Origin of the sequence: Streptomyces sp. NPDC051364, assembly GCF_040682115.1 — a bacterium.
GTDB lineage: Bacteria > Actinomycetota > Actinomycetes > Streptomycetales > Streptomycetaceae > Streptomyces.
Genome location: NZ_JBFBAH010000008.1, coordinates 115344 through 173014, shown reverse-complemented (window position 1 = coordinate 173014; position 57671 = coordinate 115344). Strand labels below are relative to the sequence as shown.

29 protein-coding genes, 1 pseudogene and 1 riboswitch (2 of these 31 cut by a window edge) are annotated in these 57671 nt (G+C 72.1%); of the genes and pseudogenes, 9 read left to right on the top strand and 21 right to left on the bottom strand.

Features of this window, described 5'->3' with window-relative positions; translation table 11 throughout:
* The 9 genes and pseudogenes from AB0M76_RS19585 to AB0M76_RS19545 all read right to left on the bottom strand — a co-directional run.
* Positions 1 to 6985, bottom strand: the 5' portion of a protein-coding gene (locus tag AB0M76_RS19585; protein WP_365954025.1) for a type I polyketide synthase. 3770 nt of this gene lie to the left of the window's left edge; 6985 of the gene's 10755 nt are visible here — the first part of the coding sequence; the start codon lies at positions 6983 to 6985; its stop codon lies beyond the left edge, outside the window.
* 30 nt (positions 6986 to 7015) lie between these two features.
* Positions 7016 to 22744, bottom strand: a complete 15729-nt coding sequence (locus AB0M76_RS19580) for a type I polyketide synthase (protein WP_365954024.1) — start codon at positions 22742 to 22744, stop codon at positions 7016 to 7018.
* A gap of 43 nt (positions 22745 to 22787) precedes the next feature.
* A complete protein-coding gene (locus AB0M76_RS19575; protein ID WP_365954023.1) occupies positions 22788 to 23984 on the bottom strand; it encodes a cytochrome P450 in 1197 nt (398 codons plus the stop codon).
* Between the two features lie 43 nt (positions 23985 to 24027).
* Positions 24028 to 24654, bottom strand: a complete 627-nt coding sequence (locus AB0M76_RS19570) for an NAD(P)H-dependent oxidoreductase (RefSeq protein ID WP_365954021.1) — start codon at positions 24652 to 24654, stop codon at positions 24028 to 24030.
* A 263-nt stretch (positions 24655 to 24917) separates the two neighbouring features.
* Positions 24918 to 25910: a Gfo/Idh/MocA family oxidoreductase gene (locus AB0M76_RS19565; protein WP_365954020.1), complete on the bottom strand. Its 993-nt coding sequence runs from the start codon at positions 25908 to 25910 to the stop codon at positions 24918 to 24920.
* A complete protein-coding gene (locus tag AB0M76_RS19560; protein ID WP_365954019.1) occupies positions 25907 to 26890 on the bottom strand; it encodes a Gfo/Idh/MocA family oxidoreductase in 984 nt (327 codons plus the stop codon). Before AB0M76_RS19560 ends, AB0M76_RS19565 begins: the two co-directional genes overlap by 4 nt.
* A gap of 186 nt (positions 26891 to 27076) precedes the next feature.
* Positions 27077 to 27355: pseudogene (locus tag AB0M76_RS19555) on the bottom strand (thymidine kinase); the annotation flags it as partial.
* A 164-nt stretch (positions 27356 to 27519) separates the two neighbouring features.
* Positions 27520 to 29094 (bottom strand): M4 family metallopeptidase, encoded by a 1575-nt coding sequence (locus AB0M76_RS19550; RefSeq protein WP_365954156.1) that lies wholly within the window; start codon positions 29092 to 29094, stop codon positions 27520 to 27522.
* 200 nt (positions 29095 to 29294) lie between these two features.
* A complete protein-coding gene (locus AB0M76_RS19545) occupies positions 29295 to 30338 on the bottom strand; it encodes a M4 family metallopeptidase (RefSeq protein ID WP_365954018.1) in 1044 nt (347 codons plus the stop codon).
* Between the two features lie 225 nt (positions 30339 to 30563).
* Here AB0M76_RS19545 and AB0M76_RS19540 point away from each other — a divergent pair, with 225 nt between their 5' ends.
* The 3 genes from AB0M76_RS19540 to AB0M76_RS19530 all read left to right on the top strand — a co-directional run bounded on the left by AB0M76_RS19540 (position 30564) and on the right by AB0M76_RS19530 (position 34255).
* The gene (locus AB0M76_RS19540) at positions 30564 to 31238 is read left to right on the top strand and encodes an RNA polymerase sigma factor (RefSeq protein ID WP_365954155.1); all 675 of its coding nucleotides are present in this window, start codon (positions 30564 to 30566) and stop codon (positions 31236 to 31238) included.
* Complete coding sequence (locus AB0M76_RS19535) at positions 31235 to 33553, top strand: glycosyltransferase (RefSeq protein ID WP_365954017.1); 2319 nt, start codon at positions 31235 to 31237, stop codon at positions 33551 to 33553. Before AB0M76_RS19540 ends, AB0M76_RS19535 begins: the two co-directional genes overlap by 4 nt.
* 93 nt (positions 33554 to 33646) lie before the next feature.
* Positions 33647 to 34255, top strand: a complete 609-nt coding sequence (locus tag AB0M76_RS19530) for a hypothetical protein (RefSeq protein WP_365954016.1) — start codon at positions 33647 to 33649, stop codon at positions 34253 to 34255.
* Here the strand turns inward: AB0M76_RS19530 and AB0M76_RS19525 are convergent.
* The 4 genes from AB0M76_RS19525 to AB0M76_RS19510 form a co-directional block, all read right to left on the bottom strand.
* Entirely contained in the window at positions 34153 to 34803 is a 651-nt protein-coding gene (locus AB0M76_RS19525; RefSeq protein ID WP_365954015.1) for a thymidine kinase, read from the bottom strand. The genes AB0M76_RS19530 and AB0M76_RS19525 overlap by 103 nt on opposite strands.
* Positions 34804 to 34864: 61 nt before the next feature.
* Positions 34865 to 36067: a nucleotide pyrophosphatase/phosphodiesterase family protein gene (locus tag AB0M76_RS19520; RefSeq protein WP_365954014.1), complete on the bottom strand. Its 1203-nt coding sequence runs from the start codon at positions 36065 to 36067 to the stop codon at positions 34865 to 34867.
* Positions 36067 to 36663: a DUF5998 family protein gene (locus AB0M76_RS19515; protein ID WP_030301465.1), complete on the bottom strand. Its 597-nt coding sequence runs from the start codon at positions 36661 to 36663 to the stop codon at positions 36067 to 36069. The genes AB0M76_RS19520 and AB0M76_RS19515 overlap by 1 nt, the downstream gene beginning before the upstream one ends.
* Positions 36664 to 36737: 74 nt before the next feature.
* Positions 36738 to 39506 carry a GNAT family N-acetyltransferase gene (locus AB0M76_RS19510; protein ID WP_365954013.1) on the bottom strand — a complete coding sequence of 923 codons (2769 nt, stop codon included), beginning with the start codon at positions 39504 to 39506 and terminating at the stop codon, positions 36738 to 36740.
* Positions 39507 to 39691: 185 nt separating this feature from the next.
* Between AB0M76_RS19510 and AB0M76_RS19505 the strand changes: the two genes are divergently transcribed.
* Positions 39692 to 39973, top strand: coding sequence for an HPr family phosphocarrier protein (locus tag AB0M76_RS19505; RefSeq protein ID WP_365954012.1), 282 nt, complete (start codon positions 39692 to 39694; stop codon positions 39971 to 39973).
* A gap of 168 nt (positions 39974 to 40141) precedes the next feature.
* Here the strand turns inward: AB0M76_RS19505 and AB0M76_RS19500 are convergent, their stop codons facing one another.
* The 4 genes from AB0M76_RS19500 to AB0M76_RS19485 all read right to left on the bottom strand — a co-directional run bounded on the left by AB0M76_RS19500 (position 40142) and on the right by AB0M76_RS19485 (position 44952).
* Positions 40142 to 40807 carry a GntR family transcriptional regulator gene (locus AB0M76_RS19500; protein WP_365954011.1) on the bottom strand — a complete coding sequence of 222 codons (666 nt, stop codon included), beginning with the start codon at positions 40805 to 40807 and terminating at the stop codon, positions 40142 to 40144.
* Positions 40808 to 41063: 256 nt separating this feature from the next.
* Positions 41064 to 41858: a M23 family metallopeptidase gene (locus AB0M76_RS19495; RefSeq protein WP_365954010.1), complete on the bottom strand. Its 795-nt coding sequence runs from the start codon at positions 41856 to 41858 to the stop codon at positions 41064 to 41066.
* A gap of 13 nt (positions 41859 to 41871) precedes the next feature.
* Positions 41872 to 42030: riboswitch (cyclic di-AMP (ydaO/yuaA leader) on the bottom strand.
* Positions 42031 to 42214: 184 nt separating this feature from the next.
* Positions 42215 to 43582, bottom strand: a complete 1368-nt coding sequence (locus AB0M76_RS19490; RefSeq protein WP_365954154.1) for a pitrilysin family protein — start codon at positions 43580 to 43582, stop codon at positions 42215 to 42217.
* 20 nt (positions 43583 to 43602) lie between these two features.
* Positions 43603 to 44952 carry a pitrilysin family protein gene (locus AB0M76_RS19485; protein WP_365954009.1) on the bottom strand — a complete coding sequence of 450 codons (1350 nt, stop codon included), beginning with the start codon at positions 44950 to 44952 and terminating at the stop codon, positions 43603 to 43605.
* 235 nt (positions 44953 to 45187) lie between these two features.
* Between AB0M76_RS19485 and AB0M76_RS19480 the strand changes: the two genes are divergently transcribed.
* Positions 45188 to 47644, top strand: a complete 2457-nt coding sequence (locus AB0M76_RS19480; RefSeq protein ID WP_365954007.1) for a DNA topoisomerase IV subunit A — start codon at positions 45188 to 45190, stop codon at positions 47642 to 47644.
* 100 nt (positions 47645 to 47744) lie between these two features.
* Positions 47745 to 49835 carry a restriction endonuclease gene (locus AB0M76_RS19475; protein WP_365954006.1) on the top strand — a complete coding sequence of 697 codons (2091 nt, stop codon included), beginning with the start codon at positions 47745 to 47747 and terminating at the stop codon, positions 49833 to 49835.
* 17 nt (positions 49836 to 49852) lie between these two features.
* Here the strand turns inward: AB0M76_RS19475 and AB0M76_RS19470 are convergent, their stop codons facing one another.
* Both AB0M76_RS19470 and AB0M76_RS19465 read right to left on the bottom strand, forming a co-directional pair.
* The gene (locus AB0M76_RS19470) at positions 49853 to 51025 is read right to left on the bottom strand and encodes a GTP-binding protein (protein ID WP_365954153.1); all 1173 of its coding nucleotides are present in this window, start codon (positions 51023 to 51025) and stop codon (positions 49853 to 49855) included.
* 80 nt (positions 51026 to 51105) lie between these two features.
* On the bottom strand, positions 51106 to 52272 hold the full coding sequence (locus AB0M76_RS19465) for a citrate synthase/methylcitrate synthase (protein ID WP_365954005.1): 1167 nt from the start codon (positions 52270 to 52272) through the stop codon (positions 51106 to 51108).
* A 55-nt stretch (positions 52273 to 52327) separates the two neighbouring features.
* On the opposite strand from AB0M76_RS19465, the gene AB0M76_RS19460 reads away from it, so the two are divergent.
* From AB0M76_RS19460 to AB0M76_RS19450, 3 genes are all read left to right on the top strand, one after another.
* The gene (locus AB0M76_RS19460) at positions 52328 to 53569 is read left to right on the top strand and encodes a citrate synthase (protein WP_365954004.1); all 1242 of its coding nucleotides are present in this window, start codon (positions 52328 to 52330) and stop codon (positions 53567 to 53569) included.
* A gap of 109 nt (positions 53570 to 53678) precedes the next feature.
* Entirely contained in the window at positions 53679 to 55280 is a 1602-nt protein-coding gene (locus tag AB0M76_RS19455; RefSeq protein WP_365954152.1) for a sensor histidine kinase, read from the top strand.
* Positions 55277 to 55984 carry a response regulator gene (locus tag AB0M76_RS19450; RefSeq protein ID WP_365954003.1) on the top strand — a complete coding sequence of 236 codons (708 nt, stop codon included), beginning with the start codon at positions 55277 to 55279 and terminating at the stop codon, positions 55982 to 55984. The genes AB0M76_RS19455 and AB0M76_RS19450 overlap by 4 nt, the downstream gene beginning before the upstream one ends.
* 19 nt (positions 55985 to 56003) lie before the next feature.
* On the opposite strand, the gene AB0M76_RS19445 is transcribed toward AB0M76_RS19450, so the two are convergent.
* Together AB0M76_RS19445 and AB0M76_RS19440 are read right to left on the bottom strand one after the other, a co-directional pair.
* Positions 56004 to 57596, bottom strand: a complete 1593-nt coding sequence (locus AB0M76_RS19445; protein WP_365954002.1) for a cation acetate symporter — start codon at positions 57594 to 57596, stop codon at positions 56004 to 56006.
* Positions 57593 to 57671, bottom strand: the 3' portion of a protein-coding gene (locus AB0M76_RS19440) for a DUF485 domain-containing protein (RefSeq protein WP_266662990.1). 413 nt of this gene lie beyond the right edge of the window; only the last 79 of its 492 coding nucleotides appear in the window; its start codon lies beyond the right edge, outside the window — the gene reads right to left on this strand; the stop codon is at positions 57593 to 57595. The genes AB0M76_RS19445 and AB0M76_RS19440 overlap by 4 nt, the downstream gene beginning before the upstream one ends.

Sequence of the window (57671 nt, the reverse complement as noted above, 5' to 3'; positions counted from 1 at the left end):
CACGGCCCATGCCCGCCCACTGCGAGCCCTGGCCGGGGAACACCCACACGACCTTGCCCGAAGCAGTCGCACTCCCGGACACCACACCGGCCGCACTCTCGCCGCGCGCCAGCGCCTGCAGCCCGACCAGTGCTTCCTTGCCCGAGTCGGCGACAACCACCGCACGCTCACCGAAGACCGTACGGCCCGACACCAGCGCTCCGGCCACGTCCGCCGGGGACACCTCATCGGCGCCCTCGACGAACGCCGCCAGCCGCCCGGCCTGACCGGCCAGCGCACCGGCACTCCGCGCCGACACCACGAACGGCACCGCACCGGCAGGCGCCGGCGCTTCCGCAACGGTCTCAGCCGTCTCCGGGGGCGCCTCCTCCAGGATCAGGTGCGCATTCGTCCCGCTGATGCCGAACGAGGAGACACCGACCCGACGCGGATGGCCGTTGCGCGGCCACTCCCGCGCCTCCGTCAGCAGCTCGATGGCACCCGCAGACCAGTCCACCTGACGTGAAGGCTCGTGCACGTGCAGCGTGGGCGGCATGACGCCGTGCCGCAGCGCCTGCACCATCTTGATCACGCCGGCCACACCGGCAGCCGCCTGCGTGTGACCGATGTTCGACTTCAGGGAACCCAGCCACAGCGGCTGCTCCGGGTCCCGGTCCCGCCCGTACGTCGCCAGGAGCGCCTGCGCCTCGATCGGGTCACCCAGGGCCGTGCCCGTGCCGTGGCCCTCGACCACGTCCACGTCGGACGTGGAAAGTCCGGCGCTGGCCAGGGCCTTGCGGATCACCCGCTGCTGCGAGGGACCGTTCGGCGCGGTCAGACCGTTGGAAGCACCGTCCTGGTTGACCGCACTACCGCGCAGCACCGCCAGCACCCGGTGACCACGCTCACGCGCCACCGACAAACGCTCCAGCACCACCAGACCGACGCCCTCGGACAGCACCGTGCCGTCCGCGCCGTCCGCGTACGCCTTGCACCGGCCGTCGGCGGCCACGCCCCGCTGGCGCGACATGCCGAGGATTCCGATCGGCGATCCCATCACGGCGACACCGCCGGCGAGCGCCATCGAGCACTCGCCCTGCCGCAGCGCCTGCGCCGCAAGGTGCATCGCCACCAGGGACGACGAACACGCCGTGTCCACGGTGACCGCCGGACCCTCGAAGCCGAAGGCGTACGACACCCGGCCCGAGGCCACACTGCCCGCCGTGGCAGTCGTGACGAAGCCCTCGAGCTCCGCGGGCATGTTCGTCAGCGACTCGACGTAGTCATGGATGGAGACGCCGGAGAAGACGCCGATGTTGCTGCCCTGTGCCGTGCTCGGGTCGATGCCCGCCCGCTCCAGCGCCTCCCAGGAGGCCTCCAGCAGCAGCCGCTGCTGCGGGTCCATCGCCAGCGCCTCGTTCGGCGAGATGCCGAAGAACGCGGCGTCGAACTGCGCGGCCTCGTGCAGGAATCCGCCCTGGCCGGCGGACGAGGTGTCCGTACGGTCGGGGTCAGGGTCGGACAGACCGTCCAGGTCCCAGCCGCGGTCGTCGGGGAAGGACGACATGCCCTCACGGCCCTCGGACACCAGCTGCCAGAGGCCATCGGGATCCGCCACACCGCCCGGCAGGCGGCACGCCATCCCGACGATCGCGATCGGCTCGTCCGGATCCGCGACGACGGCCGCAGCCGAGGCAGGGGTGCCGGCCGCCGCGTCACCGAGCTCCTCGCGCAGGTGACGGGCGAGGGCGACCGGGGTGGGGTAGTCGAAGATCAGCGTGGCCGGCAGCTTCACGCCGGTCGCCGCGCTCAGCCGGTTCCGCAGCTCGACCGCGGTCAGCGAGTCGAACCCGATGTCGCTGAACCCCCGGGTGCCCTGCGCCAGTTCGGGGCCGCTGAAACCGAGTACGTTGCCCGACTCGGCCTGGACGACGGTCAGCAGGATGCTCTCCTGCTCGGCCGGCGACAGTCCGGCGAGCCGGCGGACCAGTCCGCTGCTGTCCCCGGCAGCCGCCCGCGCCACGCGCCGACTCGCGCGGACCAGGCCGCGCAGCAGATGCGGGACTCCCCCGCCGGCTGCGGCCTGGCTTCGCATGGTCTTCAGGTCCAGCTTGATCGGCACCAGCAGCGGCTGGTCCGCGTGCAGGCCGACGTCGAAGATGTGCAGGCCTTCGGCCGGCGTCATCGCCAGTACGCCGCCACGGCTCATACGGGCCTGGTCGACGGCGCTGAGGTGAGCGGTCAGGCCGTTGCTCTGCTCCCACAGGCCCCAGGCCAGCGACAGTGCGGGCAGGCCCGCCGCCCGGCGGCCGGCCATCAGGCCGTCGAGGAAGGCGTTCGCTGCCGCGTAGTTGCCCTGGCCGGCGGACCCCATGAGCGAGGCGGCGGACGAGAACACGATGAAGGCATCGAGGTCCAGGCCTCGGGTCAGCTCGTCGAGGTGACGGACCGCGTCCACCTTCGGCGCGAACACCGTCGCGAGCCGCTCCGGGGTCAGCGTCGCGATCACGCCGTCGTCCAGCACACCGGCCATGTGCACCACACCGGTCAGCCGGTGCTCGGCCGGCACCGACGCCAGCAACGCCTCGACCTGGCCGCGATCGGACACGTCACAAGCCGCCACCGACACCGCGGCACCCAGCTCGGTGAGCTCGGCGACCAGCTCCTCCACACCCTCGGCGGCCGGACCCCGACGGCCGGCCAGCAGCAGATGCCGCACCCCGTGCCGGGAGACCAGGTGCCGGGCCACCAGACCGCCCAAGGCTCCGGTGCCACCGGTGACCAGGACGGTCCCTTCGGCCCCGAACACCGCGGGCTCGTCCGGAACCTCACCGCCGGCCCGGACGAGCCGGGGGACGGAGAGGACCGTTCCGCGCACCGCGACCTGCGGCTCCCCGCCGGCCAGCACCGCGCCCAGGACGGAACCCGCTCCGTCACCGGAGGCCGGGTCGGTGTCGATCAGGATGATCCGGTCGGGGTTCTCGGCCTGCGCGGCACGCACCAGACCCCACACGGCCGATCCGGCCGGGTCGCTCACCGTACCGTCGCCGGCGGGGACGGCGCCCCGGGTCACCACGACCAGGCGCGACTCCTCCAGCCCGGTCCCGGCCAGCCAGGCCTGGACGACCTCCAGCACCCGGGAGGCCGTCTCCAGTACCGCGTCCTCGCCGTCGGCGCCGGCCACCGCCTGCAGGACCGCCACGGCCGGGACGCCGGCGCTTCCGGCCAGAGCCACCACGTCGTCAGCGGTGGCCACGGGCACCCACGACGGCGCCGGCTCCCCACCCTGAGCCGCAGACAGCTCGGTCCACTCCACCCCGAACAGCGAGTCGCGGCTCTCATCGCCTGCCGCGGCGCCCAACTGGTCGGTGGACACGGGCAGGGACACCAGCGAGTCCATCGTCAGGACCATGTCGCCGGTCTCGTCGGCGGCCTGGAACGACAGCGCGTCCGGCCCGCACGGGGCGACCCTCACCCGCAGCGCCGAGGCACCCACGGCATGCAGCACCAGCCCGTTCCACGCGAACGGCAGCACTTGGCGGTCGTCGTCCGGATTGGCGAAGGCGTTCGTGTGCAGGGCGGCGTCCAGCAGCGCCGGGTGCATGCCGAACTTGCCGGCTTCCTCGCGCTGTTCATCGGGCAGGACGGCCTCGGCGAAGACCTCGTCACCGCGCCGCCACACCGCCCGCAGGCCCTGGAACGCCGGGCCGTACGCGTAGCCGCGCTCGAGCAGGTCGGTGTAGAAGTTCCCGACCTCGACCGGCTCGGCGCCCGGGGGCGGCCACGCGGCGAAGTCGTATTCCTTTTCCGTTCCCCGTTTCGCCGACGCCGCCGCCAGGAGTCCGGTGGCGTGTCGCGTCCATTCGTTCGCGCCGCCCTCGCCGACGGCGTCCTCGCGCTGGGAGTACACGTCCACCGTGCGCGAGCCGGTCTCGCCCGGTCCGCCGACCGCGACCTGCAGCCGCACGCCGCCCCGCTCGGGGAGCACCAGCGGTGACTCGATCACGAGTTCTTCCAGGACGCCGTAGCCGAACTCGTCGCCGGCCCGCACCGCGAGGTCGACGTACATCGTGCCGGGGATGATCACCACGCCGCCGATCGCGTGACCGGCCAGCCAGGGGTGCGTCCGCAGCGAGAGCCGCGAGGTGAAGACCAGCCCGTCGGACTGCGGCAGCTGCACCACCGCGCCCAGCAGCGGGTGATCGGCCCCGGTCAGCCCCAGGGACGCCGCGTCCGTGGCCGACCCGGCCATCTGGATCCAGTAGTGCTGGTGGTCGAAGGCGTACGTCGGGAGGTCGATGCGGGCGGACGTCGTTCCGGCGGGCAGAACCTCGGCCCAGTCGAGGGCCACACCGTGGACGAACAGCTCGGCCATCGAGGCGAACAGCCGTCGCAGGCCACCGTCCTCGCGCCGCAGCGAGCCGGTCACCACCACATCGGTGTCGGTGTCGCTCTTGTCGATGGTCTCGGTGATCGGCTGGACCAGCACCGGGTGGGCACTGACCTCCACGAACACCCCGTGGCCCTGCGCCAGCAGCTCGGCGACGGCCGGGCCGAAGCCCACCTGGCCGCGCAGGTTCCGGTACCAGTACCCGCCGTCGAGGACGCCGGCGTCCGCCACCCAACCACCGGTCACGGTGGAGTAGAACGGCACCGTCGGGGCCTGCGCGGTGACACCGGCCAGCGCTTCGGCGAGGGTGTCGCGGATGGCCTCCACGTGCCGGGTGTGGGACGCGTAGTCCACGGCCACCCGGCGTATCCGGACGCCCTGGTCGTCGAGCGCGTCCAGCGCTTCGTCCAGCGCCTCGGCGTCACCGGCGATCACCACGGAGGACGGCCCGTTGACCGCGGCCACCTCGACGCGGTCCGCCCACGGCTCCAGACGGGCAACGGCCTCTTCCACGCTCAGCGCGACCGAAGCCATACCGCCACGCCCTGCCAGGTCCTTGGCGATGGCCTGGCTGCGCAGCGCCACGACGCGCGCCGCGTCCTCCAGTGAGAGCGCACCCGCGACGCAAGCCGCGGCGATCTCACCCTGCGAGTGGCCGAGCACTGCGTCGGGCTCCACGCCCACCGACGCCCAGACCGCCGCCAGGCCCACCATCACGGCGAAGCTCGCCGGCTGCAGCACATCGACCCGCTGCAGGAGCTCGGGGTCTGCCTCGCCGCGCAGCACGTCCAGCAGCGACCAGTCCACCCACCGCTCCAGCGCGGCCGCGCACTCCGCGATCCGCTCCGCGAACACCGGCGAGGAGTCGAGCAGTTCCCGGCCCATGCCCACCCACTGGGAGCCCTGGCCCGGGAACACCCACACGACCTTGCCCGGCGCACCCGAACCGGTCACCAGACCGGGCGCGCTCTCACCGCGCGCCAGCGCCTGCAGACCGGCCAGCGCCTCCTCGTCCGAGCCCGCTACCACCACGGCGCGCTCGCCCAGCGCCGCGCGGCCCGACACCAGTGCTCGGGCCACGTCCGCCAGCGGCACCTCGTCGGCGCCCTCGAGGAATTCCGCGAGCTGCCCCGCCTGGGCCGCCAGCGAGCCGGCAGTGCCCGCCGACACCACCAGCGGCACCGCACCGGCAGGCCGGGCCTCTTCCGCGACGGGCTCCGCAGCCTCCTGCGGCGCCTCCTCCAGGATCATGTGCGCGTTCGTGCCACTGGCCCCGAAGGCGGAGACGCCGGCGCGGCGCGGGTGGCCGTTCTGCGGCCACTCCCGCGCCTCGGTCAGCAGCTCGACCGCACCCGCGGACCAGTCCACCTGGGGGGTGGGCGCGTCCACGTGCAGGGTGGCCGGGAGCGTGCGGTGCCGCAGCGCCTGGACCATGTTGATCACGGCGGCGACTCCGGACGCCGCCTGCGTGTGACCGATGACGGACTTGACCGAGCCGAGCCACAGCGGCTGTTCCGGGTCGCGGCCCTGGCCGTAGGTGGCCAGCAGTGCCTGCGCCTCGATCGGGTCGCCCAGCACCGTGCCCGTGCCGTGGCCCTCCACCGCGTCCACGTCGGACGGGGAGAGCCCTGCGCTGTCGAGCGCCTTGCGGATCACCCGCTGCTGCGACGGACCGTTCGGCGCGGTCAGGCCGTTGGACGCACCGTCCTGGTTCACGGCGCTGCCGCGGATCACGGCCAGTACCCGGTGCCCGCGCTCCTGCGCCACCGAGAGCCGCTCCAGCAGCACCACGCCCACGCCCTCGGCCCAGCCGGAGCCGTCGGCGCCGGCGGCGTAGGACTTGCAGCGCCCGTCGAAGGCGAGTGCGCGCTGACGCGCGAAGCCGACGAACCCGCCCGGCGTCGCCATGACCGTCGAGCCGCCCGCGAGCGCCATGGAGCACTCGCCCCGGCGCAGCGCCTGTGCGGCGAGGTGGATCGCGACCAGCGAGGAGGAGCACATGGTGTCGACCGTCACCGCGGGGCCCTCGAGCCCGAGGGTGTAGGCGACCCGCCCGGAGGCGACGCCGCCCGCCGTGCCCAGGGCGCGCTCCAGGCTGAGGTACCCCTCGAAGCCGCTGAGGTCAGGCGCGTAGTCCTGGTGCACGATTCCGGCGAACACCCCGATGTCGCTGCCGCGCACCGAGTGGGGGTCGATGCCGGCCCGCTCGAAGGTCTCCCAGGACACCTCGAGCAGCTGTCGCTGCTGGGGGTCCATCGCCAGGGCCTCACGCGGCGAGATGCCGAAGAACCCGGCGTCGAACTGCGCCGCGTCGTGCAGGAAGGCGCCTTCCCGCACGTACGTCGTACCGGGGTTGTCGGGGTCCGGGTGGTAGAGGCCCTCCACGTCCCAGCCGCGGTCCTCGGGGAACGTGCTGTACACGTCGGCGCCCTCGGACACGACCCGCCAGAAGTCCTCCGGCCCGCGGATCCCGCCGGCGTACCGGCAGGCCATGGACACGATCGCGATGGGCTCCGCGGCTGCCGCGACGAGTGTGCTGTTCTCCTGCTGAAGCCGGGCGTTCTCCTTCAGCGAGGCACGCAGTGCCTCGACGACCTGCTGGTCGGGCGCCGACATATCCATCCTCCACGATTCGTTCACAGGCGATCAGCTCGTCTTGCCCAGGGCCCGTTGCACCAGATCGGCAACGTCCATGGCGTCGATCAGTTCCACGTCGGCGGCGGCCGCCGACGGCTCCACTTCCGGCGCGTCCGCGTCCGCGTCCGTGTCGGCCTCGGCGAGGCCGAGGAGGGTGTCCAGCACCCCGGCTTCCTTGAACCGGGCGAACGGCACGGACGCCAGGACCTGCCTGAGCTCGTCCTCCCGCCTGTCCAGGCCGTCGTCGGCCTCCCGGAGAAGTTCGGAGCGCAGGTATCCGACCAGCGCCTCCGGGGTGGGGTAGTCGAAAATCAGGGTTGCGGGCAGGCGCAGTCCGGTGGCCGCGTTCAGGCTGTTGCGGAGGTTGACGGCGGCCAGTGAGTCGAAGCCGACTTCCTGGAACGCCTGGCGCGGGCCGATGCCCTCCGCGCCGCTGTGGCCGAGGACCGTCGAGGCGTGACCGCGAACCAGCCGGAGCAGGATGCGGTCCTGCTCGGTGTCCGAGACTGCCCGCAGAGAGTCCGCGAGGGACGTGGCGGCGTCGCTGTTCTCGCCGTCGCCCTGCAAGGCCTGGAGGGCCTTCTTCGCCTCGGGCAGGTCTGCGAACAGGGGGCTGGTGCGGACCGAGGTGAACGCGGGGATGAAGGCCCCCCAGTCCATGTCGGCCACCGCGACGAACTTCTCGTTGCCCTGTACCGCCTGCACCATCGCGGTGACCGCCAGCCGGGGCGCCACGGGAAGGACGCCACGGCGCCGGAGCTGGGCCAGGGCAGCCTCGTCCATGCCCACGCCGATCTGGTCGAGGGCTCCCCAGGCGATCGACGTCGCCCTCTGTCCACGGGCGCGACGCCACTCGATCAGGGCGTCGAGGACGGAGTTGGCCGCTCCGGACGGACCCTGGCCGCCGCCGCCCCACACGCCCGCGATCGAGGAGAAGACGACGAACGCGTCGAGCGGGGTGTCCTCGAACAGCTCGTCCAGCCACACCGCGGTGTCCACCTTGGCCGCGAACACCCCGGCGAGGTCCTGCACTCCGGTGTCGTCGATGGAACTGGTCTGCGTGACGTCGGCGGCGTGCACCACGGCCGTGACCGGCTGCTCCGCGGCCGCCTCGGAGACCAGCCGCGCGATCGCGTCCCGGTCGGAGTCTTCGCACGACTCCACCGTGGTGGCGACGCCCAGTCCGGCCAGTTCGGCCCGCAGGTCCGACACGCTCTCGCCGGATGCCTGCGCGGTCGTGGTGACGATGAGCCGGTCGGCGCCGGCCTGCGCGAGCCAGACCGCGACGTGCTTGCCCAGCCCCTCGGCGCCGCCGGTCACCAGGACCGTGCCCCGGGGCTGCCAGCCGGCGTCGCCGGTGGATTCCGGGACGGGCTTGCGCACCAGGCGCCGGGTGTACACACCCGATCGCCGGACCGCGAGCTGGTCCTCGTCGGCAGCGGAGTTCAGCACTCCGAGCAGGTACTGGGCCGTACGCGGGTCGCTCACGGCAGGCAGGTCGACCAGGCCGCCCCACCGGTCGAGCCGTTCCAGCGCAGCGGCGCGGCCGAGGCCCCACAGCGACGCCTGCACCGGTGAGGTGAGGGTGTCGTGGATGCCGATGTTCACCGCGCCCCTGGTCAGGCACCACAGCGGCTGGGTGGCGTTGTTGTCCCCAAGGGCCTGGATCAGCGCGAGCGTCGACGCCGTGACCGCGGTCGGGTCCTGCAGACCGCTGCCCGTCCGCTCGTCCAGGGCCAGCAGGGACAGCACTCCGGTGAGGTCGTGTTCGGCCAGGACGCCGGTCAGCCGCTTTGCGAGCCCCTCCCGCGTACGGTCGGGCTCACCGATCTCCAGCAGGACGGTGCCCAGTCCAAGACCGGTCAGCTCCTCCAGGAGGGCGTCGGTCGCACTGCCGTCCGGACGTGGCGACGGTACGACGACCAGCCAGCGGCCACCGGGTACGCCGGCGGCTTCGCGCTCGAGCGGCTGCCAGGTGACGTGGTAGCGCAGCTTCTCCGCCGTCGACCGCTCGCGGCGCTTGCCCCGCCATTCCGCCAGTACGGGGACGACGGTGTCCAGTGCGCTGCGCTGGTCGGCCGACGCCATCTCCAGCAACTCGCCGAGGGAGTCCAGATCGGCCCGCTCGATCGCGGCCCAGAAGTCGGAGTCCGCGCCTTCGGCCGCATCGCCGGCGGCGTCGGTGGCTGCCTCCGCCTCCTGGAGCCAGTAGTGCTGGTGCTCGAAGGCGTACGTCGGCAGGTCCACGCGTACGGACCCGGCCCCGGCGGGCAGGACACCGCTCCAGTCCACGGCCACACCGCGGACGAACAGCTCGGCCATCGAGGCCAGCAGCCGTCGCAGGCCGCCGTCCTCGCGCCGCAGCGAACCCGTCACCACCGCATCGGTTCCGGTGTCGTCAGCGGTCTCGGTGATCGGCTGGACCAGCACCGGGTGGGCACTGACCTCGACGAACACCCCGTGGCCCTGGTCGAGCAACTCGGCCACGGCCGGGCCGAAGCCCACCTGGCCGCGCAGGTTCCGGTACCAGTACCCGCCGTCCAGGACGCCGGCGTCCGTCACCCAACCACCGGTCGCGGTGGAGTAGAACGGCACCTTCGGCGCCTGCGCGTCGATCCCGGCCAGTGCCTCGGCGAGCGTGTCGCGCACGTCCTCCACGTGCCGGGTGTGCGACGCATAGTCCACCGCGACCCGACGCACCCGGACACCCTGACCCGACAGCGCCTCCAGCACCTCGTCCAAAGCCTCGGCGTCACCGGCGATCACCACCGACGACGGCCCGTTGACCGCGGCGACCTCGACCCGGTCCGCCCACGGCTCCAGCCACGCAACCGCGTCGTCGACGCTCAGCGCGACCGACGCCATACCGCCGCGGCCCGCCAGCTCCTTCGCGATGACCTGGCTGCGCAGCGCCACCACGCGTGCCGCATCGTCCAGGGACAGGGCCCCCGCGACGCAGGCAGCGGCGATCTCGCCCTGGGAGTGACCGAGCACGGCGCCCGGTTCCACTCCCGTGGAGCTCCACACGGCCGCCAGGCCCACCATCACGGCGAAACTGGCCGGCTGCAGGACATCGACCCGCTCCATGAGCTCGGGCTCGGTCTCGCCGCGCAGTACGTCGATCAGCGACCAGTCGATCCAAGGCTCCAGGGCGGCAGCGCACTCCGCGATCCGCTCCGCGAACACCGGCGAGGAGTCCAGGAGCTCACGGCCCATGCCCGCCCACTGCGAGCCCTGGCCGGGGAACACCCACACGACCTTGCCCGGCTTGCCCGAACCGGCGCTGCCGGACACCACACCGGGCGCGCTCTCGCCCCGAGCCAGCGCCTGCAGACCGGCCAGCGCCTCCTCGTCCGAGCCGGCCACCACGACCGCGCGCTCGCCCAGCACCGCGCGGCCCGACACCAGCGCCCCTGCCACACCCGGCAGCGGTACACCGTCGGCGCCCTCGACGTACGCCGCCAGCCGCCCGGCCTGACCGGCCAGCGAACCGGCGCTCCGCGCCGACACCACCAACGGCACCACACCCGCAGGCGCCGGCGGCTGCTGCGCCTCTTCCGCGGGCGCCTCCTCCAGGATCAGGTGCGCATTCGTCCCGCTGGCCCCGAACGAGGAGACCGCGGCCCGGCGCGGATGGCCGTTGCGCGTCCACTCGCGTGCCTCGGTCAGCAGCTCCACCGCGCCCGCGGACCAGTCCACCTGAGGCGTGGGCTCGTCCACATGGAGCGTGGCGGGCATGACGCCGTGCTGCATGGCCATGACCATCTTGATCACGCCGGCCACACCGGCAGCCGCCTGCGCATGGCCGATGTTCGACTTCAGCGAGCCGAGCCACAGCGGCTGCTGCGGATCCCGGTCCCGCCCGTACGTGGCCAGCAGTGCCTGCGCCTCGATCGGGTCGCCCAGGGCCGTACCGGTCCCGTGCGCCTCGACGACGTCGACATCCGTCGGAGTGAGTCCGGCCGTGTCCAGCGCCCTGCGGATCACCCGCTGCTGCGAGGGACCGTTCGGCGCGGTCAGACCGTTGGAAGCACCGTCCTGGTTGACGGCGCTGCCGCGCAGCACCGCGAGCACCCGGTGCCCGCGCTCGCGCGCCACCGACAGCCGCTCCAGTACGACCACGCCGACGCCCTCGGCCCAGCCGGTGCCGTCGGCCGCCGAGGAGAACGCCTTGCACCGGCCGTCGGCGGACAGGCCGCGCTGCCGCGAGAACTCCATGAAGGCGTCCGGGCTGGCCATGACCGTCGCGCCGCCGGCGAGCGCCATCGAGCACTCGCCCTGCCGCAGCGACTGTGCAGCCAGGTGGATGGCCACGAGCGACGAGGAACACGCCGTGTCCACCGTGACCGCGGGGCCCTCGAAGCCGAACACGTACGACACGCGGCCCGAGGCCACGCTCGCCGCCGTACCGGTCATGAGGTAGCCCTGGACGTCCTCGGGCACCTGGTGGAGCCGGGTCACGTAGTCGTGGTGGACGATTCCGGTGAAGACGCCGATGTCACTGCCCTTGGCGGACTGCGGGTCGATGCCCGCCCGCTCCAGCGCCTCCCAGGACGTCTCCAGCAGCAGCCTCTGCTGCGGGTCCATCGCCAGGGCCTCACGCGGGGAGATCCCGAAGAGCCCGGCGTCGAACTGCGCGGCCTCGTGGAGGAATCCGCCCGAGCGGGTGTAGCTGGTACCCGGGTGGGCCGGGTCCGGGTGGTACAGCCCCTCGAGGTCCCAGCCGCGGTCGAGCGGGAACCCGGACACCGCGTCCCGCTGCTCCACCACGAGCTTCCACAGCTCCTCGGGGCTGTCCGCCCCGCCCGGCAGCCGGCTGCTCATGGCGACGATCGCGATCGGCTCGTCCGAGACGGAGGCCGCCGCCGTGGCCGGGGCGGGCACCGCTGCCTGCTCGCCGAGCAGTTCGCCGCGCAGGTGGGCCGCGAGCAGGGTGAGCGTCGGGTAGTCGAAGACCAGCGTGCCGGGCAGGTCCACCCCGGTGAGGTCGCGCAGGCGGTTGCAGAGCTTGACCGCGCTGAGGGAGTCGAATCCAAGGCTCTTGAAGGACTGCTCCTCGTCGAACCCGTCCGACTCGCGGTGGCCGAGCACGAACGCAGTGCTCTGCTGGACCAGGTCCGTCACCACACGCTGCTGCTCCGCGGCCGACAGCCCGGCCAGCCGGCCCGCGATCGCATCGCCGACCCCTTCGCTCCGCGACACCACGCGCCGGGTGAGGGCACCGGAAGTCGTCTGCGCCTCGGCGGCAGAGGCGCCCGGCTCGACCGTCGTGGCCGGCGCCTCGGCGCCGTCTCCGGGCAGGGTGCCCAGGGCCAACGGGCCGAGGACCGCCACCGGTTCGCCGACCGGGTCCGCGAGCTCCAGCAGGTGGCGGCCGTCCGGCGCCGGCGTGATCCGCAGCCGCAGCGAGGCGGCGCCTTCCGCATACACGGCCAAGCCGGCGCAGACGGACAGGTCAGCAGTGGTACGGGCGTCCAGGACGCGCAGCGCGGTGTCGAGAAGAACCGGGTGCAGGGTGAACTCGGCGGCTTCGTCGGCCAGTTCGGCCGGAAGTGCGATCTCTGCGAAGGTCTGTCCGTCCTGCTGCCACACGCGGTGCGCCCCCGGGAGGAGTGCGTCACCGTCTGCGGGCAGCGGCCAGTCCCGCAGGTCGAACGCCGACTGCGGCATTCCGGGGACGAGCACGGCTCGTGCATGGCACGTCCAGGGCCCTTGCTCCGGGCCGAGGGGCCGGCCGTGGACGGCGGCCCGGCGGCGCCCGTCGGGGCCCGGGCCGTCCACCGACACCCGCACCTGGGTGTGGCCGTGCCCCGGCACCGTCAAAGGCGCCTCGACGACGACCTGTTCGAGGCTTCCGCAACCCACCTCGTCGCCGGCCCTGACGATCATCTCCAGGAGCGCGGCGGCCGGAACCCTGGTGGCGCCGTCCGGCTCCGTCGCGCCGGGGAGCCAGCCGCGGCTTCGCGGCGACAGCCGCCCGGTCAGTACGACGCCGGTCTCGCCGTCGTCGCCCGGCATCTCGATGACGGTGCCGAGCAGCGGGTGCCCGGCGCCGGCGGTGCCGAGCGCTTCCGCGCCGCCCTTCGCGGTCTCGTCGGCTTCGACCCAGTACCGCTGGTGCTGGAACGCGTACGTGGGCAGGTCGGCCCCGGCCGCCGTGGCGGGCCGGCCGAGAACGGACGCCCAGTCCACGGCCACACCGCGTACGTGCAGCTCCGCGAGGGCGGTCAGGACACCGGCGGGCTCCGCGCCGTCCTTGCGCAGGGTGGCGATGCAGCTCTGCTCGCGGCCGCCGAGCGAGCCGAGCGCCATCGCGGCGAGGATCCCGCCGGGTCCCAGCTCGAGGAACGTCGTCGCTCCGAGGTCGCTCAGCGCGATGACGGCATCGCCGAACCGCACCGCGTTCCGCGCCTCGTCGACCCAGTACTCGGGGCTGCTGAGCTGCCCTTCCCGGACGGGTTCGCCGGTCAGGGTGGAGACGACGGGAAGAGCGCCCGGCTGGTACGACAGGCTCTCCAGGACCGTGCGGAACTCGTCGAGCACGGGCTCCATGAGCGGGGAGTGGAAGGCGTGGCTGACCGGCAGCCTGCGCGTCTTGTGGCCGCGGCCGGCCAGTTCGTCGGCGACGGCGAGAACGGCGTCCTCGGCGCCGGAGAGCACCAGCGAGTCGGGGCTGTTCACCGCGGCGACGCAGACCACACCGCGGGCCCGGGCCAGCAGGGGGGCGACGTCGGCCTCAGCTGCCTGGACGGCGACCATCGCGCCGCCTTCGGGCAGGGACTGCATCAACCGGCCGCGGGCGGCGATCAGCTTGCCTGCTTCGCCCAGTCCCAGCACTCCGGAGACGTGCGCGGCAGTGATCTCTCCGATCGAGTGGCCTGCGACGAGATCCGGTCGCACCCCCCAGGACTCGAAGAGCCGGAACAGCGCGGTCTCCAGGGCGAACAGGGCGCCCTGCGTGTACATCGTCTGGTCGAGCAGTTCGCTGTCGGGCGACCCCGGCGCGGCGAACACCACGTCGCGCAGCGGGCGCGCCGCGTGCTCGTGCAGGTTCTCTTCCACGGCGGCGCAAGCGGCGGCGAAGGCCTCGCGGAAGACCGGGTAGGTCTGCGCGAGTTCGCGGCCCATGCCGGCCCACTGGCTGCCCTGACCGGTGAAGAGGACGGCCAGTTTGCCCGTGGTCGGGGTGCCGGAGACGACGGCGGGGCTGGCTTCGCCGCGTCCGAAGGCGCTCAGATCGGCAGAGAGCCGTTCCCTGTCGGACGCCAGGACGACGGCGCGGTGGTCGAGTTGCGCACGCGTGGTGGCGAGCGCGTGGGCGGCATCGGTCAGGCGTACGTCGGGTCGGGCGTCGAAGAACCGGGCGAGCCGGTCGGCCTGGCCGCGCAGTCCTGCCGGCGTCCGCGCCGAGACGGGTACCGGTACCGGGACGCCGGCCGGCTCAGGGCCGGGCTCCGGAGCCGGAGCCGGCGGCTGATCGGGGGCCTCTTCGATGACGACGTGCGCGTTGGTGCCGCCGATGCCGAAGGAGGACACGCCGGCCCGGCGGGGCCGGCCGCTGCGCGGCCAGTCGCGGGCCTCCGTCAGCAGTTCCACGGCGCCCGCGGACCAGTCGACGTGGGACGACGGACGGTCCACGTGCAGCGTCCTGGGGAGGACGCCGTGCCGCATGGCCATGACCATCTTGATCACGCCTGCGACGCCGGCCGCCCCCTGGGTGTGCCCGATGTTCGACTTCACGGACCCGAGCCACAGCGGCCGGTCGGCCTGCCGGTCCTGGCCGTAGGTCGCCAGGAGGGCATCCGCCTCGATCGGGTCGCCGAGCGTCGTACCCGTGCCGTGCGCCTCCACGGCGTCCACGTCCGCGGCGGCGAGACCGGCATGGGCCAGGGCCTTGCGGATCACCCTCTGCTGCGCCGGACCGTTCGGCGCCGTCAGACCGTTCGAGGCGCCGTCCTGGTTCACCGCGGACCCGCGGACCACGGCCAGTACCTGGTGGCCCCGGCGACGGGCGTCCGACAGCCGCTCCACGAGCAGCAGCCCCGCGCCCTCGGACCAGCCGGTGCCGTCCGCGCCGTCGGCGAACGCCTTGCACCGGCCGTCGGGGGCCAGTCCGCGCTGCCGGGAGAACTCGACGAAGGTCTCCACGGTGCCCATCACCATCACGCCGCCGGCCAGCGCCATGGAACACTCGCCCCGGTTCAGTGCCTGCGCCGCCAGGTGCAGTGCCACCAGGGAGGAGGAGCACGCCGTGTCGACCGTGAGGGCGGGGCCCTCGAAGCCGAAGTGGTAGGCGATACGGCCGGAGGTGACGCTGCCCGAACCGCCGGTGAGGCGGAATCCCTCGACACCGGACGCCTGGTGCATCCGCACGCTGTAGTCGTGGCTGTTGACCCCGACGAAGACGCCGACGTCCTCCCCGGCCAGTGTGGTCGGGTCGATCGCGGCCCGCTCGAAGGCCTCCCACGACGTCTCGAGCAGCAGTCGCTGCTGCGGGTCCATCGCCAGCGCCTCGTTCGGCGAGATGCCGAAGAACGCGGCGTCGAACCCGGCGGCGTCGTCGAGGAACGCGCCGTGGCGTACGTAGGTGGTGCCGGCGTGGTCGGGATCGGCGTTGAAGACCCGCTCTGTGTCCCAGCCGCGGTCGTCGGGGAACTCGGTGACGACGTCGACCCCGTCGGCCACGACCCGCCACAGGTCCTCCGGGCTGTGCACGCCGGCCGGGAAGCGGCACGCCATCGCCACGATCGCGATCGGCTCGTCGGTCGTCCCGGCGGGCGCCTCGGGCCCGGCCGGACGGTGCGGCGTAGCGCCGAAGAGCTTGGCGCGCAGGCGCTCGGCGAGCGCCGTCGGCTTCGGGTAGTCGAAGATCATCGCCGGGGAGAGGGTCAGCCCGGTCGCGATGGCCAGCCGGTTCCGCAGCTCCACTGCGGTCAGCGAGTCGAATCCGGCCTCCTTGAAGGTCCGGGTCGCATGGACGGCATCTGCAGTGGTGTGTCCGAGCACCTCGGCGGCGTGCCGCAGGACCAGTTCGAGCAGGGCCTCGGTCTGCTCGGCATCGCCCAGACCGGCAAGGCGCTCCCTCAGCGACTCCGGCCCGGACTGAGCGGCAGCCCGGGCCGCCGGTCGCGGCGACGGGGCCAGACCCCGCAGCAGCGGCGGGACCGGAGCCTCGGCCGCAGCCGCCCGCAGGGCGGACAGGTCGAACTTCGCCGCCACCAGCGTGTCGGCGGTGCCCGCGTCGGCGGCCAGGGCAGCGTCCAGCAGGGCCATCCCCTCGCTCGCGGAGAGCCCGCTCATGCCGATGCGCCGGTTGCGGCGCTGGTCTGCGGCGCCCAGGTGCTCGGTCATGCCGCTGACCGTCGCCCAGTAGCCCCAGGCGAGGGAGACGGCCGGCAGACCGAGGCCGCGGCGCCGGTGCGCCAGCGCGTCCAGGTAGGCGTTGGCCGCTGCGTAGTTGGCCTGCCCGGGGTTGCCCAGCACGCCCGCCGCCGAGGAGAACAGCACGAACGCGGCAAGGTCCAGGTCCCGGGTGAGCTCGTGCAGGTGGAGCGCCGCGTCCGCCTTGGGCCGCAGTACGGTGTCGACCCGGTCCGGGGTCAGCTCGGTGAGCACCCCGTCGTCCAGCACACCGGCGGAGTGCACCACGGCGGTGAGCGGGTGCTCGGCCGGTATCGCCCGCAGGAGGGCCTCGAGCTGGGCCCGGTCCGCCGTGTCGCAGGCGGCGATGGTGACGGACGCCCCCATCGCGGTCAGCTCGTCGTGGAGTTCCGGGGCATGGCCGCGGCGGCCGGCCAGGACCAGGTGGCGGATGCCGTACGCGCTGACCAGGTGCCGTGCGGTCATCGCACCCAGCGTCCCGGTGCCGCCGGTGATCAGTACGGTGCCCTCGGTGTCCAGCGGCCGCGGGTGCGGCCCGGCTTCGGACGCCGACCGGTCCTGCGAGACGGGCACGCGGACCAGCCGGGGCACCTCCGCCACGCCCTCCCGCACCCTCAGCTGCGGTTCGCCGCTCAGTACGACGGCCGCCAGAGCGGACCGGGAGACGTCGTCGAGGTCCGCCAGGACGATCCGGTCCGGATGCTCCGACTGCGCCGAGCGGACCAGGCCCCACACCGCGGCCGCGTCGGGGTCGGCGCAGTCCCCGGTGACCACGGCCAGCCGGGTTTCCGCCAGGGCGGGTTCCGCGAGCCAGGCCTGGAGTACGGCCAGCGCCGCGTTGACCGATGCGCGGGGGTCGGCGGCCGCCGCGCTCGCGGCCTCGGCCTCGTACAGCAGGACGTCGGGAATCGACGTGGCCGAGCCGGCCGAAGCAGCGACGTCCTCGCCGGTCGCGACGGTCACGATGTCGAGGGCGCGGTCCTGGGCGGGAAGCGCACACTCGGTCCACTCGAGGCGGAACAGGGCGTCGTGCGGCAACGCGCCGGCGATCCCTGCCTGTTCGGGGGAGAACGGAGTTCCGCGTACCGCGTCGACGGTCATGACGGGCTGCCCCGTGGGGTCGGTCAGCTGCAGACCGGTTCCCTCCGCCGACGTCCCGCCCGGGCGCACCTGCAGAGCGCCGGCGCCGGAGGCCAGCAGGGACACCCCGGTCCACACGGACGGGAGCATGCCGTCGGGGACGACCGTACGGACGGCGGCGTCCAGCAGCGCGGGGTGCACCCCGTAACGGCCGGCGTCACGGAGAGCGGAGCCGTCGAGGGCCACTTCGGTGACGGGCCCGTCGTTCGCGGAGGTCACGGTGGCGCCGGCGGGAGCCAGCGCGCCGTGCGCGTGCCGCGTCCACTGCGCGTCCAGAGGGGCGTCCGCGGCGCGGGAGAAGATCTCCACCGACCGCCGTCCCGCCTCATCGGGCTCGCCGACGATCACCTGGACGCTGCGGCTGCCCCGCTGCGGCAGCACCACCGGCATACCGACGGTCAGTACGTCGAGTACGGGAGCGGCGACCAGGTCTCCGAGCCGGATGGACATCTCGACCAGGGCCGCGTTCGGTACCACGACGGCATCGGACACCTGGTGGTCCACGAGCCAGGGCTGCGACCGGAGCGACCAGCTCGACGTGGCCATGAGACCGGCCGGGTTCGGCATGCCGACGACCGCGCCCAGCAGCGGGTGACCGGCCCCGGCGAGTCCCAGCGATGCCGCGTCGGTCGCGGAAGCGGCCGTCTGGATCCAGTAGTGCTGGTGGTCGAAGGCGTACGTCGGCAGGTCGATGCGGGCGGACGTCGCCCCGGCGGGCAGAACCTCGGCCCAGTCGAGGGCCACACCGCGGACGAACAGCTCGGCCATCGAGGCGAACAGCCGTCGCAGGCCGCCGTCCTCGCGCCGCAGCGAGCCGGTCACCACCACATCGGCGTGGCCGGCATCGACGGCCTCGGTGATCGGCTGGACCAGCACGGGGTGGGCACTGACCTCGACGAACACCCCGTGGCCCTGCGTGAGCAGGTCGGCCACGGCCGGGCCGAAGCCCACCTGGCCGCGCAGGTTCCGGTACCAGTACCCGCCGTCCAGGACGCCGGCGTCCGCCACCCAACCACCGGTCACGGTGGAATAGAACGGCACCGTCGGGGCCTGCGCGGTGATCCCGGCCAGCGTTTCGGCGAGGGTGTCGCGGATCGCCTCCACGTGCCGGGTGTGTGAGGCGTAGTCCACCGCGACCCGACGCACCCGGATGCCGTCGGCGGACAGCGCTTCCAGCGCTTCGTCCAGAGCCTCTGCGTCACCGGCGATCACCACGGAGGACGGCCCGTTGACCGCAGCCACCTCGACGCGGTCCGCCCACGGCTCGATCCGTACCAGCGCCTCGTCCGCACTCAGCGCCACCGAGGCCATACCGCCACGCCCGGCCAGCTCCTCGGCAATCGCCTGGCTGCGCAGCGCCACGACACGCGCCGCATCCTCCAGCGACAGCGCACCCGCCACACACGCGGCCGCGATCTCACCCTGCGAGTGACCGAGCACCGCATCCGGCTCCACGCCCACCGACGCCCACACTGCGGCCAGAGCGACCATCACGGCGAAGCTCGCCGGCTGCAGTACGTCGACCCGGTCCAGGACCTCGGGCTCGGTCTCGCCGCGCAGCACCTCGGTCAGCGACCAGTCGATCCACGGGTCCAGAGCGGCAGCACACTCCGCGATCCGCTCGGCGAACACCGGGGAGGAGTCGAGCAGTTCACGGCCCATGCCCGCCCACTGCGAGCCCTGGCCCGGGAACACCCACACGACCTTGCCCGGCGCACCCGAACCGGCACTGCCGGTCACCACACCGGGCGCGCTCTCGCCGCGCGCCAGCGCCTGCAGACCGACCAGCGCCTCCTCGTCCGAGCCGGCCACCACAACCGCGCGCTCGCCCAGCACCGCACGGCCCGACACCAGCGCCCCTGCCACCTCCGCCAGGGACACCTCACCGGCGCCCTCGACGAATTCCGCCAGCCGCCCGGCCTGACCCGCGAGCGAACCGGCGCTCCGTGCCGACACCACCAACGGCACCACACCCGCAGGCGCCGACGGCTCCTGCGCCTCTTCCGCGGGCGCCTCCTCCAGGATCAGGTGCGCGTTCGTCCCGCTGACGCCGAACGAGGACACACCGGCCCGGCGCGGCCGGCCGTTCTGCGGCCACTCCCGCGCCTCCGTCAGCAGCTCCACCGCACCCGCAGACCAGTCGACCTGGGGGGTGGGCGCGTCCACGTGCAGGGTCGCCGGCAGCACCCCGTGCCGCAGCGCCTGCACCATCTTGATCACACCGGCCACACCGGCCGCCGCCTGCGTATGACCGATGTTCGACTTCAACGAGCCCAGCCACAACGGCTGTTCCGGGTCCCGGCCCTGCCCGTACGTCGCCAGCAGGGCCTGCGCCTCGATCGGGTCGCCCAGGGCCGTACCGGTCCCGTGGGCCTCCACCACGTCCACATCCGCCGAGACCAGCCCGGCGCCGGCCAGCGCCTTGCGGATCACCCGCTGCTGCGACAGCCCGTTCGGCGCCGTCAGACCGTTGGAAGCGCCGTCCTGGTTCACCGCACTGCCGCGCAGCACCGCCAGCACCCGGTGCCCGCGCTCACGCGCCACCGACAGCCGCTCCAGCACCACCACACCGACGCCCTCGGCCCAGCCCGTGCCGTCCGCGCCATCGGCGAATGCCTTGCACCGGCCGTCGGCCGCCAGGGCCCGCTGCCGGGAGAACTCCACGAAGTGGTCGGGGGTCGCCATGACCGACGCACCGCCGGCGAGCGCCATCGAGCACTCGCCCTGCCGCAGCGCCTGCGCGGCCAGATGCATCGCCACCAGCGACGACGAGCACGCCGTGTCCACCGTGACCGCCGGACCCTCCAGGCCGAGCACGTACGAGACGCGGCCCGAGGCCACACTCGTCGCCGAACCCGTGGTCGCGAAGCCCTCCAGCTCCGGTGCCTCCGCAGCGGCGCCTGTCCCGTATCCCTGGCCGAACAGCCCGGAGAACACACCGACGTCGGCGCCCTTCAGCGAGCCCGGGTCGATACCAGCCCGCTCCAGCGCCTCCCACGAGGCCTCCAGCAGCAGCCGCTGCTGCGGGTCCATCGCCAGCGCCTCACGCGGCGAAATCCCGAAGAACCCCGCGTCGAAGAGACCCGCCTCGTGCAGGAACCCACCCTGATCCGTGTACGAGGTACCCGCACGGCCGGGGTCCGGGTCGAACAAGCCGTCCAGATCCCAGCCCCGGTCCTCGGGGAAGGACGACAGGGCGTCCCGGCCCTCGGACACCAAGCGCCACAGGTCCTCCGGCCCCGCCACGCCACCCGGCAGACGGCACGCCATGCCCACGATCGCGAGCGGTTCATCGGGGTCGGCCGCCCTGACCGGCTCGGTCACCGGCCCGGTGATCCCGAGAACCTCGGCCCGTATGCAGCCTGCCAGCGCCACCGGAGTGGGGTGGTCGAAGACGACGGTGGTGGGCAGCGGCAGCCCGGTGCTCTCCACCAGCCGGTTGCGCAAGGCGACGATGGCCATCGAGGTGAAGCCCAGGTCGCGGAAAGCCCGGTCGGAGGGGATGGCATCCGGGCCCGGCTGCTGCTGCACGACGGCGGCCTGTGTACGGACCAGGTCTTCCAGCAGTACCAGCTGCGCGCGCTCCTCCAGGCCGGACAGCCGGTCACGCAGGGCTGCCGCGACGGTCGCGTCGGGCCGGCTGCCCAGCAGCGCGTCGTGGTGTGCGATCGCCTCGTACCGCAGCCGGCTCGGCTGATCGGCCAGCAGGCGGCGCTTGATCTTGCCCGACGCGGTCCGGGGGATGGCGTCGACCTCGTGGACCTGCTCCGGCACCTTGTAGGCGGAGAGCAGCTCGCGGCACCGGTCGATCAGCGTCGCGGTGTCGAAGCCGGAGGGGCCGGGGACCACGTATGCGACCGGTACCTCCCCGAGCGTCTCGTGCGGTACGCCGGCCACCGCCGCGTCGGCGACACCCTCGACGGTGCGCAGGACCGCCTCGATCTCCTCGGGGTGGATGTTCTCCCCGCCGCGGATGACGAGTTCCTTGATCCGGCCGCAAATGGTGAAGTAGCCGGCGTCGTCACGCCGGGCCAGGTCTCCGGTCCGGTACCAGCCGTCCTGCATCGCCGCGGCCGTCGCCTCCGGGCTGTTGTGGTAGCCGACCATGACGTTCGGTCCGCTGACCCACACCTCCCCCTCCTGTCCGACGGGCACGTCGAGCCCGGTGGTGGGGTTGACGATGCGGACGCCGACGCCCGGCACGGGCAGGCCGCAGGAGCCGTCGACCCGGGCGCCGTCCGGCGGGTTGATGGTGATGGCCCCGCACGTCTCGGTGCTGCCGTAGGCGTCGACCAGCGGGACGCCGAAGCTCTCCTCGAAGTCGCGGCGCAGCCGGGATCCGGTGACTGCTCCGCCGACCAGGCCGATCCGCAGGTCAGGTGCGGAGAAACCGTTCTGCTGGGCGGCCGTCACCAGGTGGTGGTACGTGGTGGGAACCCCGGCCAGGAACGTCGAATTGTCCTCGCGCAGTGCCCTGATCACGTCCTCCGCGGAACTGCCGTCCATGATCCGGGCCGTGGCGCCGACCACGGTGACGGACAGGACGCACGCGATGTGCGAGAGGCTGTGGAACAGCGGGAGGGGCCAGAGCACCCGGTCCTGGTCCGTCAGCCCCGGAATCGGCACGTAGCAAGAGGCCACGGACCAGAGGCAGTTGCGCTGTGTCGACAGGACGCCCTTGGGCCGGCCGGTCGTCCCCGACGTGTAGAACATCCAGGCCACGTCGTCGAGGCCGAGGTCGTCCCCGGCGGCCACGGCCGGCTCGCGGACGGCGAGTTCGTCGTACGAGTGGGCTCCCGCCCCCGCCGGGACGTCGCCGGTCACCAGCAGCGTGATGCCGGGCGCCACGGCCGGTGAGCGCCGGAACCTCTCCGCCTGCGCGGAATCGGTGATGACCACCATGGCCCCGCTGTCGGCCAGCAGGTACTCCAGCTCGGCAAGGGCCGAGGCAGGGTTGAGCGGCACCCCGACGCCGCCGACGCGCACGACCGCGAGGTAACTCTCCACGGTGGACACCGTGTTGCCGAGACAGATGGCCACCCGGTCCCCGCGCCGGACACCCAGGCTCGCCAGATGTCCGGCGAGCCGGCGCGTGCGCGCCTCCAGGTCGCCGTAGGTGACCGCTCGCCGGTCGTCTGCGAAGGCCACCTTGCGGGGGAAACGGGTCGCGTTCTCCAGGAGTGCGACAGGGAGTGGCTTGACGAGATCGGTGCGCACTGTGCCGCAGGTCCTTTCGGAGAAAATCAGAGAAGAAGAGAGCTCACCAGGAGACGGGCAGGCTCTTTACCGCGAAGACGGAACCCTTGAGCCGGAGCGGTACCTCATCAACCGCAACAGCCAACCGGAGGCCGGGAAACGCCTGGAGGAGAGCCGACAGACCGGCACGCAGTTCGACGCGCGCCAGGTTCTGGCCCAGGCACTGGTGGATGCCGAAGCCGAACGCCACGTGGCCCGAGGTGTCGCGATCGATGTCCAGCTGCGCAGGGCACCCGAATTTGGCCGGGTCGCGGTTGGCCGCAGGCAGCGACACCGTGACGGTGTCCCCCTTCTTGACCAGCTCACCGTCCAGCTCGATGTCCTCCAACGCAGTGCGGTACATCTCGTACTGGTTGATGGTGATGTAGCGGAGGAGCTCCTCGATGGCGGCGTCGAGCTTCGACGGGTCCGCACGGAGGGCCGCCATCTGGTCTGCGTGGTGCAGCAGGGCGAACACCCCGACGGCCAGCGCGTTCTCCGTGGTCTCGTAGCCCGCGAACAGCAGGAGGGTGACGATGTTGCACACCTCTTCGGTGGTCAACTCCCCGTCGGCGACGAGCCGGCTGATGAGGTCGTCTCCGGGCTGCTTCCGCTTTCCTTCCACGACCTCGACGATGAACGGCGTCATCTGCGCGAACGCCGCTCCGACCTCTTCCTGCGTCGAGTCCGGGTCGTGCAGGACGGCCGGCGCGTGGGCGTACCGGTCACGTTCCTCGTAGGGCAGGCCGACCATTTCGGACAACACCCTCAGGACCAGCGGCTCGGCGAAGTTCGCCACCAGGTCCACCGGACCGCCGTGCTCGCGCATCACGGCGATCTGCTCGGCGGCCACGGCCTCGACGCGCGATGTCAGCCGGCTCGCCCGACGGGCGGTGAACTCGGCCGTCAGCAGGCGCCGGTACCGGGTGTGGTTGGGCGGGTCCATGTGAATGAACATCCCCGGGATCTCCGGAGAGGAGCCGACGGCCGGCTCTCCGAAGCGCGTCACCGGGAAGTGGAAGTTCTCGAGGTTGTGGCTGAACCTCGGGTCGCTGAGGACCTTGCGCACCAGCTCGTGACTGGTGGCGATCCATCCGACGTGTCCGTCGGGGTACACCATGCGCGCGAGCGGACGTTCTTCGCGCAGGGAATCGAATATGGCAGGGGGATCGAACTGATGGGTCCGGTCCCAATGCTCCTCGAACGAAATTGCGTCGCTCATGGAATCCTTCTCAATCGAGACTGCAGATCGGAAAGGGCCGGGGTTACTGGGCCAGCTTTCCGAGAGTGTCGTACGCGTTTGCCAGGGAGGCTTCGGCCAACGGCTTGAGATGCGCCATCTGCGGTGCAGCTGCCGCCATCGTGAACTCGGCAGTCACGAAGGTCAGGTCCTCGCCGAGACCGACCGCCTCCAAAATCGCCTTCAGATAAGACCGCTGGAAGTCATGCCCCTCACGCGGTGTTCCCGGCGCGTACGAACCGCCCCTCGACAAAATCGCCACGACCGACTTTCCGCTGAGCGGACCGGACTGCCCGGGCCGGACCATGTGGGCCGGGTGAACGACACGGTCCAACCACGACTTGAGGGTCGACGGGACCGAGAGGTTGTGCATGGGAACGCCAAGAACCAGCACAGACGCCTCGAGCAGCTCATGGGTGATCGCCGCGGTGAGCTCCTGCTCCTCCACGCTCTGACCGTGGTCGCTGTCCGGGTAGACGAGGGCCTGGTGCACCGGATGCGTGATGTGAGGAACCGGCTGGGCCGCAACGTCGCGATAAACATAGCCACCACCAGGGTGGTTGTTACGCCACTCTTCAGCGAAATAGGCTGACAGCTGCCTCGATACGGATTCGGCACCGACACTCGAGTCAATGTGCAGGAGGTGTGACATGCGGACGTCCCCTTAGCGATCGGGAAATGTACGTCTACACATCCCGCGACAGTGTGCGATTCATCGCGAGGGTGCAGCCTTGATCTCTAAGGCCAGACTAGGTCGGGCCCCGACGGCAAAACATCCCTCAGCCTGGTAGGGCCGGCAGGCGGCGCCGGAGAAATGGCGAAGCTCCTGGTGAACGGTGACACGACCGAGGTCCACCGTTTCTCCAGGAGCTTCGCGTACGGCGGTGTCCGAGACGCAGCCGAGATCGCTGCGCCTCAGCCGACGCGCGCTGCCAGATCGACGGGCTGGCCGGTTTGCGCCGATGCGCGGGCCGCTTGGACGACCCGGAGCGTACGGACTCCGGCTGCGCCGTCCGGGCCGGCTCCGCGTCCCTGACCGACGGCGGCGATGAACTCGCCGAGCATGACCGCGTACAGATCGGCCCCGCCTGCTTCCCACCGTTCACCGGCCGTGGCGGCGTCGAACCCGCCGAGCAGCCGCGGGCGGGCATTGAACTCCACGCTCGCCCGGTCTCCGACGAAGCTCATCGTCGGTCCGTCCACTGCCGACGGGTGCGCTGCCACGCTCCGGCTGCAGTCGATGGATGCGACCGTCCCGCTCGGATAGCGCACCGTGACAAGTGCCGCGCTCTCGACCCCCGGTTCTCCGCCGAGGACGCTGTTCGACTGTGCGTACACCTGCTCCGCAGGCTCCCCGCCGAGCACCACGTCCACCATGTCGAGCAGGAAGGCGGCGTCGGCACCCAGCGCTCCGGCATCCTCCCGTTCCCCGGTCGCAGGGCTGTTGTACGCCCCGTGAATGGTCGTCAGCCTGCCGATGGCCGCACCGTCGGCGAGCCCTTCGCGCACGGCGGTGAAGGCCGGGCTGAAGCAGGCCGGGGACACGAGAGTCAGCTGCACCCCCGCGCCCTCACAGGCGCGCACCATGGCCTGGGCGTCCGCCTCCTCGGCTGCCAGCGGCTGCTCGCACAGCACGTGTGCCCCGGCCTCGGCCGCCCGCTCGACCAGTTCCCGGCGGCGGTCGGTCTCGCTCGTGACCACCACAGCCTCGGGGCGTAGCGCGAACACCTCGTCCCAGCTGCCCGCGTACGGCGTGTCGAGCTGCCGGGCCACGGCGTGGCCCCGAACCGGATCATCCGGCGAACCGTCAGGGTCCGCGATGACCAGGTCGACGCCGGGCATGTCGTTCAGCAGCCGGGCGTACGTCGCGGCGCGCTCGTGGGCGAACGACAACACAGCGACCTTCATGCGGCCCCCTTCACGGTCAGTTCCACGGCACGTCCGGTCCAGGCGGACTCCGCGGCGGCCTGGGTGATACGGATGGCGGCCAGCGCGTCCCGCGGCCCCAGACGAGGCTCGGGACCGCCGAGGAATCCCTGAGCGAACTCGCGGATTTCGGAGACGAACGGCTTCTCCCCGAAGTGCCCGAAGTTCGCGGCCGCATCGCCGAACACCTGGATCTCCTGCGGCCATTCGGAGTCGTAGTGCACCGTCCCGCCCGTACCCGAGACGCGGTAGGTGAGGCGGAAGGGTGGTTGCGGCGTCGCCGTCCACCGGCCCACGACCTGGCTGAGCGCGCCGCTGGCGTGGGTGAGAACGACGGTTCCGACGCCGACGGCCCCGGTCGGGGCCGGTGCGGCGATCTCGCCCTGATAAGAGGCGTGCACCCGTACGACATCTCCGAAGACCCAGTAGGCGATGTCGACGCCGTGCAGCAGCTGATCGGTCAGGATCCCGCCCGACCGCGCGGATGCGTGGCCGGTCCAGGGCCGTGGGTGGTAACCGGCGACGGTGAACCGGGCGACCGTGCCCGTGCCCAGGCCGCCTGCTGCCACCAGCTCGTGGAGCCGGGCGTACGCCGGGGCGAACCGTACGTTGTGGGTCGGATAGAGACGTACTCCGGCCTGCTCCGCCGCGGCGACGATCTCCTCCGCCTCCGCAGTGCTGGCCGCCAGAGGCTTCTCGCAGACCACCCCCACACCCGCGGCAATGGCGGTCATGGCTATGTCGTAGTGGCTGTCCGTCGGGGTGCAGATGTCCACGGCGTCCGCGCCTTCCAGCGCTTCGTCCAGGGAACCGACGGCTTTGGCGCCGAATTCGTTTGCGAGTTCCCCGGCGCGTCCGTCGGTGGAGTAGACGCGTACGGACGCCCCGACGGTGGTCCACGCGTCCAGGTGGAAGCGTGCTATCAGTCCTGCGCCGATCAGTGCTACTTCAAGTTGCCGCATGGCATCCCCAGCCCTTTTTCCCGCTGCCGACCGTCAAGTGAAGCCTTCGGATGGCGTGCTGCTGTGGACGGCCAACAGGAAGGTCCCTCCCGGCACGGCTGCCGACGCCCTGCACGTCTGAAGTCTGATCAGTCTCGCCCGCAGCGCCGGTCGGGGCCATCACCAACGTGGGTAGTCCCGGCAAGGGAGGTCCAGGCCGAGGTCGTCGACGATGCGGGCCAGCTGGTCGATCTGCTCGGGGGCCAGGAACTGGGCCTCGTCCACGATCACGTAGTCGGCCTTGCCTCCCTTGGAGAGCTGCGCGACCAGGTGCGCGTACAGGTCCATGCCCTCCGCCGCCTCGACCGCCTCGGTCACCAGACCCAGGCGCGAGGACAGCTTGCCCTCGCCCGCCCGGTCGTCCCGCGTGAAGATGACACCCTGCAGACCCCGCGCGTCACGGTTGTGGCCGATCTGGAGAGCCAAAGTCTTCTTTCTTGACCATCCACCACGTCGGCTGGGTCGGCTCCCCGAACTTGCCGGATAGACCGTTCCTCCTTGGGTGCATTCGGGACTTCGCAGAACCAGGTCAGGGCCTGATCCACCCAATGGATCAGGCCCCTCCTGTGTTTCGGATGATCGTCAGCGTGTCAGTTGACGTTGACGGCCTTCCATGCGGCCGCCACCTGCTGGTATTCGGTGCCGGTCGAGCCGTACAGGTCGGCCGTCGCCTGCAGGGTCGCGGTGCGCGCCCCTGCATAGTTGGTGGTGGACGTCATGTAGGTCGAGAGCGCCTTGTACCAGATCTTGTAGGCCTTGGTCCGCCCGATCCCGGTGACGGTGGAGCCGTCGTAGGTGGGCGAGCTGTAGGAGACGCCGTTGATCGTCTTCGCGCCGCTGCCCTCGGAGAGCAGGTAGAAGAAGTGGTTGGCGACGCCCGAGGAGTTGTGCACGTCGAGTCGGCCGACGTTCTTCGACCAGTAGTCGGCGGAGGCTCCGTCCTTGCTGGGCTTGTCCATATAACGCAGCGGCGTGCCGTCGCCGCGGATGTCGATCTTCTCGCCGATGAGGTAGTCACCGATGTCGGAGGAGTTGTTCGCGAAGAACTCCACCGAGGTGCCGAAGATGTCGCTGGTGGCCTCGTTGAGGCCGCCGGACTCGCGGCTGTAGTTCAGCTTGGCGGTGGCGGCGGTCAGCCCGTGGCTCATCTCGTGGCCGGCAACGTCCAGCGAGGTCAGCGGCTTGACGTTGTTGGCCCCGTCGCCGTACGTCATGCAGAAGCAGCTGTCGGACCAGAAGGCGTTGACGTAGGCATTGCCGTAGTGGACACGGGAATACGCGGCCTTGCCGTCACCGGCGATGCCGTTGCGGCCGAGCTCGGCCTGGTAGAAGTCCCAGGTCACGGCGGCGCCGTAGTGGGCGTCGACGGCGGCGGTCTGGCGGTTCGCCGGCAGGCCGTCACCCCACTTGTCGTCGGCGTCGGTGAAGAGCGAGCCGGTCGCGGTGGACGTCGCGCCGTTCAGGTCGTAGGTCTTGTGACCGCCGCGACCCGCGTCGGTCAGGCTGTAAGTCGATCCGCTCAGGGTGGTGCCGAGCGTGACGGAGCCGGAGTACTCGCTGGTGCCGGTTCCCGTGTCGATGGCTTCGTAGGCGTAGAGCTCGGCGCCGGTGGCGGCATCGGTGATGACGTGGCGCTCGCTGGGGGTTCCGTCGGGCTGGGTGCCGGTGACGACGGCCTCGTAGGCGAAGACCGGCGTGCCGGTCGCGGCCCAGACCACCTGGCGGGCGCCGGCGGGCGCGGCCTTCAGGGTGCGGGCGGCGGACGGGGCTATTCGCGCCTCGATGCCCTTGGTGGTGTTCCGGCTGCCGTTCTTCTTCTGATGGACGACCAGATCGCCTCCGAGGACGGGCAGGCCGGCGTAGGTGCGCTCGTAGCGGGTGTGGACCGTGCCGTCGGCGTCCTTGATCACATCGCGGGCCACGAGGCGTTCCTGGTCGGAGAGGCCGATGGCGCGCGCGGTGCCGGCCGCTTCGGTCTGCGCGTCGCTGATCGCCTGGGCGCGTGCGGTGGTCGACAGCGCGAGGGCGGTGGCTCCCGCTTCGCGCTCGGCCGCCGCGCTGGCGGAGCCGCTCTGGACGGCGAGTGCGACCATCGCCGCTGACGCGACGAGGGCGGCGGTGCGCAGCACGCGGGTCCGGCTGCGGGAGGTGGGGGATGAGGACATGCGGTGGGTCACTCGTTCTCCTTCGTTGCCGTGGGGGTGGCTGCGAGATTGCCAGGAAGGAGCGAGTGCTTGACAGGTATGCAACAAGAATTTGACCTGTTGTTGTCCGGAGAGAGAGTTCCGATGTCCGCTCAACGGTCAAAAACGGAACATTCCGCTTGGCCCCGGGAAGTTGACATCCGGGACCAAGCGGACGGCGGTCAAACGCCGGGAATCTGACGGGCCTTGAACGCGACGCGCACGGCATCCGCCGCGCTCTTGCCGTACATGCGCTCGGCGGTGGCGATCGTCGTCAGCGCCGCGTCCTGGAAGCTCGTGTCCGGAGCGAACCCGAACTGGGCGTTCACGATGACGCGGTCGGCGGTCCGGGCTCCCAGGGCGCCTCGGATGTCGAAGAGGGCACGGGACCAGATCTCACCGTCCGCGTGGACCTCGCCCACCTTGTCCGCGTAGACCTTGGTCCCGTCGACCCGGCGCAGGCAGTGCGGGGCGGCGCTGTAGGAGATCGAATCCCAGTCGGCGACGCACGCCAGGTCCGTTTGCCGCGGCCAGCCGTAGACGGTATCCGCGTGGGCACCGACCTCGACGGCCAGGTAGTCGCCGAAGGCCTCGCCTATCGCGCCGGCCTCCGGGGAGGTGCCGAAGCCGGGAACCTGTGCGTGGTGCACCGCGTGCCCGTATTCGTGGACGATCACCTCGGCGTCCTCGGCGTCGTCGACGCTTCCCTTGCCGAAGCGGATCTCGGCCTTCTTGTCGGTGAAGAAGGAGTTGTCGGCGCCGTATTGGTTGATCCGGACCGGCTGGGCCCGGTTGTTGACCCCGGGAAGTTCGCTACCGAAACCCAGGCCCTGCAGGTACTCCTGTGCCTCGTTGACCCAAAAGTAGGCCATGACCTGCTCAAACTGGTCGTCGGCACGGTTGTACCGGGCGGCGTCCGCGACATTCGCGGAGGGACCGGTCTCCGATCTGACGTACGCCCACTTCCCGGACAGCCCGCCGCTGGCGTCCAGGTTGCGCAACGCGGTCGTGGTGTAGGCCGAGGCGGGCACGGCGTCAGCGGCGTCCTTGGCGTCGGTGAGGGTCTGATCGCCCGAGGACTGCACGGGGTTGACCATGAAGACGCGGCCCTGAGGCAGGGATGCGGCGGGGGCGGGCCCGGACGCCGAGGCCGGTCCGGCCAGGGTGAACAGTGCGACGGCGGCGGTGGCCGCAGCGGTCAGGCCGCGAGGGGAACGGCGGGGCATGAACATCCTCCTGTGATGGATGTGATGTGCCGGAGATTCGTGGGTGGCACAGTGCGGACGCGATCCTTGCTCAACCGGGCAGGCTTTGACCAGGCCTTGTGCCTCGGCACCTCGCCCGCGAAGTGCCGCATCATGTCCCGCGTGCACAGTGCGGAGGAGTTCGGCGAAGCCAACAGCGGAGCAGGAAACCAGGGAGCACCGCGAGACCCGGTGGACATAGGAGACATGTCCGGAGAGGTCAGAGCGGCGCAACAGGGGGATGAGGCCGCGTTCCGGTCGCTGTTCCGGGCGGTGCAGCCGGGGCTGCTGCGCTACCTGACCGTGCTGGTCGGCGAGGAGGCCGAGGACGTGGCGTCCGAGACCTGGCTGCAGATCGCCCGTGACCTGGGGTCGTTCAGCGGGGACTTCGACGGGTTCCGCGGCTGGGTGTCGACGATCGGCCGCAACCGGGCGATGGACCTGCTGCGCCGTCGGCGCCGACGCCCGATGGCCGGCCTGCCGGTCGAGTACCTGCTCGACCGGCAGGCGCCCGAGGACACCGAGGGAACCGCGCTGGCCACGGTCGGCACCGCCGAGGCGCTTGCCCTGATCGCCAGGCTGCCCCGCGATCAGGCGGAGGCCGTACTCCTTCGGGTGGTCATGGACCTGGACGCGGACAGCGCGGCCCTGGTACTCGGCAAGCGGGCCGGTGCGGTGCGGATGGCGGCGCACCGCGGCCTGCGCAAACTCGCCAAGCTCCTCGAACAGCAGGAGGCGGATCCGACGGGAGGCACTGCGGGAAGCACTGGCGGAAGTGCTGGCGGAGGTGCTGACGAAGCGGACGTGCCGAAGCCGCGTCGAAAAAGTTTCGTACGAGGAGTGACACCGACTGCGGCTTCGCCGCTGAAGGACACGAGATGAGTACCAACCGATCCCGCCGGATCGACCGCGACACGGCCGAGCAGCTGCTTTTGGACGGCGCCAGGGCCGGCTCCGTACCCGGCCATGACGCCCTCGCGGGACTGCTCGCTGCCGTATCCGCCCCTGCGGCGAGCCGCGAACTGTCCGGCGAGGAGGAGGCCGTGGCCGTGTTCCGGGCAGCCCGTCTCACCCGTGCCCCCGCCCACGTCCCCGTCTCCGCCTCCGCCTCCGCCTCCGACCCGACGTCCCGAAGGCGATCCATGCTCACGCCGGCGATGCTCCTGAGCGCGAAGGTCGCGGCTGCCGTACTGGCCGCCGCTCTCGGCGGTGTCGCCGTCGCCGCCGGCACGGGCAATCTGCCCGCCGCCCTGGGCAGCGGGCCCGCGAGCAGCGGCCCGGCTCCCTCCGCCGCGGCCACGGCCGGGGAACCGGGGGAAGCACCCCCGGGGACGCTTGCCCGTTCGTCGACGGCAGTTCCTCCCGATCTGGCCGAACTCTGCCGCGCCTACGCCGAGGACGGCGGACCGCGGCCCGCCGAGGTGCTGGCCGAGCGCCGTTTCGCCCCACTTGTCGCGGCAGCGGGAGGGCAGGCCGCGGTCCCGGGATACTGCGGGCCCGTCCTGGGCGGCCAGGGCGAAGTGCGCGACAGCTCGCCGACCGCGCAGCCGACGGACAGCCCGCGCGGCGCCACCCCTGCTCAGCCCGGCAGACGGGACGCGAGCAGACGGCCCGACAGTCCGGGAGCGACTCGCGCCCCGGGCGCCGAGAGAGGCCACCCGACCCGCCCCCCGAAGACCTCCCCGTCCCCGCCCCGCGATGACGCCCCGACCGACGGCGCACCCCGTACGGCCGGCTCGGCGGCGACCGTACCGGCGGCGATCCTGTCGGGCGGCCCGGTCGTCGAAGGAGCCGCCGGGCGGACGGCCGGTCCCGCACCCCGCACGATCGCTCTGACCTTCGATGACGGGCCCGACCCCGTCTGGACCCCGAAGATCCTGGACGTCCTGCGCCGCAACCAGGTGCGGGCCACGTTCTTCACCGTCGGCGCACAGGTGTCCGCCCATCCCGAACTGGCCCGGCAGATCATCGCGGACGGACACCAGATCGGCGTCCACACCTTCACCCACACCAACCTCGGCGCCGCCTCCGCCTGGCGGCGCTCCCTGGAACTGCGCGAGAGCCGGCTGGCCATCGCCGGCGCCACCGGAGTCACCAGCCCGTTGCTGCGCCCGCCCTACTCATCGACCAACGAGGCGCTGAATGACGCCGACTGGGCCACGGTCGTCCAGGCAGGGCAAGAGGGCTACCTCACCGTCCTCACCACGCAGGACAGCGAGGACTGGCGACGCCCGGGCGTCGCCGAGATCGTCGCCAACTCCACCCCCAGGGGCACGGACGGCCAGGTACTGCTCATGCAGGACGCGGGCGGCGACCGATCGCAGACCGTCGCGGCCTTGGAGCAGCTCGTCCCGAACCTCAAGGCAGCGGGCTTCACCTTCGCCACGGTCAGCGACGCGGTCGCCCTGCCCACGCCCGTGCGACCGGCCACGACCGTCGACCGGTGGCAGGGAATCGCCCTCATCGACGCGCTGCGCGCCAGCGACTGGGTCCTCGAAGCGCTCTCCTGGCTGCTGTGGGCGGCCGGCGCGATCAGCGTGCTGCGCGCCGTGGCGGTGTTCGTCGCCGCCCGCCGTCATGTACGGACGCGCCGAAGGCCCTGGGGCCGGCCGGTCACCGAACCGGTCAGCATCATCGTCCCCGCCTACAACGAGAGCGCCGGCATCGAAGCCGCCGTCCGCTCCCTGCTGGCATCGGACCACCCGGTGGAGATCATCGTGGTCGACGACGGCTCCACCGACGGCACCGCCGACATCGTCGAGGCCCTCCACCTGCCGGGCGTGCGTGTCATCCGCCAGCAGAACGCCGGGAAATCCGCCGCGCTCAACACCGGCATCGCCGCCGCTTCTTTCGACCTGCTCGTCATGGTCGACGGCGACACCGTCTTCGAGCCGGACGCCGTACGCATGATCGTCCAGCCCTTCGCCCACCGACGCGTCGGCGCCTTGTCGGGCAACGCCAAGGTCGTCAACCGCGGCGGCCTGCTCGGCCGCTGGCAGCACATCGAGTACGTCGTCGGCTTCAACCTGGACCGACGCCTCTTCGACCTCGCCGAATGCATGCCCACCGTGCCCGGCGCGGCCGGCGCGTTCCGACGCGAAGCCGTCCTGCGCGTCGGCGGCGTCAGCGACACCACCCTCGCCGAGGACACCGACCTCACCATGTCACTGTGCCGCGACGGCTGGCGTGTCGTCTAAGAGGAACGCGCCATCGCCTGGACCGAGGCTCCCGCCTCGCTCGGCGCACTGTGGAAGCAGCGCTACCGCTGGTGCTACGGCACCCTCCAGGCGATGTGGAAGCACCGAAGCGCCCTGACCCAGCGGGGCCAGGCCGGAAAACTCGGCCGCCGCGGACTGCTCTACCTGCTCATGTTCCAGGTCCTGCTGCCGCTGCTCGCCCCCGTCGTGGACATCATCGCCGTCTTCGGCCTGATCTTCCTCGACCCGGTCCGCATCCTCGGCCTGTGGAGCGCCTTCCTCCTCCTCCAGGTCCTGATGGGCCTCTACGCCTTCCACCTCGACGAGGAACGTCCCGGAGCGCTGTGGAGCCTGCCGCTCCAGCAGTTCGTCTACCGCCAGCTGATGTATCTGGTCGTCATCCAGTCCGTGTTCACCGCCATCGCCGGATCGCGCCTGCGCTGGCAGCGGATGGAGCGCTACGGCAGCCTCCAGATCCCCTCCCCCGCGCCCGCACCGCAGCCGCCCGGCCCGGTACCCGCCCAGCCCTGGCCTGGCCACAGGAGGTCCACCACGTATCGCCGTGGCCGCCGCGCTGATCCGCCGCCCGTCCCGAACGGTCAGGCGTGGTTGACGGGGAGGACGTCCGGGGAGAGAGCGCCGGCATGGGCCGCGGCCGAGGTCATCCGCTTGCGGTGGTGGCGGCGGCAGAGGACCTCGTAACCGATCTCCTCCGCCGGGCGGTTCACGTCGCCGACCACGACCTGGGCGCCCTCGACCACCATCTCGCCGTCTATCGTGCGCGCGTTGTGGGTGGCACGGGCCCCGCACCAGCACAGGGCCTCGACCTGGAGCTGCTCCAAGCGGTCCGCGAGCTCGATCAGTCGCTGCGAGCCGGGGAAGAGCTTCGTGCGGAAGTCCGTCGTGATGCCGAAGGCGAAGACGTCCAGGCCGAGGTCGTCCACGATCCGGGCCAACTGGTCGATCTGCTCCGGCGCCAGGAACTGGGCCTCGTCCACGATCACATAGTCCGCCTTGCCGCCCTGCGACAGTTGGGCGACCAGGTACGCGTACAGGTCCATGCCCTCCGGTGCTTCGACCGCCTCCGTCACCAGGCCGAGCCGGGACGACAGCTTGCCCTCGCCCGCCCGGTCGTCACGGGTGAAGATCACGCCCTGGAGTCCCCGCGCGTCGCGGTTGTGCGCGATCTGGAGCGCCAGAGTGCTCTTTCCGCAGTCCATCGTTCCGGAGAAGAACACCAGCTCGGGCATGGGAAGTACGGGACCTTTCGGGTCGTGGGCGGCAGGCAGGGGCGGAGGAGGAAAGGGTCGGTCAGGTGCGGATCTCGAGCAGCGGGACGAGCTGCTCGGCGGCGGTCATGGAGCCGTGCATGCCGACGAGGGCGGACTCGTTGGGCTCCTTGCGCGAGGCGGTGATGGCCACATCGGCCTGGGCGGCCGCGACCACGTCGCCGATCCGGCCGAGCACGCGCTCGTCGCACTCCCCCGGCGCGCCGAACCAGCCCAGTTCCAGGGCCTCTTCACGGCTCGCGATCCAGAACCGGTCGCCCAGCACCTCGCGCCACACCGTCAGGACGTCGGCCTCGGCGCCCGGTACGGCGTACACGTGCCGGGCCCGGCCCTCGCCGCCGAGCAGGGCCACGCCCGCGCCCAGCTCCCAGTCCTCGTCGAAGTCGATCCGGGAGTCCTCGTCGAAGGGGACGTCCACCATGCCGTGGTCGGCGGTCACGTACAGCGCGGTGCGCGGCGGGAGTTGCTCGGCGAGCCGCTGCACCAGCCGGTCGACGTACATCAGCTGGCCGCGCCAGGCGTCGGAGTTCACGCCGTGCCGGTGGCCGGCCCCGTCGAGCTCGCTGAAGTACGTGTACACGAGCGAGCGGTCGCCGGCCGCGAGGCGCTCGGCCGCGAGGTCCATCCGCTCCTCGCCGGTCATCCGGCCGAGGAAGGTGCCGCCGCTCAGCGCGATCTTGGTGAGCGGGGTGGTCTGGAAGGCGGGCGAGGACACCTGGGCTGTGGCCACCCCCGCCTTGTCGGCCTGCTGGAAGACGGTCGGGTATGGCTGCCAGGGCTTCGGCTGGGTCCAGGGGTACCAGCGGAGCTGGTTCATCAGCTCGCCGGTGGCCGGATTGCGCACGGCGTAGCCGGGCAGGCCGTGCCGCGCCGGCGGCAGGCCGGTGCCTACGGAGGCCAGCGAGGTGGCGGTGGTCGCCGGGAAGCCTGCCGTTATCGGCCGACCGGTGCCGCCTCGCGAGCTGCCGAGGAGGGAGGTCAGGTACGGGGCCTCGTCCGGGTGGGCCTTGATCTGCTCCCAGCCCATGCCGTCGACCAGGAACACGCAGTTCCGGTCGGCCGGGGTCAGCTCGGCGATGGCGGCGGTGAACCCGGGTACGCTCTGGCCGGCCACGAGGGTCGGCAGCAGGTCGGCGAGCGAGCCGGTGCCGTACTCCGGCACGGGGGCGCCGGCCAGGTCCAGCAGCTCCGGCTCGTCCCAGTTCGACGGTGCGGAGTAGGCCATCAGCGGGCGGAGGCGGAAGTTGCCGCGGTGGCTTCGCTGAGTGCCTGCGCGAAGACGAGGGTCTGGCGGACCGCCTCCGGGCCGTCGCCGGCCTCGCTCACGCGCAGGCTGAGGTCGTCGGCGGTGGAGTTGCCGGTGTAGCCGTGGTCGGAGTCGCAGTTCGGGTCGCCGCAGGCGGCGGGCTCCAGGTCGATCCGCGAGACCGCGCCCCAGCCGATGGTCAGGACGACCTCGCGGGGCAGGGTGCCGGGGGTGTACGACTCGGGGTTGGCGACGACGCGGCTGAGCACCACGGAGGAGATCGCGCCGATCTTGACCGACTCGGTGGAGGTGGTCGCGTACGGGGACGGGGATCCGGCGTCGGCGGCCTGCTCGTCGGTGTGGCTCACGATGAAGCGGTTGCCGGTCAGGACCAGGACGGTGACGTGCCGGCGCACCTCGTTGGAGTCGAAGGTCGTCTCCTGGTGGACCAGGTACGACGAGATCGGCTCGCCGCCCACCGCGGCCTCCACGGCCTCGGCCACGAGGGCCGGGTAGTAGCCGCTGCGCTCGATCGCCGTGCGCAGCCCCTGGGTCGTCGTACCGGATTTCGCCATGAGGTCCATCCTAAGGCCCGTACGGGGCACCCCGGGCGCCCAAGGGCCTGTCTTCCGGACCGGGCCGGACCCGCTCAGTAGCTGGGGAGTGTCCGGGGGCCGAGATCGGTGCGGGCGGGCGGGTGGGCCACCCGGACCGTGGCGCTGAGCACGGAGAGGCCCTCGGTGGCGACGACGACGGGCTCGAGGGTGACTCCCACCACTTCGGGGTGGTCGTCCACGAGCCGGGACAGCCGGAGCAGGAGCTCCTCGAGGGCCGGGGTGTCGACGGGGTCGCTGCCGCGCCAGCCGAAGAGGAGGGGAGCGGTCCGGATGGACCGGATCAGGCCGGCGGCATCCCGCTCGGTGGCCGGGACGAGCCGGTGGGCGGTGTCGCCGAGCAGCTCGGAGGCGACGCCGGCGAGCCCGAAGGAGAGGACGGCGCCGGCGGCGGGGTCGATGACGGACCGCACGACGGTGTCGACCCCGCGGGGCACCATGGCCTGGACGACGGGGAGCAGCTCGCCGGGCGTCCCGAGGAGGTCGGTGAGCTCCTCGTGCGAACGGCGCAGGTCGGCCTCGGTCGCGAGGTCGAGGCGTACGCCGCCGAGGTCCGCGCGGTGGCGCAGGTGCGGGGCGGTGGTCTTGAGGGCGACCGGGTAGCCGAGGGCCCGGGCGGCCCTGACCGCGTCGTCCGCGGTGGGCGCGGGCAGGGTGGGGAGCACCCGGATCCCGTACCGGGCGAGCAGTGCGACGGCGTCGGCCTCGGTGAGGGTGAGGACGGCGTCGCCGGCGTCGGCCAGGAGGCCGGCGAGCTGGGCGGCGGCTCCGGCCTCGTCGATGTCCTCGTACTCGGGCACCTGCCCGGCCTCGGCGTTGGCCCGCCGCCACTGCCCGTACCGGACGGCCTCGGCGACGGCCCGTACGGCCCGCTCGGCTGCCGGATACGCCGGAATCCGCACGTCCGTTCCGGCCCCGCCGATGTTCGAGGCACGGAGGCGGGGGGACAGAGCCCCCGGAAGCGGCGCCGCACCCAGGCCCGCCGGGGAGAGGGCGTCGACGAGCTCCGCCAGCTCCACGTGGACCACGGCCACCGGCTTGCCGGGGTGCCCGGCCACCGCACCCCGAAGGGCCTCGGCCAGGTCGTCCTGCGGCTCCTGCTCGTTCACCCACGGAATCACGGTGACGATCACCGCATCGTTCTCGGCGGAGGCCAGCGCCGTGCCCAGCGCCTCCCGGAAGTCCTCCGGCGTCGCCGCCGTGGTCAGGTCCAGCGGGGCCCCCGGCCGCAGCCTCTGCGTGAGGCAGGCGTCGTAGGTGAGGACACCCAGCGACTCCGAGTTCCCGAGGATCGCCACGCGCGGCCCGGCCGGCAGCGGCTGCGAGGCCAGCAGCAGCCCGACGTCCACCAGCTCCGTCACGGTGTCGACGCGGATCACACCGGCCTGCCGCAGCAGCGCCGAGACCGTGGCGTCCGGGAGCCTGGTCCCGGGGACCACGTGCCCGGCCGGGGTGTGGCGGCCGCCCTTCGCGACGACCACCGGCTTCACGGCTGCCGTCCGCCGCGCGAGCCGCGTGAACTTCCGTGGGTTGCCCAGGGTTTCGAGGTACATCAGCGCGACGTCGGTGGCCTCGTCCTCGTACCAGTACTGCAGGATGTCGTTGCCGGAGACGTCCGCCCGGTTGCCCGCCGAGACGAAGGACGACAGGCCCTCGCCGCGCCGCAGCAGTGCGGAGAGCAGCGAGATGCCGATCGCCCCGGACTGGGTGAACAGCCCGATGCGGCCCCGGATCGGCGCGGGCGCCGGGGTCAGGGAGGCGTTGAGCCCGACCTCCGGCGCGGTGTTGATCACGCCGTACGCATTCGGCCCGATCAGCCGCATCCCGTACGAGCGCACCTGGCGCACCAGTTCGCGCTGCCGGTCGAGCCCGGCCGCGCCGCTCTCCCCGTAGCCGGCGGAGAGCACCACCAGCCCCTGCACCCCGTGCTCCCCGCACGCGGCCACGGCCTCGGGGACGCGCTCGGCGGGGACCGCGATCACCGCGAGGTCGACCGGGGAGTCGATGTCGCCGAGCGCGCGGTAGGCCCGTACGCCGTCCAGCAGGTCGGTGGTGACGGCCTCGTTCACGGCGTAGAGGTGGCCTTGGAAGCCGCCGTCGCGCAGGTTCCGCAGGGCTGCCGCGCCGACTCCCCCGCCGGAGCGGCTGACTCCGATCACCGCCACCGAGCCGGGGGCGAGCAGCCGCTGCACGGAGCGGGCCTCGGCGCGCTGCTCGCGGGCGCGCTGCACGGCCAGGGACTCGGCGGTGGGTTCGAGGTCGAGGGTGAGGTGGACGGAGCCGTCCTCGAAGCTGCGCTTCTGCTGGTAGCCGACGTCGGTGAAGACCTTGATCATCTTGCTGTTGGCGGGCAGCACCTCGGCCGCGAACCGGCGGATGCCCCGCTCGCGGGCGACCGCGCCGATGTGTTCGAGGAGCGCGGAGGCGACCCCGCGGCCCTGGTGGGCGTCCTGGACGAGGAAGGCCACCTCGGCCTCGTCGGCGGGGGCGGAGGCGGGCCGGCCGTCGGGGCCGATCCGGTCGTAGCGGACGGTGCCGATGAACTCTTCGCCGATGGTCGCCGCGAGGCCGACCCGGTCCACGTAGTCGTGGTGCGTGAAGCGGTGCACGTCGCGGTCGGACAGCCGGGGGTGGGGCGCGAAGAAGCGGTAGTACTTCGACTCGTCGGAGACCTGCTCGTAGAAGCTGACCAGCCGGCCCGCATCCTCCGTGGTGATGGGCCTGATCCGGGCGGTGCCGCCGTCGCGCAGGACGACGTCCGCTTCCCAGTGGGCCGGGTACGAGGGGTCCGACGCGGTGGTCATGCGGCGATCTTAAGGCCAGGACCGGCCGGACAGCCCCTGCGCGGCGCGCGAGGCAAGCAGGGGCAAATGAGTGCAAGCTGGGGTAGGTCGAACGGCGGAGGATCCGGGTCGAAGGTCGGTCGGAGCATTCGAGGCGTCGTGAGAGACTGGTCTAGACAACCGTTGGAACCCTGAAGGGCATCACCATGGCAGAGCGCCGAGTCAACGTCGGCTGGGCCGAGGGCCTGCACGCTCGTCCCGCCTCGATCTTCGTCCGCGCGACGACCGCTTCCGGCGTCCCGGTGACCATCTCGAAGGCCGACGGGAACCCCGTCAACGCCGCGTCCATGCTCGCGGTGCTGGGCCTGGGCGCCCAGGGCGGCGAGGAGATCGTCCTCGCGTCCGACGCCGAGGGTGCCGAGGCGGCGCTGGACCGCCTCGCGAAGCTGGTCGCCGAGGGTCTCGAGGAGCTCCCCGAGACCGTCTGACCCTTCGGGTTCGCCCCCGGGCATGCGACGAAGCCGCGGCCGCCGGAATTCCGGAGGCCGCGGCTTCGTCGTTGTCGGGAATTTCATCGTCCGCGCCGGGCGAGCGCGAATGCACCGCCAATGCACCGTGAATTAAGCCGCCGCCTCCACATTAATACGCGCTATTTGTTAATGCGGACCGCCCGCCATGTTTACGGCACGTTGCGAAGTCCTCACGCGCAGCCGGTGCGCCCCGGCCGCCCGGTCCGCATGGATCGCCATGAGCGCCCGCGCCCGCTCGGCGTCCCCGCGCGCCACCGCGTCCACGATCGCCCCGTGCTCCGCCCAGGACTCCACGGGCCGGGCCGGCGCCTCCACGGCGTACATCCACGCGATCTTGTGCCGCATCTGCGTGAGCAGCGCGATGAGCCCGGGGCTGCCGGAGGCCTGGGCGAGGGTCTCGTGGAACCAGCCTCCCAGGGATCGCAGGTCCTCCCCCTGGCCCCGCCTGGCCCGCTCCTGGCCCAGCCTGACCAGCCCGCGCAGCACCTTGAGGTGGGCCTCGGTGCGCCGGCGGGCGGCCCGGGCCGCCGCCAGCGGCTCGATCAGCATCCGCAGTTCCAGGAGGTCGGCCGCCTCCTGCTCGGTGGGCTCGGCGACGCAGGCACCCGCATGCCGCCGGGTGGTGACGAAGCCCTCGGACTCCAGGGTCCGCAGCGCCTCGCGGACCGGGACGCGGGAGACCCCGTACCGGCGGGCCAGCAGCTCCTCGGTCAGCCGGCCGCCCGGCTCGAAGACTCCGGAGACGATGTCGTCGCGGATTGCCGTGCATACCGCGTGCGCAGGAATACGCAAGTCCGGACCTCCGTCTATTTCCGACTGCCGACGCCATTGCCGCGATCGTGCTGGGATCGTGCTGGGATCGTGCTGGGATCGTGCTGGGATCGTGCTGGGATCGTGCTGGGATCGTACTGGGACTCTATTGCAACACGCGATGTTTTCCGAGCGCGGACGGAAATCACGAATATTTACAGCCACAATGCGGCCGCTTGCGGCCACAACGCGAAGACCCCGGCTCGGGGAGCCGGGGCCTTCGGTGAAGTGCTGCGGGTCAGACGTCGACGCCGTGGTTGCGCAGGTACGCGACCGGGTCGATGTCCGAGCCGTACTGGGCGCCGGTGCGGGCCTCGAAGTGCAGGTGCGGGCCGCTGGAGTTGCCGGTGGAGCCCGACAGGCCGATCTGCTGGCCCGGGGTGACCTGCTCGCCGACGGAGACGCTCAGCGAGGTCATGTGGCCGTACTGGGTGTAGGTGCCGTCGTTGTGCTTGATGACGACGTTGTTGCCGTACGCCCCGCCCCAGCCGGCCTCGACCACGGTGCCGGAGCCCACCGCGTGCACCGAGGTGCCGGAGGCCGCGTGGAAGTCGATGCCGGTGTGGCTGCCGGAGGACCACATGCCGCCGCCCGCGTGCCACTGGGTGCTGATGTAGGAGCCGTCGACGGGGGCGACGAAGGTGTTGAGGCGCTTGCGCTCCTCCTCGCGGGCGGCGCGCTCGGCGGCCTCGCGCTCGGCCTTCGCCTTCTCCTCGGCCTTCTGCTTGGCCTCGGCGGCGCGCGCCGCAGCGTCGGCCTCCGCCTTCGCCTTGGCGGCCGCGGCCTCTGCCGCGTGCTCCTGGGCCTCGGCCTGGGCCTCGATCTGGATCGGAAGGTCCTCGGCCGTCACGACGGCGGTCAGGCCGGTGTCCTCCATGGAGGGGGCCTTGTCCGACGCGGCGAACGCCGGGCCTGCGAGGGAGCCGACGACACCGGTGGTGGCGAGGGCGGCGATGCCGGCGTAGCCGGCGGTCTTGCGGCTCAGACGACTGGAACCACGGTGCTTACCGGCGGCACGACTGCCAAACGCCATGAAGGGGCTGATCCTTTCCTTCCTTCTCGCCTACCGGGTTAGCTGACGGGTTCGGAGCAGGAAGGTCTCCTACGGGCCCCCTCTGGCGAGGCGGTCCGATTCACCCCAGGGACACATGTGGGTCCCCGGCTCCCCAGGCTCGCGCCTGACGGGGACTCGGCGATCGCTGCCCGGTGCCGCGGATGCGGCGCGTACAACTGACGGACAGCACGGCCGACGCTAGGCGGATCATCAGTCAATCGCCAAACAGACACGCCTTTTTGTTGCGTACGCCACACCGCATACAAGCAACCTCTCCACTAAACAGACAAAAGGGGCTCCGGTGGACAAGCCACTGGAGCCCCTTGGGATGTCCGTCAGTTGGTGACGACGGTGACCTCACCGATCCCGAGCGCCCGCACCGGCGCCTCGATCTGCGAGGCGTCGCCCACCAGGACGGTGACCAGGCGGTCCACGGGGAAGGCGGCCAGGACGGCCGAAGTCGCCTCCACCGTGCCCGTTTGGGCCAGCTGCGCGTACAACCGGGCCTGGTAGTCGTCCGGGAGCTCCTGCTCGACCTGGTCGGCGAGCGTGCCGGCGACGGCCGCGGCCGTCTCGAACTTCAGCGGGGCCACGCCCACCAAGTTCTGCACTGCCACGTCCCGTTCGGCGTCGGTCAGGCCGCCCTCCGCGAGGGTGCGGAGCACCTTCCAGAGGTCGTCGAGCGCCGGGCCCGTGTTGGGGGTGTCCACGGAGCCGCTGATGGCGAGCATCGAGGCGCCCTTGCCGTCGGCGGTGGAGCGCAGCACCTGACCGAAGGCGCGCACGCCGTACGTGTACCCCTTCTCCTCGCGCAGCACCTTGTCCAGGCGTGAGGTGAGGGTGCCGCCCAGGCAGTACGTGCCGAGCACCTGCGCCGCCCAGACCCGGTCGTGCCGGTCCGGCCCGATCCGGCCGATGAGCAGCTGCGTCTGGACCGCGCCGGGCCGGTCCACGATGACCACGCGTCCGCTGTCGTCGGCGGTCACCGGCGGCACCGGGAGCGCCGCGGCGGTGTTGCCGGTCCAGGTGCCCAGGGTGTCGGCCAGTACGGCGTCCAGGTCGATGCCGGTCAGGTCGCCGACGACCACCGCGGTGGCGGTGGCGGGGCGTACGTGGGCCTCGAAGAAGGCACGCACGGCCGCGGAGTCGATCCGGGCGACCGTCTCCTCGGTGCCCTGGCGCGGGCGGGACATCCGCAGGGTGGCCGGGAAGAGCTCCTTGGAGAGCTGCTTGGCGGCGCGGCGCTGGGGGTTGGCCAGCTCGTGCGGGATCTCGTCGAGCCGGTTGCGCACCAGGCGGTCGACCTCGCTGTCGGCGAAGGCGGGCGCGCGCAGCGCCTCGGCGAGCAGGCCCAGCGCCTTGGCCAGCCGGGAGGCCGGGACCTCCAGGGAGACCCGCACGCCCGGGTGGTCGGCGTGCGCGTCGAGCGTGGCGCCGCAGCGCTCCAGCTCGGCCGCGAACTCCTCGGCGGAGTGCTTGTCGGTGCCCTCGGACAGCGCGCGGGCCATGATGGTCGCCACGCCGTCCAGGCCCTGGGGCTCGGCGTCGAGCGGCGCGGCGAGGTTGACCTCGACGGCCACGACCTGCTGGCCGGGGCGGTGGCAGCGCAGCAGGGTCAGCCCGTTGGACAGCGAGCCCCGCTCGGGAGCCGGGAAGGCCCAGGGCCGGGCCTCGCCGGCCTGCGGCTGCGGGTGGAAGGTCATCGTGACGGCTGCGGTGTCGCTCACTGCTCCGCCCCCTCGTTCTCGTCGTTCTCGTCGGCCCCGTCGGCCTCTGCCGGGAGCGGCTCGTACACCAGCACCGCGCGGTTGTCGGGGCGCAGTCGGGCCGCGGCCACGGCCTGCACCTCCTCGGCGGTGATGTCGAGGACCCGCTGGACGGCGCTGAGCGCCAGCTGAGGGTCGCCGAACAGTACGGCGAAGCGACAGAGTTCGTCGGCGCGGCCGGCCACCGTGCTCAGCCGGTCCAGCCACTCGCGCTCCAGCTGCGCCTGGGCGCGCTCCATCTCCTCGGCCGTCGGGCCCTCGGCGGCGAACCGCGCGAGCTCCTCGTCGACGGCCGCCTCGATGTCGGGCACCTCGACCCCGCTGGAGGTCTTCACGTCCAGCCAGCCGAGCGAGGGCGCGCCGGCGAGCCGCAGCATGCCGAAGCCGGCCGCGACGGCCGTCTGGTCGCGGCGTACCAGGCGGTTGTGCAGCCGGGAGGACTCGCCGCCGCCCAGGACGGTCAGCGCCACATCGGCGGCGTCGCACTCGCGGGTGCCGTCGTGCGGGAGCCGGTAGGCGGCCATCAGCGCGCGGGCCGGGACCTCCTCGACGATCTCCTCGCGCAGCTCCCGGCCCATGATCTCGGGCAGCGTGCCGTCGCGCGGCGGCTGCTTGCCGTCGTGCCCGGGGATGGTGCCGAAGTACTTCTCGACCCAGGCGAGCGTCTGCTCGGGGTCGATGTCACCGACGACCGACAGCACCGCGTTGTTGGGCGCGTAGTTCGTACGGAAGAAGGCGCGGGCGTCCTCCAGGGAGGCCGCGTCCAGGTCGGCCATGGAGCCGATCGGGGTGTGGTGGTACGGGTGGCCCTCGGGGTACGCCAGGGCGGTCAGCTTCTCGAAGGCCGTGCCGTACGGGACGTTGTCGTACCGCTGGCGGCGCTCGTTCTTGACGACGTCGCGCTGGTTCTCCATGGAATCGTCGTCCAGGGCGGCCAGCAGCGAGCCCATCCGGTCCGCCTCGAGCCAGAGCGCGAGCTCCAGCTGGTGGGCCGGCATGGTCTCGAAGTAGTTGGTGCGCTCGAAGCTGGTCGTGCCGTTGAGCGAACCCCCGGCACCCTGGACGAGCTCGAAGTGGCCGTTGCCGGGTACGCTCGCCGAGCCCTGGAACATCAGGTGCTCGAAGAGGTGAGCCAGACCGGTTCGCCCCTTGACTTCATGGCGCGAGCCGACGTCGTACCAGAGGCAGACCGCGGCGACCGGGGTCAGGTGATCCTCGGAGAGCACCACGCGCAGGCCGTTGGCCAGCCTGTGCTCGGTCGCTGTGAGGCCGCCGGAGCCGGCCTGGGCTGTGGCCGTGTGACCCATGGGCATGTGGTCCCTTCGATCGCGATGCAGAGATTTCCGTCAGACCTGCCACTGTATGCAAGCGCGTCGGGGACCGGAGAAGTTCCCGGCTCAGACCTGGGTCGGAGTCGGCGTTGTCGGTGCCTCGGGCCACAATGGTCCGCGACAACCCCCGTCAGCCCCTGTCGCACCACCCGCCAGACCACCCGCAAGACCCCCAGCACACCTTCTTTCTTGGTTAAGGAGCCGCGCAGCGATGGCCCGCCGCAGCACGAAGACCCCGCCGCCGGAGGATTTCGAGGAGAAGATCCTCGACATCGACGTCGTCGACGAAATGCAGGGCTCCTTCCTCGAGTACGCGTACTCGGTGATCTACTCCCGCGCCCTGCCCGACGCCCGCGACGGCATGAAGCCGGTGCACCGGCGCATCGTCTACCAGATGAACGAGATGGGCCTGCGCCCCGACCGCGGCTACGTGAAGTGCGCCCGCGTCGTCGGCGAGGTCATGGGCAAGCTGCACCCGCACGGTGACGCGTCGATCTACGACGCCCTCGTACGCATGGCCCAGCCCTTCTCGATGCGGCTGCCGCTGGTCGACGGCCACGGCAACTTCGGCTCGCTCGGCAACGACGACCCGCCGGCCGCGATGCGTTACACCGAGTGCAAGATGGCGGACGCCACGTCGCTGATGACGGAGTCGATCGACGAGGACACCGTCGACTTCACCGCCAACTACGACGGCCAGGAGCAGGAGCCGGTCGCGCTGCCCGCGGCGTACCCGAACCTGCTGGTGAACGGCGCCTCCGGGATCGCGGTCGGCATGGCCACCAACATGCCCCCGCACAACCTGGGCGAGGTCATCGCGGCCGCCCGCCACCTGATCCGCTACCCGCAGGCGGACCTGGAAGCGCTGATGCGCTTCGTGCCGGGTCCGGACCTGCCCACGGGCGGCCGGATCGTCGGCCTCTCGGGGATCAAGGACGCCTACGAGAACGGTCGCGGCACGTTCAAGATCCGCGCGACGGTCTCGGTGGAGAACGTGACGGCCCGCCGCAAGGGCCTGGTCGTCACCGAACTGCCCTTCACGGTCGGCCCCGAGAAGGTCATCGCGAAGATCAAGGACCTGGTCGGCTCGAAGAAGCTCCAGGGCATCGCGGACGTCAAGGACCTCACGGACCGCTCGCACGGCCTGCGCCTGGTCATCGAGATCAAGAACGGCTTCCACGCGGAGGCCGTGCTGGAGCAGCTGTACAAGCTGACGCCGATGGAGGAGTCCTTCGGCATCAACAACGTCGCGCTGGTCGACGGCCAGCCGCTGACGCTCGGCCTCAAGGAGCTGCTCGAGGTCTACCTCGACCACCGCTTCGAGGTCGTGCGCCGCCGCAGCGAGTTCCGCCGGACCAAGCGCCGCGACCGGCTGCACCTGGTCGAGGGCCTGCTGGTTGCCCTGATCGACATCGACGAGGTCATCCGGATCATCCGGGACAGCGACAACTCGGCGCAGGCGAAGCAGCGGCTCATCGAGCGCTTCTCGCTGAGCGAGATCCAGACCCAGTACATCCTGGACACCCCGCTGCGCCGGCTCACCCGCTTCGACCGGATCGAGCTGGAGTCCGAGCGCGACCGCCTCACCGGCGAGATCGACGAGCTGACCGGGATCCTCGAGTCCGACACGGAGCTGCGCAAGCTGGTCTCCACGGAACTGGCGGCGGTCGCGAAGAAGTTCGGCACCGAGCGCCGTACGGTCCTGCTGGAGTCGGCGGGGACGGCCGTCGCCGCGGTTCCGCTGGAGGTCGCGGACGACCCGTGCCGGGTCCTGCTGTCCTCCACGGGACTGCTGGCGCGCACCGCCAACGGCGAGGCGCTGCCGGAGGAGGAGGGCGGCGCCCGCGCGAAGCACGACCTGATCGTCTCGCAGGTCGCCGCGACCGCCCGGGCCGATGTCGGCGTGGTCACCTCGTACGGGCGCCTGCTGCGGCTGTCGGTGATCGACCTGCCGCAGCTGCCGGACACCCACGCCGCGCCCAACCTGGCGGGCGGCGCCCCGGTCGGGGAGTTCCTCTCCGGGCTGGAGGCGGACGAGAAGGTGATCTGCCTGACCTCGCTGGACGAGTCCTCGCAGGGCCTGGCCCTGGGCACCGAGCAGGGCGTGGTCAAGCGGGTCGTGCCGGACTACCCGGCGAACAAGGACGAGCTGGAGGTCATCACCCTCAAGGAGGGCGACCGGATCGTCGGCGCGGTCGAACTGCGCACGGGCGAGGAGGACCTGGTCTTCCTCACCGACGACGCCCAGCTGCTGCGCTACCCCGCGGGCCAGGTGCGCCCGCAGGGCCGCCCGGCGGGCGGCATGGCGGGCATCAAGCTCGCCGAGAACGCCAAGGTGATCCACTTCTCGGCGATCGACCCGGCGCGCGACGCCGTGGTGTTCACGGTGGCGGGGTCGCACGGGACGCTGGACGACTCGATGCTGTCCGGAAAGCTCACCCCGTTCGACCAGTACCCGCGCAAGGGCCGGGCCACCGGCGGCGTGCGCTGCCAGCGGTTCCTGAAGGGCGAGGACCTGCTGGTACTGGCCTGGGCCGGCAACGCACCGGTCCGCGCGGCCGCGGCGAACGGCAGCCCGGCCGAACTGCCGGCCGTGGACCCGCGCCGCGACGGCTCGGGGGCCGCGCTGCCCGCGGTCGTCGCCGCTCTGGCGGGGGGCGTGCTGTAGGACGTACGGCGGCGTTCGGGTGGTGCGACCGGGGGGACGTACCACCCGAATGCCGACTAGTGTTTTCCTTCCGGGTGTTGGTGGGGGGAGTACACAGCTGATGAGTCGTCGGTCGGGCGGATTGATCGGGGACTGGGCCGAGGCCCAGCGCCGGCAGCAGCAGACACAGCTGATCCAGCAGCGGGAGGCCGAGCGCCGGCAGCAGTCCTACGAACGGGACCGGCAGCGGGCCCACGAACGCGACGCGAACCGGAGCCACCGGCAGTACCGCGAGGCCGAGGCCCTACGGCGCACCGCGCAGTTCGACGCCGAGGTCGACGCCCTCAAGGGCCTGTTGGTCGCGGGCTGCCGGGCACCGGCGTTCCGGATATCTGCCCTGGCCCGCTCCGAGCAGCTGGAACCCTTCGCCCCCGGGGCCCTGGCTCAGCCGGTGCCGATGCCCCGCATCGACCAGTTCCAGCAGCAGAGCAGCGGCTGGACGCTCGGGTCGAACCACCGGGCCCAGGCGGAGCGGGAGGCCCACGCCCGGTACACCCAGGCCTGGCAGGCCGCGAACGCCGCGGAGGCGCAGCGGCAACAGGAACTGGCGGCGTACCGGCAGCAGTACGACCGGTGGGCCGAGCAGCAGCTCGCCGGGGTACGGGCGCACAACAGCGGGCTCACCGAGCTGGCCGGCACCCTGCGCTCGGGCGACGCGGAGGCGGCGGTGGAGTACTTCTCGGCCGCCCTGTACGCCTCGACGGCCTGGCCCGAGGCGCTGCCCAGGCAGGTGGCGGCCGCGTACGACCCTGCGGCCCGCCAGCTGGTGCTGGACTGGGAGCTCCCCGGGTACGCGGTGGTGCCGGAGGCCAGGTCGGTGCAGTACCTGCCGAGCACGGACCAGGACAAGGTGAAGCCCCGCCCGGTCACGGAACGGCGGGCGCTGTACCGGGACCTGCTGGCGCAGTGCATGCTGCTGGTGGTGCGCGAGCTGTACGCGGCGGACGAGTTCGGCGTACTGGACTCGGTCGTGGTCAACGGGTTCGTGGACTGCCACGATCCGGCGACGGGGCAGGAGGCGCGGTTCGTGCTCTCCACCGTGCCGGCGGCGCGCAGCGCTTTCGCGGGGCTGCGGCTGGAGCAGGTCAGCGCGGTGGACTGTCTGGTGTCGGGGCTCGGCGGACAGCTGTCGGCGCGCCCCGACCAACTGACGGCGGTACGCCCCGGGCGCCGGCCCGACGAGGTCGGCGGGGGCGTCGTCAGCCATGGCGGGCAGGCGGGCGACGCGGACGAGGACGAACCGGATCTGTTCGTGATGGATCCGATCGCCTTCGAGAACCTGGTGGCGGAGCTCTTCAGGGCGATGGGCATGGAGGCGGTGACCACGCAGCGGTCGGGCGACGGCGGAGTGGACGTGGAGGCGCTGGACCCGGCCCCGATCCGGGGCGGGCGGATCGTGGTGCAGGTCAAGCGCTACCGGAACACGGTGCCGCCGACGGCCGTGCGTGATCTGTACGGCACGGTCCAGGACAAGGGGGCGAACAAGGGGGTGCTCGTCACCACGGCGTCCTTCGGGCCCGGGTCGTACACCTTTGCCAACGGCAAGCCGCTGGAGTTGGTTCCCGGGGCGGACCTGGTCGAGCTGCTCCACCAGTACGGGTTGCGCGGCCGGCTCGGCGGCGGTCCGGCGCAGCGCGCGACCGAGCCGGAGCCCGCCGCCCCTTCGGCGGACCACAACGTGCTCGGCATGTCCTGGTCGGGCGCGGTCGCCCTGGACGTGTGCGCCCTCGTCTGCACAGGTAACCGGGTGCTGAGCGAAGACCACTTCGTGTTCTTCAACAACCCGCGGACCCCGGACGGTTCGGTACGGGCCCGCGCCCACTCGGCCCCCGACAAGGCCGCGCTGGAGGTCTCCTTCGACGCCCTGCCCGAGCCCGCCGACCGCCTGGTCCTCGTCGCCGCGATCGACCCGGAGGCCGATCCGCACGCCGACCTCGCCGGGTTCACAGACGCTCACATCCGCCTGCTGTCCCCCGGCGGCGAGGAACTCGGCCGACTGGACGTCTCCGACGGGCGCGCCGCCGAGACCGCCCTGGTCCTCGGCTCGTTCCGGCGCCGCTCCAACGGCGACTGGGACTTCGTGATCGGCGGCAAGGGCTACCGCGGCGGCCTCGAGGACCTCCTCCGCGAATACGGCGTCGAGGTCGCCTGACCCCCGGGCGTCGCGTCCTACAGGTCTGCGGATTCGGGATCGGAATCGGGATCGCCGTACGGCTCGGGGTCGTACGGCTCCGGGTCGTACGGCTCCGGCTCCGGCCCGGTTTCCGCCTCCGCCGGGCGGTCGACGTAGCGGAGCACGCCCCACATGCTCTCCGGGAGCGCGTGCTGCGGGGCCGGTTCACGGCAGGCCTCCAGCTCGCGGAGCAGGGCGGGGCCGTCCGTACCGGCGCCGATCAGGACCAGCTGCGTCAGCCTGGCCTCGCCCCGGCCCCAGGGCTGCGGGGCGAACCGGAGGAAGCGGCCGACGGCGTGGACCTCGTAGCGCTCCTCGTGGCCGGCGACTCCGAAGTAGGCATAGCCCTTGATCCGGTACAGCCCGGCCGGCCGCCGGTCGAGGAAGTCAATGAACCGGCGCGGGTTCATGGCTTGCTCGGACACGAACTCCGTGCTCTCGTACACCGTGTGGGCGTGCCCGTTGTGGTCCCCGTCCTCCTCGTGCTCCGCGTCGCCTGCATCAACTGCGTCGAGCGCGTCTCTGGCCTGCGCGATCAGGTCCTCGAACGACAGCTGGCCCTGGGTCTCGGTCCACGGGCGGCGGTCGAAGAGCAGCTCCGGATCGATGCGGCCGTGGTCGGCGGCCACCACCGGCGTCCCTGGGCAGAGCGCGCCCAGCTCGCCCTCGATCCGGGCGCGCTCGGCGGCGTCGACCCGGTCGGTCTTGTTGAGGACCACCAGGTCCGCGACGGCGAGGTGGCGGTCGCTCTCCGGGTGCTCGCCCCGGGTCGAATCGAACTCCGCCGCGTCCACGACCTGCACCATGCCGCCGTACCGGATCGCCGGATTCTCGCTGGCCACCAGCATCCGAATCATCTCCTGGGGCTCGGCCAGCCCGCTCGCCTCGATGACGATCACGTCGATCCGGTGGACCGGCGCCGAGAGCTTCTCCAGGTACGTGTCCAGCTCGCTGCCGTCGACCGCGCAGCACAGGCAGCCGCCGCCGAGCGAGACCATCGAATCGCCGACCTGGCCCGCCACGGCCATCGCGTCGATCTCGATCGAGCCGAAGTCGTTGACGACGACCCCGATCCGGGTGCCTCCCCGGTTGCCGAGGAGGTGGTTGAGCAGCGTCGTCTTGCCGGATCCGAGGAATCCGGACAGCACGACGACGGGAATCGGCTGCACGGACGGCTGCGCGGGCGGCCGGACAGGCGGCTGAGCGGACTGCTGGGCGGGCTGACTGCTGTTCACCCCGCCGATCGTAGTCAGCCGAGCACCGGAACCGGCTCCGGCGGGTTCGGGCCGACGTACCGGGCGGCCGGGCGGATGATCTTCGAATCGGCGGCCTGCTCCAGGACGTTCGCGCTCCAGCCGACCACACGGGCCGCGCAGAACGTCGGGGTGAACATCTCGCGCGGCAGCCCGCACAGCTCCATGACCACACCCGCGTAGAACTCCACGTTGGTGTGCAGCTCCCGCCCCGGCTTGAGCTCGGCGAGGATCTCCTCGACGTGCCGCTCGACCTCGACGGCGAAGTCCACGAGCGGGCCGCCGAACTGCAGCGCGATGTCCCGCAGCATCCGCGAGCGCGGGTCCTCGGTGCGGTAGACGGGGTGCCCGAAGCCCATGATCCGGTCCCCGGCGAGCACCCGCCCGCGGATCCACGGGTCGATGCGGTCCGCCGTGCCGATGGCGTCCAGCGTGTCCAGGGCGCGGCTGGGCGCGCCCCCGTGCAGCGGCCCGGAGAGCGCGCCGATCGCCCCGGTGAGGCAGGCCGCCACGTCCGCGCCGGTGGAGGCGACCACGCGGGCGGTGAAGGTCGAGGCGTTGAAGCCGTGGTCGACGGTGGAGATCAGGTACTGCTCGACCGCCCGCGCCTTGACCGGGTCGGGCTCCTGTCCGGTGAGCATGTACAGGTAGTTGGCGGCGTACGGGAGATCCGCGCGCGGCTCGACCGGCTCCAGGCCCTGCCCCAGCCGGTGCAGCGCGGTGAGCAAGGTCGGTACGGCGGCGCAGGCGGCCAGTGCGTCGGCGGCCCGCCGCCCGGGGTCGAGGTCGTACACCGGGCGGAACCCGGCGGAGGCGCCGAGCAGCGAGAGCGCGGTCCGCAGCCCGGCGAGCGGGCCGGAGAGCGCTGTGGCCCGGGCGAGGGCGGGCAGTGCGTCGCGTACCGCGTCGGGCAGTCGGCGCAGCGGGGCGATCTCGGCGGCGAACGAGGCCCGCTCGGCGGCGTCGGCCGGCAGGGCGCCGCGGAACATCAGGTGCCACACGTCCTCGAAGCTGCGGCTCGATGCGAGCTCGACGGCCGAGTACTGGCGGTAGTGGTAGAAGCCCTCGCGGCCTCGGACGTCACCGAGTTCGGTCTCGGTGACCACGACTCCCGCGAGACCGCGGGGCACATCGACGGTGGTGTTCATGCATCGACCATCCATGATGGATTGAATCCTTGTCAATGTTGATTTAATCAATATATGTAGGGTGAGCGTCATGAACGACCAGGCGGAGGGCGAGCGCCGGATCAGCACCCGGCAGGCGGCGGAACTCCTGGGGGTGAAGCCCGCAACCGTGTACGCGTACGTCAGCCGGGGCCAGCTCACCAGCCGCCGCGACCCGGTCGGCCGCGGCAGCAGCTTCGACGCGCGCGAGGTGGAGGACCTGGCCCGGCGCAGCCGGCGCGAGGCGGCGGCACCCCCCGGCGCGGAGCTCTCCGTACGCACCTCGCTCACGCTCATCGAGCCCGACCGGTACTACTTCCGGGGCGTGGACGCCGTCGAGCTGGCCTCGCGGCACCGCTACGAGGAGGTCGCCGAGTGGCTCTGGACCGGGACGCTGCCGAGTGGCGTGCGGTTCACCGCTCCCCCGCAGGTACTCGCCGCCGCCCGGCGCGCGGTGGCCGCACTGCCCGAGCACAGCGGCCCGATCGACCGGCTGCGGGTGGCCACCGCGGCCGCAGCGGTGGCGGATCCGCTGCGCTTCGACCTGTCCGCGGAGGCCGTACTGGGCTCCGCGCGCTGCCTGATCCCGACGCTGGTCGGCGCGCTGCCCGAGGTGGGCCCGCCCGGCTGGCGAGGGGACGGCCGACTGGCCCGGCAGCTGTGGACCCGGCTGACGGCGCGCGAGCCGGACCCGGATGCGCTTGCCACGCTGGACCTGGCCCTCGCGCTGCTCATCGACCACGATCTGGCCGCCTCGACCCTGGCCGTACGGGTGGCCGCGTCGGCGCGGGCCCATCCGTACGCGGCGGTGTCGGCCGGCCTCGGCGCGCTCGAGGGCCCGCTGCACGGCGCGGCCGGACGGCTCGCGCACCGGATGCTGGTGGAGGCCCTGGAGCGGGGCGGGGCCGCGCCGGTGGTCGCGGACCATCTGCGGGCGGGACGGCGGGTTCCCGGACTCGGGCACCGGCTGTACGAGGGCGAGGACCCGCGGGCGACGGCGCTGTTCGCGCGGCTGGAGAACGTGCCGCAGGCCGGGCCCGCACTGGCGGCCGCCCGGGAGGTCGTCGCCACGACGGCGGCCCGGCGCGGCGGACTGCACGCCAATGTCGACCTGGCACTGGCTGTGCTGACGGTGTCCTGCGGGATGCCCGCGGAGGCCGGGGAGACGGTGTTCGCGGTGTCCCGGACGGCTGGCTGGATCGCGCACGCGCTGGAGGAGTACCAGGAGCGGCCGCTCCGGATGCGCCCGAGCGGCCAGTACCAGGGACCCCGCCCGCCACAGCCGATGCCGTGACGGGCCCGCGGGCAGCAGGCAGCAGGAGGTCAGCCACAGGTGCATACACATGGGATATTCCACTCAGGCCGAAGGCGACCTACCGTTGCTGGTCATGCGGTTCCTCCACATGAGCGCTCGGCGCCTCGGGCTGCCCAGACGGGCCGTCTCGCAGATCCTGCTGACCCAGCTGGCCATCGCCGCCGGGGTCGCCGTGCTGGCCACCGGGCTCTTCCTGGCCCCGCTCAGCACGCAGCTCGACGACCAGGCCATGCGGCGCGCCCTGGCCATCGCCCAGAGCGCGGCGGCCGACCCGTCGCTGGCCGCCGACCTCCTCGACTCCGGGCCGACGGCCGACAGCCCCGTGCAGGCCTCGGCCGAGCGGATCCGCCGCGCCACGGGCGCCGAGTACGTCGTCGTCATGGACCTGGACGGGATCCGCCGCTCGCACCCCGGCACCGACCGGATCGGCCTGCCCGTCTCCACCGACCCGAGCGACGCCCTCGCGGGCCGCGAGGTCATGGAGATCGACGAGGGCACGCTCGGCCGCTCCGCCCGCGGCAAGGTTCCGCTCCTTGCGGCCGACGGGGAGATCGTCGGCGCCGTCTCCGTCGGCATCGCCTACGACAGCGTCCGCGACCGGCTTCTCGGCACCATCCCGGGCCTGCTCGCCTACGCGGGCGGCGCCCTCGCGGCGGGCGCGCTCGCCGCCTACCTGCTGTCCCGCCGGATCCAGCGGCAGACCCGCGACCTGGCCTTCTCCGACATCGCCGGACTGCTCGCCGAGCGCGAGGCGATGCTGCACTCCATCCGCGAGGGCGTGATCGCCCTCGACCGCGACGGCCGGGTCCGGCTCGTCAACGACGAGGCGGCCCGCCTGCTGGGCCTCGCGCCGGAGACGGCCGCCACCGTCGCCGGGCGCCCGCTGGACGACGTACTGGGCACGGGCCGCACCACCGACGTCCTCGCCGGCCGCGTGACCGGCCGCGACCTGCTCACGGTCCAGGGGCCCCGGGTGCTGGTCGCCAACCGGATGCCCACCGAGGACGGCGGCGCCGTCGCCACCCTGCGCGACCGCACCGAGCTGGAACACCTCGGCCGCGAGCTCGACTCCACCAAGGGCCTGATCGACGCACTGCGCGCACAGGACCACGAGCACGCCAACCGCCTCCACACCCTCCTCGGCCTGCTGGAGCTGGGCCTGCACGAGGAGGCGGTGGAGTTCGTCACCGAGGTCGTCGGAGTGCACCGCAGCACCGCCGAACAGGTCACCGAGAAGGTCCACGACCCCCTGCTGGCCGCCCTTCTGGTGGGCAAGGCGACCGTCGCTGCCGAGCGCGGCGTCCCGCTGCGCCTCGCCGACACCACCTTCCTGCCCGACTGCCTCGTCGACCCCGGCGGCCTCGTCACCATCACGGGCAACCTGGTGGACAACGCCCTGGACGCTTCGGCGGGCTCCGCGGCACCCCTGGTCGAGGTCGAGCTGCGCGCCGAGGGCCGTACGGCGATCCTCCGGGTGCGGGACAGCGGGCCCGGCGTCCCGGCAGCCCGCCGCGAGGAGATCTTCACCGAGGGCTGGTCGACCAAGCAGCCCAAGGCCCACCGCGAGCGCGGGCTCGGTCTCGCACTCGTACGCCGCCTCGCGGAGCGGCAGGGTGGCACGGCCCGGGCCGGCGAGGCAGCGGACGGAGGGGCGGAGTTCTCCGTCGTACTCCCGGAGGCCCTGCGATGAACGAGACCCCGATCCATGACATCCACGTATTGGTCGTCGACGACGACATGCGTGTTGCCCGGATCAACGCGGCGTACGTGGCGAAGGTTCCCGGCTTCCGCGTCTGTGCCCAGGCCCATTCGGCGGCCGAGGCCCTGGCGTACCTCGGCACCCACCCCGTCGACCTGATCCTCCTCGACCACTACCTCCCGGACGAGAACGGGCTGGACCTGGTCCGCCGGCTGCGCCAGCTCGGCCAGCGCACCGACGTGATCATGGTCACGGCCGCCCGCGACCTGGCCACCGTCCAGTCCGCCATGCGCCTCGGCGCCCTCCAGTACCTGGTCAAGCCCTTCACCTTCGCCGGCCTGCGCACCCGGCTGGAGGCGTACGGCTCCCTGCGCCGCACCCTGGAGACGGGCGGCGAGGCCGAACAGGCCGAGGTGGACCGGATATTCGGCGCCCTTGCCGCGGCCGGCTCCCCGAACGAACTGCCCAAGGGCCACTCCGCCACCACCGCCGAACTGGTCCGCCAGGTCCTGCGCTCCGCCGAGGGCCCGCTCTCCACCCAGCAGATCGCCGACCGCGCCGGCATCAGCCGCCAGACCGCCCAGCGCTACCTGAAACTCCTGGAGCGCAGCGCCCGGGTCACCCTGGCCCTGCGCTACGGCGAGACGGGCCGCCCCGAACACCGCTACTCCTGGCTCCCGTCCGAGGGTGCCTGACCGCCGGACGGGAACCCGCTCAGACGGCCCCGGCGCCGGTCAAGGAGCGAACCTCCGTCTCCGCGTGCTTCGCCTCGTCCGGCTCGTCCGCCGAGGTGACCGTGCCCAGCCAGCCCGCCAGGAAGCCCAGCGGGATCGAGACCAGGCCCGGGTTCTGCAGCGGGAAGAACTGGAAGCTCACCCCCGGGAAGAGGGAGTCCGGGCTGCCAGAGACCACCGGCGACAGGACGACCAGCACCACCGCCGGAATCAGGCCCCCGTACACCGACCAGACGGCGCCCCGCGTGGTGAAGGAGCACCAGAACAGCGAGTACAGCAGCACCGGCAGATTGGCCGAAGCCGACACCGCGAAGGCCAGCCCGACCAGGAACGCCACGTTCAGGTCCTGGGCGAGCAGCCCCAGGGCGATCGCCACCGCCCCGATACCGACGGCCGCGACCCTGGCCACCGCGACCTCGCTGCGCTGGCGCGCATGGCGGCGCTTGAGCGAGGCGTACAGGTCGTGCGCCACCGAGGCCGAGGACGCCAGCGTGATCCCCGCGACCACGGCCAGGATCGTGGCGAAGGCGATCGCCGCCACGAAGGCGAACAGCACCGCGCCCCCGGTCGAGCCCGCCCCGCCGCCCAGGAAGGCCGCGAGCAGCGGAACCGCCGTGTTCCCCGAGGCGTTGGAGGCCCGCACCGCGTCCGGACCCACCAGCGCGGCCGCCCCGAACCCGAGCACGATGGTCATCAGGTAGAACCCGCCGATCAGCGCGATCGCCCACACCACCGACCGGCGGGCCGCGCGCGCGGTCGGCACCGTGTAGAACCGCGACAGGATGTGCGGCAGCCCGGCCGTTCCGAGGACCAGCGCGAGGCCGAGGCTCATGAAGTCGACGCGGGAGGTCCAGTCACCGCCGTACTTGAGCCCCGGGCTCAGGAACCGCTGCCCGTGCCCGCTGCGCTCGGCTGCGCTGGTGAGCAGCTGGTCGAAGTTCCCGTGGAAGCGAAGGAGTACGAGCACGGTGAGGGTGACCGCCCCGCCCATGAGCAGCACGGCCTTCACGATCTGGATCCAGGTGGTGGCCCGCATGCCGCCGAACGACACGTAGACCACCATCAGCGCCCCGACCCCGATCACGGTCAGCGTCCGGGCCGCGGTGCCCGAATCACCGAGCAGCAGGCCCACGAGGCTGCCCGCGCCGACCATCTGTGCAACCAGGTACAGCACCGAGACGGTGACGGAGGAGGTGCCGGCGGCGATCCGGACGGGCCGCTCGCTCATCCGGGCCGCGACCACGTCCGCGAGGGTGAAGCGCCCGCAGTTGCGGACGAGTTCGGCGACGAGGAACAGCACGACGAGCCACGCGACGAGGAAGCCCACCGAGTACAGCAGGCCGTCGTAGCCGAAGAGGGCGATCAGGCCGGAGATGCCGAGGAAGGAGGCTGCGGACATGTAGTCGCCCGCGATGGCGAAACCGTTCTCCAGGGGGGAGAACAGCCGCCCGCCGGCGTAGAACTCCTCGGCCGAGCCGTGACGGTTGCGGCTGACCCAGGTGGTGATGCCCAGGGTGACCGCGATGAAGAGGCTGAACAGGATCAGCGCGAGGGCCTGGTGCTCGGTGGTCACCGGCCGGCCTCCCGGGCGCGGATCCGCTCCTGGCCGCGCTCCTGCTCGAAGACCGTCCAGCGCAGGTCCAGCGCG

Excerpts from the sequence above, each read along its gene's own strand:
- AB0M76_RS19520 (WP_365954014.1), bottom strand. The coding sequence starts at position 36,067 with ATGGCCTACTCCGCACCGTCGAACTGGGACGAGCCGGAGCTGCTGGAC.
- AB0M76_RS19505 (WP_365954012.1), top strand. The coding sequence starts at position 39,692 with ATGGCAGAGCGCCGAGTCAACGTCGGCTGGGCCGAGGGCCTGCACGCT.
- AB0M76_RS19530 (WP_365954016.1), top strand. The coding sequence starts at position 33,647 with ATGTGGAAGCACCGAAGCGCCCTGACCCAGCGGGGCCAGGCCGGAAAA.
- AB0M76_RS19515 (WP_030301465.1), bottom strand. The coding sequence starts at position 36,663 with ATGGCGAAATCCGGTACGACGACCCAGGGGCTGCGCACGGCGATCGAG.
- AB0M76_RS19525 (WP_365954015.1), bottom strand. The coding sequence starts at position 34,803 with ATGCCCGAGCTGGTGTTCTTCTCCGGAACGATGGACTGCGGAAAGAGC.
- AB0M76_RS19490 (WP_365954154.1), bottom strand. The coding sequence starts at position 43,582 with ATGACCTTCCACCCGCAGCCGCAGGCCGGCGAGGCCCGGCCCTGGGCC.
- AB0M76_RS19460 (WP_365954004.1), top strand. The coding sequence starts at position 52,328 with ATGAACGACCAGGCGGAGGGCGAGCGCCGGATCAGCACCCGGCAGGCG.
- AB0M76_RS19510 (WP_365954013.1), bottom strand. The coding sequence starts at position 39,506 with ATGACCACCGCGTCGGACCCCTCGTACCCGGCCCACTGGGAAGCGGAC.
- AB0M76_RS19545 (WP_365954018.1), bottom strand. The coding sequence starts at position 30,338 with ATGCCCCGCCGTTCCCCTCGCGGCCTGACCGCTGCGGCCACCGCCGCC.
- AB0M76_RS19480 (WP_365954007.1), top strand. The coding sequence starts at position 45,188 with ATGGCCCGCCGCAGCACGAAGACCCCGCCGCCGGAGGATTTCGAGGAG.
- AB0M76_RS19575 (WP_365954023.1), bottom strand. The coding sequence starts at position 23,984 with ATGAGCGACGCAATTTCGTTCGAGGAGCATTGGGACCGGACCCATCAG.
- AB0M76_RS19570 (WP_365954021.1), bottom strand. The coding sequence starts at position 24,654 with ATGTCACACCTCCTGCACATTGACTCGAGTGTCGGTGCCGAATCCGTA.
- AB0M76_RS19450 (WP_365954003.1), top strand. The coding sequence starts at position 55,277 with ATGAACGAGACCCCGATCCATGACATCCACGTATTGGTCGTCGACGAC.
- AB0M76_RS19565 (WP_365954020.1), bottom strand. The coding sequence starts at position 25,910 with ATGAAGGTCGCTGTGTTGTCGTTCGCCCACGAGCGCGCCGCGACGTAC.
- AB0M76_RS19495 (WP_365954010.1), bottom strand. The coding sequence starts at position 41,858 with ATGGCGTTTGGCAGTCGTGCCGCCGGTAAGCACCGTGGTTCCAGTCGT.
- AB0M76_RS19535 (WP_365954017.1), top strand. The coding sequence starts at position 31,235 with ATGAGTACCAACCGATCCCGCCGGATCGACCGCGACACGGCCGAGCAG.
- AB0M76_RS19540 (WP_365954155.1), top strand. The coding sequence starts at position 30,564 with ATGTCCGGAGAGGTCAGAGCGGCGCAACAGGGGGATGAGGCCGCGTTC.
- AB0M76_RS19465 (WP_365954005.1), bottom strand. The coding sequence starts at position 52,272 with ATGGATGGTCGATGCATGAACACCACCGTCGATGTGCCCCGCGGTCTC.
- AB0M76_RS19485 (WP_365954009.1), bottom strand. The coding sequence starts at position 44,952 with ATGGGTCACACGGCCACAGCCCAGGCCGGCTCCGGCGGCCTCACAGCG.
- AB0M76_RS19550 (WP_365954156.1), bottom strand. The coding sequence starts at position 29,094 with ATGTCCTCATCCCCCACCTCCCGCAGCCGGACCCGCGTGCTGCGCACC.
- AB0M76_RS19475 (WP_365954006.1), top strand. The coding sequence starts at position 47,745 with ATGAGTCGTCGGTCGGGCGGATTGATCGGGGACTGGGCCGAGGCCCAG.
- AB0M76_RS19560 (WP_365954019.1), bottom strand. The coding sequence starts at position 26,890 with ATGCGGCAACTTGAAGTAGCACTGATCGGCGCAGGACTGATAGCACGC.
- AB0M76_RS19455 (WP_365954152.1), top strand. The coding sequence starts at position 53,679 with ATGAGCGCTCGGCGCCTCGGGCTGCCCAGACGGGCCGTCTCGCAGATC.